This window comes from Nitratireductor pacificus pht-3B (genome assembly GCF_000300335.1).
Taxonomy (GTDB): Bacteria; Pseudomonadota; Alphaproteobacteria; order Rhizobiales; family Rhizobiaceae; genus Nitratireductor; species Nitratireductor pacificus.
Map to the genome: position 1 here is coordinate 1 of NZ_AMRM01000024.1, position 55153 is coordinate 55153.

At 66.8% G+C, this 55153-nt stretch carries 56 protein-coding genes; 30 read left to right on the plus strand and 26 right to left on the minus strand.

Annotated elements, in window-relative coordinates:
* Both NA2_RS17945 and NA2_RS17950 read left to right on the plus strand, forming a co-directional pair.
* Positions 1-835 (plus strand): DUF4159 domain-containing protein (locus NA2_RS17945; protein ID WP_008598514.1); only part of this gene is annotated, 835 nt, incomplete at its 5' end.
* Positions 836-1068: 233 nt separating this feature from the next.
* Positions 1069-3129: a membrane protein gene (locus tag NA2_RS17950; RefSeq protein ID WP_008598517.1), complete on the plus strand. Its 2061-nt coding sequence runs from the start codon at positions 1069-1071 to the stop codon at positions 3127-3129.
* Positions 3130-3147: 18 nt separating this feature from the next.
* Here the strand turns inward: NA2_RS17950 and NA2_RS17955 are convergent, their stop codons facing one another.
* Complete coding sequence (locus NA2_RS17955) at positions 3148-3699, minus strand: GNAT family N-acetyltransferase (protein ID WP_051011685.1); 552 nt, start codon at positions 3697-3699, stop codon at positions 3148-3150.
* 274 nt (positions 3700-3973) lie between these two features.
* On the opposite strand from NA2_RS17955, the gene NA2_RS17960 reads away from it, so the two are divergent.
* Complete coding sequence (locus tag NA2_RS17960) at positions 3974-4963, plus strand: glutathione S-transferase family protein (protein ID WP_008598520.1); 990 nt, start codon at positions 3974-3976, stop codon at positions 4961-4963.
* 465 nt (positions 4964-5428) lie between these two features.
* Here NA2_RS17960 and NA2_RS17965 read toward each other — a convergent pair whose 3' ends face one another.
* Entirely contained in the window at positions 5429-5881 is a 453-nt protein-coding gene (locus NA2_RS17965; RefSeq protein WP_008598521.1) for an NUDIX domain-containing protein, read from the minus strand.
* Positions 5882-5934: 53 nt separating this feature from the next.
* On the opposite strand from NA2_RS17965, the gene NA2_RS17970 reads away from it, so the two are divergent.
* Complete coding sequence (locus tag NA2_RS17970) at positions 5935-6849, plus strand: metallophosphoesterase family protein (protein ID WP_008598522.1); 915 nt, start codon at positions 5935-5937, stop codon at positions 6847-6849.
* A gap of 112 nt (positions 6850-6961) precedes the next feature.
* Here NA2_RS17970 and NA2_RS17975 read toward each other — a convergent pair whose 3' ends face one another.
* The 5 genes from NA2_RS17975 to NA2_RS17995 form a co-directional block, all read right to left on the minus strand.
* Positions 6962-7177 carry a DUF3955 domain-containing protein gene (locus NA2_RS17975; protein ID WP_008598524.1) on the minus strand — a complete coding sequence of 72 codons (216 nt, stop codon included), beginning with the start codon at positions 7175-7177 and terminating at the stop codon, positions 6962-6964.
* A 106-nt stretch (positions 7178-7283) separates the two neighbouring features.
* Positions 7284-7892: a hypothetical protein gene (locus NA2_RS17980; RefSeq protein WP_008598526.1), complete on the minus strand. Its 609-nt coding sequence runs from the start codon at positions 7890-7892 to the stop codon at positions 7284-7286.
* Between the two features lie 163 nt (positions 7893-8055).
* Complete coding sequence (locus NA2_RS17985; protein ID WP_008598527.1) at positions 8056-8820, minus strand: alpha/beta fold hydrolase; 765 nt, start codon at positions 8818-8820, stop codon at positions 8056-8058.
* Positions 8817-10559 (minus strand): 2-isopropylmalate synthase, encoded by a 1743-nt coding sequence (gene leuA, locus NA2_RS17990; protein ID WP_008598528.1) that lies wholly within the window; start codon positions 10557-10559, stop codon positions 8817-8819. The genes NA2_RS17985 and leuA overlap by 4 nt, the downstream gene beginning before the upstream one ends.
* A gap of 305 nt (positions 10560-10864) precedes the next feature.
* A complete protein-coding gene (locus tag NA2_RS17995; RefSeq protein WP_008598529.1) occupies positions 10865-11206 on the minus strand; it encodes a winged helix-turn-helix transcriptional regulator in 342 nt (113 codons plus the stop codon).
* Between the two features lie 144 nt (positions 11207-11350).
* On the opposite strand from NA2_RS17995, the gene NA2_RS18000 reads away from it, so the two are divergent.
* The 6 genes from NA2_RS18000 (at position 11351) to NA2_RS18025 (ending at position 14564) form a co-directional block, all read left to right on the plus strand.
* On the plus strand, positions 11351-12268 hold the full coding sequence (locus tag NA2_RS18000) for an NAD(P)-dependent oxidoreductase (protein ID WP_008598530.1): 918 nt from the start codon (positions 11351-11353) through the stop codon (positions 12266-12268).
* The gene (locus tag NA2_RS18005) at positions 12261-12671 is read left to right on the plus strand and encodes a GFA family protein (RefSeq protein ID WP_008598531.1); all 411 of its coding nucleotides are present in this window, start codon (positions 12261-12263) and stop codon (positions 12669-12671) included. Before NA2_RS18000 ends, NA2_RS18005 begins: the two co-directional genes overlap by 8 nt.
* A gap of 107 nt (positions 12672-12778) precedes the next feature.
* A complete protein-coding gene (locus NA2_RS18010) occupies positions 12779-13123 on the plus strand; it encodes an ArsR/SmtB family transcription factor (RefSeq protein ID WP_008598534.1) in 345 nt (114 codons plus the stop codon).
* Positions 13116-13604 (plus strand): SRPBCC family protein, encoded by a 489-nt coding sequence (locus NA2_RS18015; RefSeq protein ID WP_008598537.1) that lies wholly within the window; start codon positions 13116-13118, stop codon positions 13602-13604. The genes NA2_RS18010 and NA2_RS18015 overlap by 8 nt, the downstream gene beginning before the upstream one ends.
* Entirely contained in the window at positions 13601-14050 is a 450-nt protein-coding gene (locus NA2_RS18020; RefSeq protein WP_008598538.1) for a GFA family protein, read from the plus strand. The genes NA2_RS18015 and NA2_RS18020 overlap by 4 nt, the downstream gene beginning before the upstream one ends.
* A gap of 37 nt (positions 14051-14087) precedes the next feature.
* Positions 14088-14564, plus strand: coding sequence for an SRPBCC family protein (locus NA2_RS18025; protein ID WP_008598539.1), 477 nt, complete (start codon positions 14088-14090; stop codon positions 14562-14564).
* Positions 14565-14618: 54 nt separating this feature from the next.
* Here NA2_RS18025 and NA2_RS18030 read toward each other — a convergent pair whose 3' ends face one another.
* Both NA2_RS18030 and NA2_RS18035 read right to left on the minus strand, forming a co-directional pair.
* Positions 14619-15683, minus strand: a complete 1065-nt coding sequence (locus NA2_RS18030) for a sensor histidine kinase (RefSeq protein WP_008598541.1) — start codon at positions 15681-15683, stop codon at positions 14619-14621.
* Between the two features lie 185 nt (positions 15684-15868).
* A complete protein-coding gene (locus tag NA2_RS18035; RefSeq protein WP_051011684.1) occupies positions 15869-16432 on the minus strand; it encodes a winged helix-turn-helix transcriptional regulator in 564 nt (187 codons plus the stop codon).
* Between the two features lie 194 nt (positions 16433-16626).
* On the opposite strand from NA2_RS18035, the gene NA2_RS18040 reads away from it, so the two are divergent.
* Genes NA2_RS18040 through NA2_RS18050 form a run of 3 tightly spaced genes read left to right on the plus strand, consistent with a single transcriptional unit; the run spans position 16627 to position 19451 of the window.
* On the plus strand, positions 16627-17469 hold the full coding sequence (locus NA2_RS18040; RefSeq protein WP_040678505.1) for an alpha/beta fold hydrolase: 843 nt from the start codon (positions 16627-16629) through the stop codon (positions 17467-17469).
* 32 nt (positions 17470-17501) lie between these two features.
* Complete coding sequence (locus NA2_RS18045) at positions 17502-18068, plus strand: dihydrofolate reductase family protein (protein ID WP_008598547.1); 567 nt, start codon at positions 17502-17504, stop codon at positions 18066-18068.
* Between the two features lie 57 nt (positions 18069-18125).
* Positions 18126-19451 (plus strand): serine hydrolase domain-containing protein, encoded by a 1326-nt coding sequence (locus NA2_RS18050; RefSeq protein WP_008598549.1) that lies wholly within the window; start codon positions 18126-18128, stop codon positions 19449-19451.
* Between the two features lie 30 nt (positions 19452-19481).
* On the opposite strand, the gene NA2_RS18055 is transcribed toward NA2_RS18050, so the two are convergent.
* On the minus strand, positions 19482-20570 hold the full coding sequence (locus NA2_RS18055; RefSeq protein WP_008598551.1) for an AbrB family transcriptional regulator: 1089 nt from the start codon (positions 20568-20570) through the stop codon (positions 19482-19484).
* A 141-nt stretch (positions 20571-20711) separates the two neighbouring features.
* Between NA2_RS18055 and NA2_RS21325 the strand changes: the two genes are divergently transcribed.
* Together NA2_RS21325 and NA2_RS18065 are read left to right on the plus strand one after the other, a co-directional pair.
* Entirely contained in the window at positions 20712-21416 is a 705-nt protein-coding gene (locus NA2_RS21325) for a TY-Chap domain-containing protein (RefSeq protein WP_008598553.1), read from the plus strand.
* Between the two features lie 89 nt (positions 21417-21505).
* Positions 21506-21928, plus strand: coding sequence for a YciI family protein (locus NA2_RS18065; protein WP_008598555.1), 423 nt, complete (start codon positions 21506-21508; stop codon positions 21926-21928).
* A gap of 109 nt (positions 21929-22037) precedes the next feature.
* On the opposite strand, the gene NA2_RS21330 is transcribed toward NA2_RS18065, so the two are convergent.
* The 4 genes from NA2_RS21330 to NA2_RS18085 all read right to left on the minus strand — a co-directional run bounded on the left by NA2_RS21330 (position 22038) and on the right by NA2_RS18085 (position 26848).
* Complete coding sequence (locus NA2_RS21330) at positions 22038-22643, minus strand: lysozyme inhibitor LprI family protein (RefSeq protein WP_157188299.1); 606 nt, start codon at positions 22641-22643, stop codon at positions 22038-22040.
* Positions 22644-22811: 168 nt separating this feature from the next.
* Positions 22812-23693, minus strand: a complete 882-nt coding sequence (locus NA2_RS18075) for a cation diffusion facilitator family transporter (protein WP_008598557.1) — start codon at positions 23691-23693, stop codon at positions 22812-22814.
* A 58-nt stretch (positions 23694-23751) separates the two neighbouring features.
* Positions 23752-25941 (minus strand): anthranilate synthase, encoded by a 2190-nt coding sequence (locus NA2_RS18080; protein ID WP_008598558.1) that lies wholly within the window; start codon positions 25939-25941, stop codon positions 23752-23754.
* 151 nt (positions 25942-26092) lie between these two features.
* Complete coding sequence (locus NA2_RS18085) at positions 26093-26848, minus strand: phosphatase PAP2 family protein (protein ID WP_008598559.1); 756 nt, start codon at positions 26846-26848, stop codon at positions 26093-26095.
* A gap of 448 nt (positions 26849-27296) precedes the next feature.
* Here NA2_RS18085 and rnk point away from each other — a divergent pair, with 448 nt between their 5' ends.
* From rnk to NA2_RS18110, 5 genes are all read left to right on the plus strand, one after another.
* Positions 27297-27704 carry a nucleoside diphosphate kinase regulator gene (gene rnk / locus NA2_RS18090; protein ID WP_008598560.1) on the plus strand — a complete coding sequence of 136 codons (408 nt, stop codon included), beginning with the start codon at positions 27297-27299 and terminating at the stop codon, positions 27702-27704.
* Between the two features lie 175 nt (positions 27705-27879).
* Complete coding sequence (locus NA2_RS18095; RefSeq protein WP_008598562.1) at positions 27880-28401, plus strand: GreA/GreB family elongation factor; 522 nt, start codon at positions 27880-27882, stop codon at positions 28399-28401.
* Between the two features lie 49 nt (positions 28402-28450).
* Positions 28451-29227 (plus strand): MerR family transcriptional regulator, encoded by a 777-nt coding sequence (locus tag NA2_RS18100; RefSeq protein ID WP_008598563.1) that lies wholly within the window; start codon positions 28451-28453, stop codon positions 29225-29227.
* A gap of 207 nt (positions 29228-29434) precedes the next feature.
* Complete coding sequence (locus NA2_RS18105; protein WP_157188301.1) at positions 29435-29746, plus strand: hypothetical protein; 312 nt, start codon at positions 29435-29437, stop codon at positions 29744-29746.
* A 94-nt stretch (positions 29747-29840) separates the two neighbouring features.
* On the plus strand, positions 29841-31274 hold the full coding sequence (locus tag NA2_RS18110; RefSeq protein WP_008598565.1) for a multicopper oxidase family protein: 1434 nt from the start codon (positions 29841-29843) through the stop codon (positions 31272-31274).
* 56 nt (positions 31275-31330) lie between these two features.
* On the opposite strand, the gene NA2_RS18115 is transcribed toward NA2_RS18110, so the two are convergent.
* The 4 genes from NA2_RS18115 to NA2_RS18130 form a co-directional block, all read right to left on the minus strand.
* The gene (locus NA2_RS18115) at positions 31331-33010 is read right to left on the minus strand and encodes a formate--tetrahydrofolate ligase (RefSeq protein ID WP_040678480.1); all 1680 of its coding nucleotides are present in this window, start codon (positions 33008-33010) and stop codon (positions 31331-31333) included.
* Positions 33011-33212: 202 nt separating this feature from the next.
* Positions 33213-34376, minus strand: a complete 1164-nt coding sequence (locus NA2_RS18120; RefSeq protein ID WP_008598569.1) for an AAA family ATPase — start codon at positions 34374-34376, stop codon at positions 33213-33215.
* A gap of 116 nt (positions 34377-34492) precedes the next feature.
* The gene (locus NA2_RS18125) at positions 34493-35617 is read right to left on the minus strand and encodes a DUF2333 family protein (protein ID WP_008598570.1); all 1125 of its coding nucleotides are present in this window, start codon (positions 35615-35617) and stop codon (positions 34493-34495) included.
* Between the two features lie 67 nt (positions 35618-35684).
* The gene (locus tag NA2_RS18130) at positions 35685-36965 is read right to left on the minus strand and encodes a DUF6638 family protein (RefSeq protein ID WP_008598571.1); all 1281 of its coding nucleotides are present in this window, start codon (positions 36963-36965) and stop codon (positions 35685-35687) included.
* A 64-nt stretch (positions 36966-37029) separates the two neighbouring features.
* On the opposite strand from NA2_RS18130, the gene NA2_RS18135 reads away from it, so the two are divergent.
* Both NA2_RS18135 and NA2_RS18140 read left to right on the plus strand, forming a co-directional pair.
* Entirely contained in the window at positions 37030-37212 is a 183-nt protein-coding gene (locus tag NA2_RS18135; protein ID WP_040678517.1) for a type II toxin-antitoxin system HicA family toxin, read from the plus strand.
* 13 nt (positions 37213-37225) lie between these two features.
* Entirely contained in the window at positions 37226-37621 is a 396-nt protein-coding gene (locus NA2_RS18140) for a type II toxin-antitoxin system HicB family antitoxin (RefSeq protein WP_008598573.1), read from the plus strand.
* 28 nt (positions 37622-37649) lie between these two features.
* Here NA2_RS18140 and NA2_RS18145 read toward each other — a convergent pair whose 3' ends face one another.
* From NA2_RS18145 to NA2_RS18160, 4 genes are all read right to left on the minus strand, one after another.
* Positions 37650-39560, minus strand: coding sequence for an AAA family ATPase (locus NA2_RS18145; RefSeq protein ID WP_008598575.1), 1911 nt, complete (start codon positions 39558-39560; stop codon positions 37650-37652).
* 288 nt (positions 39561-39848) lie between these two features.
* Positions 39849-40994 carry a hypothetical protein gene (locus NA2_RS18150; protein ID WP_008598576.1) on the minus strand — a complete coding sequence of 382 codons (1146 nt, stop codon included), beginning with the start codon at positions 40992-40994 and terminating at the stop codon, positions 39849-39851.
* 226 nt (positions 40995-41220) lie between these two features.
* Positions 41221-42309: a hypothetical protein gene (locus NA2_RS18155; protein WP_008598577.1), complete on the minus strand. Its 1089-nt coding sequence runs from the start codon at positions 42307-42309 to the stop codon at positions 41221-41223.
* Between the two features lie 19 nt (positions 42310-42328).
* Positions 42329-43261 (minus strand): LysR substrate-binding domain-containing protein, encoded by a 933-nt coding sequence (locus tag NA2_RS18160; protein ID WP_008598578.1) that lies wholly within the window; start codon positions 43259-43261, stop codon positions 42329-42331.
* A 114-nt stretch (positions 43262-43375) separates the two neighbouring features.
* Between NA2_RS18160 and NA2_RS18165 the strand changes: the two genes are divergently transcribed.
* A complete protein-coding gene (locus NA2_RS18165; protein WP_040678520.1) occupies positions 43376-44386 on the plus strand; it encodes a YeiH family protein in 1011 nt (336 codons plus the stop codon).
* A gap of 101 nt (positions 44387-44487) precedes the next feature.
* On the opposite strand, the gene NA2_RS18170 is transcribed toward NA2_RS18165, so the two are convergent.
* Together NA2_RS18170 and NA2_RS18175 are read right to left on the minus strand one after the other, a co-directional pair.
* Positions 44488-44901, minus strand: coding sequence for a hypothetical protein (locus NA2_RS18170; RefSeq protein WP_040678486.1), 414 nt, complete (start codon positions 44899-44901; stop codon positions 44488-44490).
* 69 nt (positions 44902-44970) lie between these two features.
* A complete protein-coding gene (locus tag NA2_RS18175; protein ID WP_008598584.1) occupies positions 44971-45585 on the minus strand; it encodes a thymidine kinase in 615 nt (204 codons plus the stop codon).
* Positions 45586-45822: 237 nt separating this feature from the next.
* On the opposite strand from NA2_RS18175, the gene NA2_RS18180 reads away from it, so the two are divergent.
* From NA2_RS18180 to NA2_RS18210, 7 genes are all read left to right on the plus strand, one after another.
* Complete coding sequence (locus NA2_RS18180) at positions 45823-46770, plus strand: choline ABC transporter substrate-binding protein (protein WP_008598585.1); 948 nt, start codon at positions 45823-45825, stop codon at positions 46768-46770.
* 317 nt (positions 46771-47087) lie between these two features.
* The gene (choW, locus tag NA2_RS18185) at positions 47088-47942 is read left to right on the plus strand and encodes a choline ABC transporter permease subunit (protein WP_008598587.1); all 855 of its coding nucleotides are present in this window, start codon (positions 47088-47090) and stop codon (positions 47940-47942) included.
* On the plus strand, positions 47939-49126 hold the full coding sequence (gene choV / locus NA2_RS18190) for a choline ABC transporter ATP-binding protein (RefSeq protein WP_008598588.1): 1188 nt from the start codon (positions 47939-47941) through the stop codon (positions 49124-49126). The genes choW and choV overlap by 4 nt, the downstream gene beginning before the upstream one ends.
* Before the next feature lie 224 nt (positions 49127-49350).
* Positions 49351-50112 carry a 3-hydroxyacyl-CoA dehydrogenase gene (locus NA2_RS18195; RefSeq protein WP_008598589.1) on the plus strand — a complete coding sequence of 254 codons (762 nt, stop codon included), beginning with the start codon at positions 49351-49353 and terminating at the stop codon, positions 50110-50112.
* Positions 50113-50118: 6 nt separating this feature from the next.
* A complete protein-coding gene (locus NA2_RS18200; RefSeq protein ID WP_008598591.1) occupies positions 50119-51282 on the plus strand; it encodes a CaiB/BaiF CoA transferase family protein in 1164 nt (387 codons plus the stop codon).
* 7 nt (positions 51283-51289) lie between these two features.
* Entirely contained in the window at positions 51290-52057 is a 768-nt protein-coding gene (locus NA2_RS18205; protein ID WP_008598592.1) for a HugZ family pyridoxamine 5'-phosphate oxidase, read from the plus strand.
* The gene (locus NA2_RS18210; protein WP_008598594.1) at positions 52054-52860 is read left to right on the plus strand and encodes a TrmH family RNA methyltransferase; all 807 of its coding nucleotides are present in this window, start codon (positions 52054-52056) and stop codon (positions 52858-52860) included. Before NA2_RS18205 ends, NA2_RS18210 begins: the two co-directional genes overlap by 4 nt.
* Positions 52861-52934: 74 nt before the next feature.
* Here the strand turns inward: NA2_RS18210 and NA2_RS18215 are convergent, their stop codons facing one another.
* Positions 52935-54167 carry a coiled-coil domain-containing protein gene (locus NA2_RS18215; RefSeq protein WP_008598596.1) on the minus strand — a complete coding sequence of 411 codons (1233 nt, stop codon included), beginning with the start codon at positions 54165-54167 and terminating at the stop codon, positions 52935-52937.
* A gap of 166 nt (positions 54168-54333) precedes the next feature.
* Positions 54334-54867, minus strand: a complete 534-nt coding sequence (locus NA2_RS18220; RefSeq protein WP_157188305.1) for a DUF1134 domain-containing protein — start codon at positions 54865-54867, stop codon at positions 54334-54336.
* Positions 54868-55153: the final 286 nt, after the last annotated feature.

Genomic DNA, 55153 nt, shown 5'->3' on the forward strand with positions numbered 1-55153 from the left:
GCTCGCAGCCGCGCTGGCGCTCGGCACGCTGCCGCCCGACGCGGCGCACGCCCAGAACGAGCAGCCCCAGGACGAGCGCTCAAGCGAAGCCGCCGCCATCGAGGCCATCTCGAAGACGCGGATGGCCTATGTCATCACCGGCCTCGCCGCGCTCGACGCGACGAGCCGCGCCGGCATGGCCGGCCTGTCGCGGTTTCTCGCCGAGAAGACGGCGCTGGAACCGGGGGAACCGGCCGGCGTCAACATCGCCACCGACGAGCTGGCCTTCTATCCCCTGATCTACTGGCCTGTCGATCCCGCCGCCGCCATGCCCTCGGAGGAGGCCATCGCGCGCATCGACGCCTACATGCAATCGGGCGGGACGGTGCTGTTCGACACGCGCGACCAGTATTCGGCCGGCTTCGGCGCAGAGGCGGCCAGCCCGTCGACGCTGCGCCTGCGCGAAATCCTCTCCGGCCTCAACGTGCCGCCGCTGGAGCCGGTGCCGGAGGACCATGTCCTCACCAAATCCTTCTTCATCCTGCCGGAATTTCCCGGCCGCTACCGCGGCAGCCCGCTCTGGGTGGAAGCCTCGCTCAATGCGCCTGTGCGCACGGACCGGCCGGTCCGGGTGGGCGACGGCGTGACGCCGATCATGATCACCGGCAACGACCTCGCCGGCGCCTGGGCGATCGACGAGGGCGGCCAGCCGCTGCTGCCGACCGTGCCCAACGACCCGCTGCAGCGCCTCTATGCGATGCGCGCCGGGGTCAACATCGTCATGTACATGCTGACCGGCAACTACAAATCCGACCAGGTTCACGTGCCGATCCTGCTCGAACGGCTGGGGCAGTAGGGGATGGTTCGGCTGGATACGCTCTTCGATACCCCCCTCTGGCCTGCCGGCCATCTCCCCCTCAGGGGGGGAGATCAGACGGCCGGACGGGTTTCGCCAATCGCCAGCGCTGCAGAAGAAGCGCTGCATCGAGGACAGCCGATCTCCCCCCCTGAGGGGGAGATGGCCGGCAGGCCAGAGGGGGGTAGGCGAAGGGGCACCGTCCCCGACGAAGCTCTCCCGGGAGCCATCCCATGAACTGGTCGCTGAGCTTCGAGCCCTTCTTCTCCTGGCCTATCCTGGCGGCGCTGCTGATCCCCGTGGCACTGCTGGCACTCGCGGGCCTGTGGACCGGCCAGCGCGGCGCGTGGCTGAGGCTGGCGGCGCTGGCGGCGCTCGGCGCGGCGCTGGCCAACCCCGTGCTGCTCGACGAGGAGCGCGAGCCGCTGAAAAGCGTCGTCGCCGTCGTGGTGGACGAAAGCCAGAGCCAGACCATCATCGGCGAGCGGGCCGAGACGACGGCGGAAGCCGCCGCCGAGATCGAGGCGCGGCTCGCCCGCTTCAACGATTTCGAGACCCGCGTGGTGAAGACCGGGCGCGCCTCGTCGGCGGCCGAGAACGCCGAGACGCGCCTGTTCGACGCGCTCGACGGCGCGCTGCGTGACGTCCCGCCCTCGCGGGTCGCCGGCGCGGTGCTCATCACCGACGGTCAGGTGCATGACGTGCCCGACAATGCGGCGGCGCTCGGCGCGCCGATCCACGGGCTGATCACCGGCCGCGCCGACGAGCACGACCGCCGCATCCGTTTCGAGCGGGCGCCGCGCTTCGGCATTGTCGGCAAGCCGCTGGAGCTGACCTACCGCGTGCTGGCCACCGGCGACCAGAACGGCATGGTGGACGTCCGCGTGATCATCAACGGCGAGGAACTGTTCATCGACCAGGCGCTGATCGGCCGCGAGACGCCGCTGGAGATCGACGTTCCGAACGCCGGGCGCAACATCATCGAACTGGCCATCGACCCCGTCGAGGACGAACTGACCGACATCAACAACAGGGCCGTCGCGCTGGTCGACGGCATCCGCGAGAACCTGCGGGTGCTTCTGGTCTCCGGCGAACCGCATTCGGGCGAGCGCACCTGGCGCAACCTGCTCAAATCCGACGCATCGGTCGACCTGGTGCATTTCACCATCCTGCGGCCGCCGGAGAAGCAGGACGGCACGCCAATCAACGAATTGTCGCTGATCGCCTTCCCGACGCGCGAGCTGTTCGTCGAGAAGATCGACGATTTCGATCTGATCATCTTCGACCGCTACCAGCATCGCGACGTGCTGCCGATCCTCTATTACGACTACATCGCCGAATATGTGGAGAATGGCGGCGCGCTACTGATTGCCGCCGGCCCCGAATTCGCTGGCAACCAGTCGATCGCCCGCACGCCGCTGATCGCCGCCCTGCCGGCCCTGCCGAACGGCGAGGTGGTGGAACAGGGATTTTACCCGCGCCTGACCGAGACCGGCGAGCGCCATCCGGTGACGCGCGGGCTGGAGGGCGCAGAGTCCGACCCGCCGCAATGGAGCCGCTGGTTCCGCCTGATCGGCATCGACCGGCCGGACGGCCAGGTGGTGATGCAGGGCGCCGGGGAACAGCCGCTGCTGATCCTCAACCGCAAGGGCGAGGGCCGCGTCGGCATGTTCCTGTCCGACCAGGGCTGGCTGTGGGCGCGCGGCTTCGAGGGCGGCGGCCCGCATGTGGCGCTCTACCGGCGCATCGCCCACTGGCTGATGAAGGAACCGGAGCTGGAGGAGGAACGGCTCTCGGCGGCCGGACGCGGCATGCGGCTGGAGATCACCCGCCAGACCATGGCCGAGGAGGCCCCGCCGGCCGAGATCACCACGCCCTCGGGCGGGACGCTGTCGGCGACGCTCGGGCCCGCCGGGCCGGGCCGCTTCTCCGCCAGCCTCGACACCGGCGAGATCGGCATCTACCGCATCGCCAATGGCGACCTCACGACGCTGGCGCATGTCGGCCCGGTCAACGCGCCCGAGTTCGGCGACATGGTCTCGACCGGGGAAAAGCTGGCGCCGGCGGCCGACGCCACGGGCGGCTCGGTGCGGCGGCTCGCCGAGGGAGATCTGCCCAACATCGTGCCGGTGCGGCGCGCCGGCAGCGCCTCGGGCAATGACTGGATCGGCCTCAGGACCACCAATGACAGCGTGCTGAAAGCGGTGCGCCGGGTGCCGGTCTTCACCGGCCTTCTGGCGCTCGCCCTGCTGCTCTTCGCCTTCGGGGCGATGTGGTACCGCGAGGGGCGGTAAAGCACGACCCGGTTTTCGTCAGGAGGAAAGGGCCGCCGCTGCGGGAGTGGACGTTGAACCGGTTTCCGTCAGTGCGGCATGCGTGACCGTGCCGCGCAGCGCGGCGACGGTACCCTCGCGCAGTTCCGCCGCCAGCAGCCGGTTCGGATCGACCGGGCGCGGCATGGACATCTGGCCCTGGGGAATTTTCTGGAAGCCGAGCGGCCCGTAATAGGGCGCGTCGCCGACCAGAACGACCGCGCCGGCGCCCGCCTCCCGCGCGGCATCGACGGCGATCGCGACCAGCCTGCGGCCGATGCCCCTGTTCTTGTAGGCGGGGCGCACCGCGAGCGGCCCGAGCAGCAGCGCCCTGCCCTCTCCGGCGGCGATCCATGTCATCCGCACGGAGCCGATCACCGCATCGCCGCAGACGGCGACGAAGGACAGCGCGCGCTCATGCGGCCCGCCCTCGCGAATCTTGTAGGCGGCGCGCGCGAAACGGCCGGGTCCGAAGGCTTCTTCGTTGATGTGGTCGATTTCAGCGTCGTGCGCCGGGGTTTCCGGCAGGTATTGGACGTCGGCAGAGGACATGATGTGCATTCCGGTGGTGTCGAAAGGTGAGCAGCGGCATGAAACCGCCCGCGCCCCAAGCCAGGGGCCTTCAGTCCTTTCGTCGTCGCTCCACCCGGAACCGGATCATGATGCACGTCTCCACTTTGCGGCATTGTCGCTAGCAGCAAAAAACGGTTCCGTCCACCTCAAGATCAAGCGGCAGGCGAAATTGTCGACGGTGCGTTCACAGAAGCCGCGGTTGGGTTTTGCTCCCGATTGCCCTACATGCGACGCAAACAAAGGAGATTGCACCATGGGTTTGCTCGTCGACGGGGTCTGGCACGATCAGGGATACGACACCGCCAAGAGCGGCGGCCGCTTCGAGCGGTCGCAATCGCAGTTCCGCGACTTCGTGACGGCGGACGGCAGGCCCGCCGAGGGCCGCGAGCGCGGCTTCAAGGCGGAGCCGGGCCGCTATCATCTCTACGTCTCGCTCGCCTGCCCCTGGGCGCACCGCACGCTGATCGTGCGCGCGCTGAAGAAGCTCGAGGATGCGATCTCCGTCTCGGTGGTGCACCACTTCATGGGCGCCGACGGCTGGACCTTCAGGCGGGGAGAAGGCGGGACCGGCGACAGCCTCCACGGCTTCGACTTCATGCGCCAGATCTACACCAAGGCCGACCCGCATTACTCGGGCCGGGTGACGGTGCCGGTCCTGTGGGACAAGAAGACGGAGTCCATCGTTTCCAACGAATCCTCCGAGATCATCCGCATGCTCAACAGCGCGTTCGACGCCTGGGGCGACGCCTCGCTCGATCTCTATCCCGCGGCGTTGCGCGCCGAGATCGACGCGATCAACGACCGCGTCTACAACGACATCAACAACGGCGTCTACAAGGCGGGCTTCGCCACGACGCAGATCGCCTACGAAGAAGCCTTCACCGCGCTTTTCGCGGCGCTCGACATGGTCGAGGACCGGCTCTCCAGGCAGCGCTACCTGGCGGGGGAGCGGCTGACGGAGGCCGACTGGCGCCTGTTCACCACGCTGGTGCGCTTCGATGCGGTCTATGTCGGGCATTTCAAGTGCAATCTGCGCCGCATCGCCGACTATCCGAACCTGTCGAACTATCTGCGCGAACTGTATCAGGTCCCGGGCGTGGCGGAGACCGTCGACCTGCCGCACGCCAAGGCCCATTATTACGGCAGCCACAGGAGCATCAATCCGACCGGCGTGGTGCCGCTGGGGCCGGAGCAGGATCTCAGCGCGCCGCACAACCGGGAGCGGCTGGCGAAGGCTGCGTGAGGCGGCAGAACGCGGCGCGGCGGTGCTTGCCTGATCGCTGCTTGGACGTTGAAGGATGAAACATCAGCGTCAACGTCCCCTCTCCCCGCAAGCGGGGAGAGGGTAAGGGTGAGGGGCGAGCGCCGGCGCCATCCATCAGCGTGCTGCAGGCCAATGCCGCGCACGCCCCTCATCCGCCTGCCGGCACCTTCTCCCCGCAGGCGGGGAGAAGGAGGAAGCGGGGCCGTGGTGCTTCACCGATCTTCCGCTTGCAGGCTGAAGGATGGAGCATCAACGTCAGCGTCCCCCTCTCCCCGCAAGCGGGGGTCCGAAGGACGGGTCGAGACCCGTGGCTCGACCCCGGTCGGGTAAGGGTGAGGGGCGAGCGCCGGCACCATCCATCGGCGTGCCACAGGCCAATGCCGCGCACGCCCCTCATCCGCCTGCCGGCACCTTCTCCCGCAGGCGGGGAGACGAAGGAAGCGGCTACCACTCGTCGGAGACGGGCGCGCCCTCGAAGATTTCGGCGATGCGCCGGCGGGTGCCGTCGCTGACATCGACCGGCAGGGCATCAAGCGGAAAGAACCGCGCCTCGGCGATCTCGCGGTCCGGCACATGGGGGCGGGTCTGGCGGAAGTCCGTGATCAGGTAGACCGCGACGTGATCGCGCCTGCTCGCCAGCCGGTTGAAATGAAAAGATTTCAGCTCCGGCCTGCCGAGAATCTCGATATTGCCCTCCTCGACGAGTTCGCGCGCCAGCGCGGCTTCCGTGCTTTCGCCGGGTTCGACCCCGCCGCCCGGAAAATGCCAGCCCTTCACATAGGTGTGGCGCACCAGGAAGACGGAACCGGCGGCGCGGTCGTACACGACGCCGCGCATGCCGAGCGTCATCGGACGGCTGAGGCGGAACCAGAAATGGAACAGCCGGGCGCGGATCATGCCTCTGTTCCTTCGGGCTGGTCAGCCCGGTTTGCCTGTTCTAAACACGGCATATGTTTCGGCTCGCGCATTTTTCCGACATCCATCTGGGACCCCTCCCCGCCATAAGCTATCGCGAACTCGCCTCCAAGCGCATTACCGGATACATCAACTGGAAGCGCAACCGCAGGCTCAATCTCGATCACGGCGTGATCGACAGGATCACCGACGACATGCTGGCGGCCGATCCCGACCACATCGCGCTGACGGGGGATCTCGTCAACCTGGCGCTCGACAAGGAAATCGAGAGGGCGGCGCTCTGGCTCGAGGATCTCGGCCCGGCGGACGCCGTGTCGGTGGTGCCGGGCAATCACGACGCCTATGTGCCGGGCGCGCTGGCCCGCGCCTGCCGCGCCTGGAAACCCTACATGACCGGCGATGGCGGCGAAGCATCGAGGGTCGGGTTTCCTTATCTGCGGGTGCGTGGCCAGGTGGCGATCATCGGCGTGTCCTCGGCGCGGGCGACCGCCCCCTTCATGGCGAGCGGCCATTTCTCCGCGTCGCAGGCCAAGAGGCTTGCGGCGATCCTCGACGCCACCGGGCGGGACGGACTTTTCCGGGTCGTGATGATCCATCACCCGCCGGTGCGCGGCGCCACCCACACCGCCAAGCGCCTCTACGGCATCGGGCGGTTCCAGAAGCTGATTCGCAGGCACGGCGCGGAACTTGTGCTGCACGGGCACACGCACAAGCCGACCGTCCACCGCATCGCCGGATCGGAGGGAACGTCCGTCCCCGTGGTCGGCGTCTCGGCGGCCGGACAGGCGCATGGCGGCGCCAAGCCCGCGGCCCACTACAATCTGTTCGATATCGACGGCGGATCGGGCCAGTGGAGGATCCGCTTCTCCCGGCGCGGCATCACCGACGGGAACGGGACGGTCGGCGAGGTCTCGGGCGCGCTGCTGACCGACGAGGCGCAGGCGGGCTGAGCTAGAGCGCCGTGCGTCCATTTGGACGCACAAGGACGCTCTATCTATTTGTTTTTTCTGCATTTATGCGGACATCAGGTGATTCCACCTGATTGCAAAATGCTATAGGCCCTCAGGAGGCGCGGATGCGTCTCCAGGCAACGATGCCAAGGCCGAGTGCGCCGCAGGTGGCACCCAGAACGGTGGAAATCGCGCCAATCGCAATCAGCGCAAAAGGCTCGTGCAGCATTCCGTCGGGATCGACGGAACTGCCGATCCAGCCCGCCGCGATCAGGCAGAAGACGCCGACCGCCAGCAGGCAAAGCCCGCAAAAGAAGAAGAACTTCATCTGGTACACTCGCAAATCAGCCCCTTCACCGACAGGAAAGCCGATAAAGCCGCCGAGATTTTGTCAGGCTCGGGATTCCGGTCTCCCGCCGCCCCGCGACGGTGCCTCAGAAGCGCGAGAGCAGCGTCTCAAGCTCGGGGAAACGGTCCCACATGGCGATGGCGACCACCGCCACGCCGAAGACACCGCCGAGCAGCACCAGGCCCAATCCGCTGAAGAAGGCGCCCCAGGCGCTTCCGCGCGGCGCCGGCGTTGCGTCCACCTCGGCAGCGGCGGCGCGCGGCAGGATTTCGACATCGCCTTCGACGGCGCGCTGGCGCTCGACCATGCGCTCGGCGATGTAGCGCGTCACCTGGTCGGCAACGGGCTTGATGTCGGCGCTTTCGGCGATCACCACCCGGCCGAGGCGCGTATCGCGCAGGAAGCGGTAGGTGCGGCGGTCGCGCCCCATGACCACATGCGCCACGGCGTCGATCCACAGGCGCGGCTGCTCGCCCGACGAGATGACGAGATCGAAGGCCGGATCCTCCTTCGGCACCTCGGCAAAGACCGGCTCCAGCTCCTGCGCCAGCAGTTCGAGCCGCGTGCGGCTCGCCTCGCGCAGTTCCACCACCACGTCCGCGCGGTCCGCGGCGGCGTTCTTCATCTCGCGCACGGCATCAGAGAGGTTCCGGACATTCGTCACGGATGCGAGGGTCTGACCGGCCTCATTCATCTGCGGTCTCCTGGGCAGTGGATCCCCGTGCGTCCATTCGGACGCACGCGGGACGGCGATCTCTATCGTTAATCCATCGTTAACATGGGCCGGGATGAAAATCATCACGTTTTGTTCCGCATCGGAAACCGTAGTAAACAAGATAAGTTTACGGCAACAGGGATCAGTTCCCGGCGACAACGCTGCGGAGAATGCGGGCGACGGCCAGTGGCGCCTCTTCCGGCAGCATGTGGCCGCAGTCTTCGAGCCGGTGCAGGACGAAGCCGTCCGGCAGATGGTCGGCCTGGGCGATCGGCAGCACCGTGTCGCGGGTTCCCCAGATCACGTGAACCGGCCTCGGCAGCGCCAGAAGGCTGTCGCGCGGAAACGCGCCCTGGCGGTTGCCGGACGCGATCATGGAACTGATTTCGATGAGCTTTTCGCGCTGCCCCGGCAGCCTCGACAGGCGCATGGCCTGCTCCACCAGCGTGCGCGGAAGCGCCACATGCGGGCCGAACATCGCGGCCAGCCCGGCGCGCATCTCGTCCGCATCGCGCGCGGCGGCGCGGGCCGCCATCGCCGCCCCGTCGATCTCCGGCCCGAAACCACCCGGCGCGATGAGCGTCAGGGACGCGATCCTCTCGGGCACGGCAAGCGCGGTGAGGACCGCCGCGGCACCGCCGAAGGAATGGCCGGCCAGATGAAACCGGTTTACGCCGCGCGCCGCAAGATCGTTTACCACCGCTGCCGCGGCTGCCTTCGCCTTGCCGGCGCCCGAATGTGACAGGGATCGCGCATGGCCGGGGAGGTCGTAGGCGATCACCCTGAGGCCGGCCGGCAGGGCGGCGCGGACCTCGTCCCATACGGCGTAGGAGCCGGCGAAACCGTGCAGCAGGACGAGGACGTCGCCGCCCCCGCCCGTATCGTCGGCGTGGAGCCGCTCGCTCACCCGGCCGTGCCGCCGGCCATGATCCGGTTGGCCGCCGAGACGACCGCCTCGAGCGAGGCCGTGACGATGTTGGTGTTGACGCCGACGCCGAACAGCTTTCCGCCCGGATGCTCCACCTCCATGTAGCAGACGGCCGCGGCGTTCGACCCCTGCTGCAGGGAGTGCTCCGAATAGTCGATGACCGACATGGCGATGCCGACATGCTTCGAGAGTGCGTCGATGAAGCCATCGACGGGGCCGGTGCCGGCGCCCTTGATCAGCGTCTCGACGCCGCCGTCCAGGATCGTCGCCTCGACGATGCGCTGCCCCTTCACGCCGGTGTCGGGGAAGGTCTGGTGATCGACGAACTTGATCCGCGCCTCCGGCTGGTCGACATAGAGCTCCATGAAGCGTTCATGGATCTGCTTCGAGGGAAGCTCCCTGCCCTCGCGGTCGGTGATGTCCTGGATGTCGCTGCGGAACTCTGTCTGCAGGTTGCGCGGCAGGTTGAGGCCGTAATCGGCCTGCATCACATAGGCGATGCCGCCCTTGCCGGACTGCGAGTTGATGCGGATGATCGCCTCGTAGGACCGGCCGACATCCTGCGGGTCGATCGGCAGGTAAGGCACTTCCCACAGCGGCTTGTTGGCCGTCTTGATGGCCTTCATGCCCTTGTTGATCGCATCCTGGTGCGAGCCGGAGAAGGCCGTGTAGACCAGTTCGCCGACATAGGGATGCCGCTCGGGAATGACGAGCTGGTTGCAGTGCTCGTAGACGTCCTTCATGCGGTTGATGTCGGTGCAGTCGAGCCGCGGGTCGAGGCCCTGCGTGTACATGTTCAGCGCCAGCGTGACGACATCGACATTGCCGGTGCGCTCGCCATTGCCGAACAGGGTTCCCTCGACGCGGTCGGCGCCGGCCATCAGGCCGAGCTCGGTGGCGGCGATGCCGGTACCGCGGTCGTTGTGCGGGTGGAGCGAGACGATCAGGCTGTCGCGCCGGTCGAGATTGCGGCACATCCATTCGATCTGATCGGCATAGATGTTGGGTGTCGCCATCTCGACGGTCGACGGCAGGTTGATGATCAGCCTGTCCTGCGGCGTTGGGTCGATGATCTCGATGACGGCGTTGCAGATCTCCAGCGCGACTTCCAGCTCGGTGCCGGTGAAGCTCTCCGGCGAATACTGGAAGCGGTAGCCGCCGCCTGCCTTCGCCGCCATGTCCATGACCATCTTCGCGGCGTCGGTGGCGATCTGCTTGATGCCGGCGACATCCTTGCCGAACACGACGCGGCGCTGCAACTCGCTGGTGGAGTTGTAGAAATGGACGATCGGCCGGTGCGCGCCCTGGAGCGCCTCGAAAGTGCGCGTGATCAGCTCGGGCCGGCACTGGACCAGGACCTGGAGCGACACGTCCTGCGGCACGCCAGCTTCCTCAATGCACCAGCGGGCGAAATCGAAGTCCGTCTGCGAGGCGGAGGGAAAGCCCACCTCGATCTCCTTGAAGCCCATGTCGAGCAGCAGCCGGAACATGCGCGCCTTGCGCTCGTGGCCCATCGGGTCGACCAGCGCCTGGTTGCCGTCGCGCAGATCGACGGAACACCAGATCGGCGCCTTGTCGATGCGCTTCGAAGGCCAGGTGCGGTCGGCAAGGTCGATCAGCGGATAGGGCTGGTACTTGGTCGAAGCGTCCGGCATGCCCCTGTCACGGCCCGCCCCGTTGTTTGCAATCGTCTCGCTCGTCATGTTCTGCACGTCCATTTCATTCTCTCCCGGCCCGGGATGGGTGCGCGCGGCACGCCCGGCCTGTCAACTCTGAATGCGAATAGTGGGGAAAGAGCATGTGCCCAGGCGGCGCGATCGATCGCCGGGCGCTCCTTCAACGGACCCGGCGATCGCCGATAAGGCCGAGAAGCAGCAGGCTGGCAGAAAGCGCGCGCGCGGTCGCGCCGAAAAAGGCGGTCCGGTCGGAGACGGAGAATGTCATGCGCGTCGTCATGCCCGGTTCAATAGCCGAGGCTCGGGCGACTGGCAAGAGGATGGTTCACTTCGGCCCCGGGAAGCGGTCACGCCGCCCGCCCTTGCCGGGCCTTCCAGGACTCGTGCTCCTTTCCCCATTCCGACAGGGCCGTCACCGCCCGGTTCAGCGTCAGGCCGTGAGGCGTGATCGCGTATTCGACGCGTGGCGGCATCTCGTCGAAGGCATGACGGCTGATCAGCCCGTCCGCCTCCATCTGGCGGAGTTGCTGGGCCAGCATCTTCTCGCTGATGCCCGGCAGCAGCCGGCGCAGCTCGGCGAAGCGATGCGGCTTCAAATGCAATGCCCAGAGCAGATCGGTCTTCCATTTCCCGCCGATGGTCTCGAGTGCGGTGGCAAAGCCGCAATCATCCGGTTCTTCACGTTCCATGGAAAGGCTCCTGACAGGTTCTGACGCTTACCGCGAGGTGCGTACTTCCCCCGCCGGCACCAGTTTATATCTTCGAACCCGGCGCGCCAGACAGAAACAGCGGCCTCCCGAGAGCCGCCCCCAAAACCGGAGACACCACACAAGATGACAACAACCATTTGCGTGATCGGCGCGGGCCGAATGGGCTCGTCCCTGGCACGAACGCTCCTGAACGCCGGCCGCCCGACCTGGGTATGGAACCGGACGGCGGCCAGATGCGCGCCGCTAGTCGCGCTCGGCGCGAAAACCGCCAATGCCCTGGCAGACGCCGTCCAGGCATCGGAACTGATCCTGATCAACGTCATCGACCATGACGCGAGCGCCGCGCTGTTGAGGCAGGAGGCCGTCTCCTCGGCACTTTCGGGCAGGACCGTGATCCAGCTCACATCCGGCTCTGCCCGGCTGGCGCGGGAAGAAGCGCTTTGGGTCGAGGCCCAGGGTGCGAGATATCTGGACGGAGCCATCATGGCCACGCCGGACTTCATCGGCCGGCCCGAGGCGGCGCTGCTCTATTCCGGCTCGCTCGCGAGCTTCGAGGCCCACAGGGATATCCTTCTCACGCTCGGCGGCCGGAGCGCCCATGTCGGAGATGTTCCCGGCCAGGCATCGGCCCTCGATACCGCGCTGCTGACCCAAATGTGGGGCGGCCTGTTCGGCGCGCTGCAGGGCATGGCGGTCGCCGACGCCGAGGGTCTTTCCCTCGACGTGTTCCGTGACCAGCTTTCCGCCTTCAAGCCGGTGGTGGATGCCGCGCTCTACGACACGATCGACCGAACGGCGGCCCGCCGCTTCGCCGGCGACGCGGAAACGCTTGCCTCCCTCGGCGCCCATCACAGCGCCTTCACGCATCTTCTGGAAGCGTGCGAGGATCAGGGGCTCGACCAGGGACTGCCGCGGGAGATGGCGCGTCTCTTCCGTGAGGGATTGTCCCGCAACGGCCCGGAAGCCGACTTCGCGTCGCTGGCGCCCCTGCTTCGCGGCGGCCCGTCATCCGAAGCCGGGGAGGTGCGGCCGGATGCCTGAGGAAAAACTGCGCAAGGCCGCCTGCTCGTGCCGGCGGATCGAACTGGTCTTTTCCGGCGAGCCGCGGCTGGTCTATGCGTGCTCCTGTCTGGAGTGCCAGCGCAACACCGGCAGCGCTTTCGCCTACCGGGCGATCTATCCCGAAAGTGCCATCGTGAGCCGGAAGGGTGAACCGAATTCCTGGCGCCGGAGCGGATCCTCCGGGCAGTGGATGGAGCAGCATTTCTGCGCCACATGCGGCTCGCTCGTCTTCATGCGGGCCGAAACTCTCGTGGATGCGCTGTCGGTTTCCGTGGGGTGCTTCGAGGACCCGGACTTCCCGGCCCCAGCCAGGCTGAGCTGGGCGCATCGCAAACACCGATGGCTGGCGCTGGAAGGTGTGCCGGACGCCCCTTCCGCTTGACGTTTCGACATCGCTCGTCCCCCTCGCCCTCCCGGCGAGGGGGATGCTTGACATCTCCATTCTCCAATGTATTTTACCAATTAGATAATTAACTTTTTGGTGAAATAATGCAGACCGACCCTCTCAGCGTCGCCTTCTCCGCCCTTGCCGACCCGACCCGGCGGGCGATGCTGGCGCGCCTTTCAGCGGGCGAGGCGACGGTGAACGAGCTGGCCGAACCCTTCGCGATGACGCTGCCCGCGGTTTCGAAGCACCTGAAGGTACTGGAGCGCGCCGGCCTCGTCTCGCGCGGCAGGAACGCCCAGTTCCGGCCCTGCCGGCTCGAGGCGGGGCCGCTGAAGGACGTCGCCGCCTGGATGGAGCACTACCGGCGTTTCTGGGACGACAGCTTCAACCGCCTCGACGACTATCTGCGCGAAATCCAGCACAAGGAAACCTCCGGCGATGCCTGACCCAAGCGCAAAAACCTTGGCCGGGGCGGAGGCCCCTCCCGCCCTCAGCCTCAGCCGTGTCTTCGACGCGCCGCGCAGCCTGGTCTTCAGGCTCTGGTCATCACCCGAGCATCTGGCGCGCTGGTGGGGACCGAAGGATTTCTCGGTTCCTTCGGTGACGATGGATTTTCGGGAAAACGGCGCCTGGCGCAGCTGCATCCGCTCGCCCGACGGCGATGAATACTGGTCGAGCGGCGTCTATCGGGAGATCGACGCCCCCGGCCGGCTGATCTTCACCTTCCGCTGGGAGGAGGACGGCGCGCTCGACACGCTGGTGACCGTGACCTTCGAAGAGGCCAGGGAAGGGAGCGCGACGCGCGTGACCTTCCACCAGACTCCTTTCCGCAACGTCGAGGAACGCGACAGCCACGCCGACGGCTGGGGCGAATGCCTCATGCGCCTTGAACAATATCTCGACAAGCAGGATGGGAGAACCCAGTGAAGAAAGCCTACCACGGAAGCTGCCATTGCGGCGCAGTGCGCTTTTCAGCGAACATCGACCTCGCGCCGGAGGGACAGCGCTCGAAACCCGAGCGCGAGGGCGTCTGGTGGACCGCCACCTTCCGCTGCAACTGCTCGTCCTGCCTGAAATCACGGTTCTGGAAAGCCTTCGTGCGGCCCGCCGATTTCACGCTGATCGCCGGCGAGGAAGCGCTCGCCGAATACCGGTTCGGCGAGCGCGGGATCGCCCACCGCTTCTGCCGGAACTGCGGCGTGCGCCCCTTCGCCAGCGCCGATTTCGAACCGCTGGGCGGCGCCTTCCATTGCGTCAACGTGGCCTGTCTCGACGATGCGACGCCGGAGGAACTGGAAGCTGCGCCGGTCATCTTCGAGGACGGGCACAACAACGACTGGGACAAGCCGCCCGCCCTGAGCGGATATCTGTGAACCGGCATACCGCCCCACGACCCTATGGAGGACCGCCATGAACGCCGAAACCGGAACCGTTGCCGAAACGGAACTCATCATCGAGCGTGTTTTCGACGCCCCGCGCACGCTGGTGTTCGAAGCGTGGACGCAGAACGAGCATCTCGACCGCTGGTCCTGCCCGGCGGGCTTCACCCTGCCCTTCTCCGAAGGCGAGATCCGCACCGGCGGCTGGTTCCGCACCTGCATGCGCTCCCCCGATGGCGAGGATCACTGGCTGAGCGGCGAGTACCGCGAGGTGACAGCGCCGGAGCGCATCGTCTTCACCCATGCCTGGCATGACGAGAACGACGAGCCCGACCACGAAACCCTGGTCACGGTGACTTTTCGGGAAACGACTGACGGCAAGACCAGGATGGTCTTCCACCAGGCATTCTTCACATCGAAAGCCTCACGCGACGGCCATGAAGGCGGCTGGAACGAGTGCTTCGGCAGGCTCGACGCATTGCTGGCCGGATCGCCGAGCGTGCGTTGAAGCGGACGAAGGACGAGCTGAATCACTGATCAGGCACCGGAAGAGAGGTCGCCCTTACTCGTCGAGCGCGGCGGCGCTCGACGCGATCTCGTACTCGATGCCGTGGGGCAGATACTGAACGCGCGCCCGCCCCCGGAAGTCCGTCGCGACGAACCTTTCGATCAGCGTCGAGCCGAAACCCCTGCGGGTCGGCGGCTCGACCGGGGGACCGCCCTTCTCCAGCCAGCGGAAGAAGAAGTGTCCGTTGCTCCGGTCCCACTCGATCGTCACGCGCCCGTCCTCGTTCGACAGCGCACCGTATTTGATGGCGTTGGTCAGGAGCTCGTTCAGCGCCAGCGAGAGCGACAGCGCCTGACGGCCGCGCAGCGACACCGGCGGCCCGCTCAACGCCACGCGCTGCGGCTCGAGGATGCGGTGCGCCAGAACGGCCTCGACCAATTGGCCGATCGTCGCATCCGGATGGTTCTCGGCGGTCAGCAGGGCCTGCGCCTCGCCGAGCGCGCGCAGGCGGTTCTGGAACACGCCGAGCATCTCGGCCGCCGCCGGCTCGCCCTTGAAACTCTGGACCGCCAGCGCCGAAACCATGGCGACCAGATTGCGCATGCGATGCTGCAGCTCGCCATTGACGGCGGCGATCTGGCGCTGGGCGCGCACCGTCTCCGTGGTCTCCACCACCGTATCCATCATGCCGCGCACGACGCCGTGCTCGTCCCGGATCGGACTGTAGCAGAAGGTGAAATGCGCCTCCTCGTCATAGCCGAACCGGTTCACCACCAGCGGGAAGTTCTCGATGAAGGTGGATTCGCCGCCGAACGCCTTCTCGGCGATCGGCCCGATGATCTCCCAGGCCTCCGACCACACGTCGCGGAAGGAACGACCGATCGCCGGCGGCTTGCCGCCGAGGATCGGCGTGAAGGCATCATTGTGCATGGTGATCAGACCCGGCCCCCAGACAATGGCCTTGGGAAAGCTGGAACTGATCATCAGGCCGACGGCCGTCTTCAGCGCCGAGGGCCAGCGCTCGATGGGGCCGAGCTCGGTGGCCGACCAATCGAAGGCGCGGATGGCCGCCGCCGCCGCTCCGCCGCCGGCGAGGAAAGCAAGATGATTCCCACTCATTTGAACGCGCACACCCCTCGCACCAGTCGCAGGCACAATAGCAGCACCGCGTGGATAGAACAGCGATTTGCGCTGCGATCCCGCGATTTGCGGCCGGCCTGGCGGAGCCCGGCCCACTCCCTTGAATCAGGAAACGAGAATTTTCCCGCAAGCCGCTGGAATCACGAACCTTCCAGAGCAGGCGTTCAGCACGCCGCCGGACCGTTGCGGGCCAGGACCTCCTCATAGGCCGCCTGCAGGCGCTCGCGCACGCCGGGGCCGGCGGCGCCGGGCCGCGGGCGCTTTCCCAGATGCGCGACGCGCAGATCGTCCATGAACTCCTCCCACAGAGGTGGCCCGCCCTCCTCCAGGAGCCGCGCCCGGATCGACAGCTCCTCCGAGACCGGCAGCCATTTGCTGCCCCAGGCGCCGATCATGGCGAAGACCGGCACCAGCTCGATGCCCTTCTCCGTCAGGCTGTAGATCGCCTTCTGCTTGTGGCTGGGGTCGTCGGTCTTCGAGATGATCCCCTCCGTAACGAGCCGGCGCAGCCGGTCGGCGAGGATGTTCGAGGCGATCTTCTCCTGCGAATGGGTCAGGAGATCACGGAAATGGCGCCGGTTCCCGAACATCATGTCGCGCACGATGATGAGGCTCCATTTGTCGCCCACCACCTCGACGGTGAGGTTGATGGGACAGCCGGAGCGATGCGCGGCGTCGGTCTTGCTGTTCAAATCCGTTCTCCAAAAAAACCAGTTGCAACATGCCATCGGAATCCGTATGGTGCAACCAGTTGCTTTTATTAACCAGTTGCAAATAGCAATGTGAATGGGATGCAGCGCCGATGTTTCCGACACGCCCGAGATGGACACGCCGCCGCCTGCTGCAGACCGCAGCGCTTCTCGCCGCAACGGCCGGAAGCCTGCCAATCCATGCCAAGACAGTGCGAGCGGAGGACATCCAGATGAAGACGCATCTTGTGAAAGCCGATGGAATCGAACTCGCGACGGAGGCCTTCGGCGACCCCTCGCACACCCCGGTCCTGCTGATCATGGGCGCCATGGCCTCCATGCTGTGGTGGTCGGAAGAGTTCTGCCGCAGGCTTGCCGCCGAAGGCCGCTACGTGATCCGCTACGACAATCGCGACACCGGTCTTTCGAGCACCTATCCGCCGGGCGCGCCGTCCTACACGATGGACGACATGGCCGAGGACGCGTTTCGCATCCTCGACGCCCACGGCATCGACAAGGCCCATCTGGTCGGGATGTCGCTCGGCGGCATGATCGGCCAGCTCGCCGCCCTGGCGCATCCCGGGCGCGTCCTGAGCTTCACGGCCATCAGCACGTCGCCCATGGGCATCGACACCTCCGGACTGCCCGGCATGAGCGCCGCCTATCAGGAGCACGCCGCCAGCGGCGAGGCGGTCGACTGGACCGACCAGGACCAGATGATCGACTTCATTGTTCGCGACACCCGCGCCCTCGCCGGCACCCGGCATCCCTATGACGAGGCCGCCGCCCGTGCTCTGATAGAGCGCGACGCCGCCCGGTCCAGGGACTTCATCAGCGCCACGAACCACTTCATGCTGAAGGGCGGCGAAACATGGCAGGGGAAGCTTGCCGGGATGAAGCCGCCCCTGCTGGTCATCCACGGCACGTCGGATCCGGTCTTCCCGATCGAGCACGGCCGGTTGCTGGCCGAGACGGTGCCGGGCGCCCGTCTGATGGAGATCGACGGCGGCGGTCATGAAATCCATCCCGAGGACTGGGATGCGGTCATCAGCGCCCTTTCGGCGCAAACGCGTTAGTAGACGCAGTCAATCGGAAAAGGAAGAGGCACATGAACAAGGTCATCATCTGGAACCTGGTTACCCTCGACGGCTATTTCGAAGGCGAGAAGAAGTGGGACCTCGGCTTCCACGGACATGCATGGGGCGACGAACTGGAAGCGCTCAGCAAGGCGTTCGGCGAGAGCGCCGCCGTGCTGGTCTTCGGCCGCGTCACCTATGAGGGGATGAAGGCTCATTGGACCTCCGCCGCGGCTTCCGAAGAAACCTCGGAAGTCACCGGCTTCATGAACGCCCTTCCTAAGCTCGTCGCCTCGCGCACCATCACGCGCTCGGACTGGAACAACACGCAGGTCACCGACGACATCGTCGGCGCCATCCGCGCGGTGAAGGAGAAGGCCGCGCCGGGCAAGAACGTCTACGTCTTCGGCAGCGCCGATCTGTGCGCTTCCCTGCTCGAGGCCGGGATCGTCGACGAGGTGATGCTTGCGCATGTGCCGGTGCTGCTCGGAAAGGGCACGCCCTTCTTCAAGCCCGGCGGCGCCGAGCGCACCCTGACGCTGATCGAGGCCCGGCCGCTCAGGAACGGCACGGTCATCACGCGCCATGCGCCGGCCTGAAAAGACTGAGCCGCCTGCCGGCGGCCCGCCGCTTTCCCCCATTCGAGGACGAGAGACATGAACCCCAAAGCGATCACCCGCCGGACCTTCATCCAGGCCAGCGCCATGACGCTTGCCGTACCCGTTTTGGCCGCACCCGCTTTGGCCTCACCCGCCCTGACACAGGCGCGCGACGCATCGAACAGCACTTCACAGGAGGACCCGACGGGCATGAAGACGATCATGGAACGCCACGTGGCCGACGGTTTTGCCGCGGGCATGGTCTGGGCCATCGAGCATGATGGCGAGACACGGACGGGTGCCGCCGGCACGTTCGAGATGGGCGGCGGCGGAGCGCCGATGACCCGCGACGCGATCTTCCGCATCGCCTCGATCACCAAGCCGGTGACGGCGGCGCTTGCCATGATGCTGGTTGAGGAGGGAAAGCTGTCGCTGGACGGCGCGGTCGACGCCCTCCTGCCCGAACTCGCCGACCGCCGGGTGCTGAAGCGCATCGACGGACAGCTCGACGACACCGTTCCGGCGCAGGGCCCAATCACGCTGCGCCAGCTCCTGACGATGACCTTCGGCCTCGGCGCGATCATGGTATTCCCGGAGCAGTATCCGATCCAGAAGGCGATGCGCGAGGCAGGCATAGCGCCCGGGCCGCAATTGCCGGACCTTTCCGCCGACGACTACATGAAGCGGCTTGGCAGCCTTCCGCTTGCCTACCAGCCCGGCGCCGAGTTCCTGTACAACAACGGCCTGGACGTCGCCGGCATCCTGATCTCCAGGGCCGTCGGAAAACCGCTCTCCGAGGTCATGCAGGAACGGGTCTTCGCGCCGCTCGGCATGAAGGACACCGGCTTTCACGTGCCCGCCGACAAGCTGCACCGCCTGCCGCCCAGCTATGGCCGCAACTTCCAGACCGGGGCGATGGAGGTGTTTCACGAAGCCGCCGGCGGACGCTTCGCCAGCCCGCCTCCGCTCGAATCGGGCGCCGGGGGACTGGTCTCCACGGTCGACGACTATCTGGCCTTCGCCCGCATGCTGCTGAGTGGCGGCGAACGCAACAGGACGCGTCTCCTGAAAGCCGAAACCGTCGCCGAGATGACCCGCAACCAGCTGACCGACGCCCAGATCGCCGGGCCGCAGGCGGGCTTCTTCATGGAGGACGGCGCCGCCGGCTGGGGGCTGGGCATGTCGGTCGACCTGAAGCAGGGCAAGCCATGGATGACGCCCGGCCGCTTCGGCTGGAACGGCGGCTACGGCACCTCGGCCTATATCGACACGAAGCACCGGCTGATCGGCGTCTTCATGAGCCAGAGAATGATGGATTCTCCCGAACCGCCGGTGACTTACGTGGATTTCTGGACTCAAGCCTACAAGGAGCTGGATGGCTGATCTTCAGCCGTGGGATCGAGCGGCTGAGCGTCAGCCGCCGGCCCACCGCGCCACCAGGCGGCTGATCGGCGGGCCGGCCAGCAGGACGAACAGGAAGCGCGCCATCTGAACCGCCATGATGAAGGACAGGTTCACGTTCTGCGAGGCGGCGGCGATGATGGCGACCGAATCCATGCCGCCGGGGCTGGTCGCCAGATAGGCGGTCAGCGGGTCGATGCCCCATTCCACATGCAGGAACCAGGCGAGCCCGCCGCAGAACGCCATCAGCGCCAGGATGGAAAGCACCACCTGCGGCAGCGCCCTGAAGGCGGTGGCGAGCAGTGCCCGGTCGAACTTCAGGCCGATGGTCCAGCCGACCAGCAGATAGGCCAGCCCCAGCAGCCATGGCGGCAGCTCCAGCGTCAGGCCGCCGCCCAGATGCGCCAGCCCGCCGGCGATCAGCCCGCCGAAGAAGAACGGCGCCGGCAGGCGGGAGAATTTTCCGATCACGCCGCCGGCGAGGCCGATCGCCGCCGTCAGCGCCAGCATCTCCGGGCGCACGGCCGGAAACCAGTCCGTCTCGGGTAGTTCGACGCCCGACGTGTCGACCCAGAACCTTGCGATGAGCGCGGCGGCGATCGTGACCATGATGACCCGCAGATACTGCATGAAGGCGACAAGGCGCTGGTCGGCACCGAACGCGCCGGCCATCAGCACCATCGCCGTCGCCGCGCCGGGCGCCGAACCCCAGACCGCCGTGGTGCCGGGAAGGATCTTCCAGCGGCTGACGAGGAAACCGAGAAAGCTGCTCGCCGCGACCGTCGCCAACACAGCGAGAAGCAGGATCGGCCAGATGTCGGCGAAGGAGGCGAGGATCGCCGGCTCCAGCGAACCGCCAATCAGCATGCCGACCGTGACCTGCGCCCCGGCGAAGACCATCGCCGGCACCCGCACGCCGGCGCCCATCGCCCCCGCCGCGACCGCCGCGAGCATCGGCCCAATGAGCAGCGCCGCCGGCAGCGTCGCATAGAGCATCAGGCCCGCCAGAAGCGCCGTCAGGACCGCCAGGAACAGCCATTGCAGGATCGGGGGGAGCCTCGTCAGCGGTCCTTGAAAGGAAGTCTGCGGTGAGATGTCCATCGATGCGTGCCCCGGCTGTTGCCATGACGGGATACAGGAACGCGCCGGACAAAGGAATGCGCCCGAGGGGAGAAACGCCGCCGAACCGGCGTAGCTTGCATTTGTTCTTCTTTTGTTCTACACCTCGCGCGGGAGGACATCATGGACAGGCAAACGCGAACCGCATCGGCGCAGACCTGGAGACGCCGCGCCGGTCTTTCCGGAACGCGGCTCTTTCGCTGCAGCCGCCGCGCCGCGGATGCGGGTTCCGCCACACGGGTCGCGAGGGCTGCGCCGGGCTTCCGCCGCCTCGCCGCCTGCGTGGCTTTAGCACTGGCGCTGCTTGCCGCCCTCTCCGCCCCGTCCGCCGCCCTGGCGGACGGCATCGACGATTTCCTGGCCCGCAACACCTGCCCGGTCGCCGCCGGACTGTCGGCGATCGCGCAGGCCGGCAGGCTGGCCGACGGAGTCGGAAAGCAGGCCGTGGGCAACCGCTTCATCGTCGTCGCACCCCCGGACGGCGGACAGCGCTATGTGCAGTGTCTTTTCCTGGAAGACGACGCCGGGCTTCTCTGCGAAGCGTCTTCGGGTTTCCATGGCCCCCGCCACGGCGGCGTCCCGCTGTTCCGGGTCTCGGCAGGCGGGCTGACGGAACTCGCCAGGCTGGGCTTCGACGTCGGCGCGACGGAAGGCAATTTCCCCCGTATGCTCGCCCTGCCCGGCGACGGCAATTTCGTTCCGGCCGCCGAACTCATCCTGCGCGCGCTTCATCTCGGCTATGGCGCGACCGTGCAGTCGGCGCTGGAGATCACCGCCCCGCTGGCCGGCGACGCCAGCCTCTACACCGAGTGCACGCCGGTCGGCTGAAGCGGAATGCTGTGATAAGGCCGGCGGCCGGTGTCGGATCGGGCGGGCCTCGAACGTCCTTAGGGCTGGATATGACCAAGGAGTGAACCATGCGCTACATGATGCTGATGATTCCCAAGGGCTACGAGACCGCGGGACCGGAGCTCGACCTTCCCGCCGACGCCGTCGCGGCGATGATGAAATACAATGAGGAACTCAGCGCCGCCGGCATCCTCGTCGCCCTGGAAGGGTTGCATCCGCCGTCAACGGGCGCGCGCGTTTCCTTCGCCAGCGGCGAACCGGTCGTCATCGACGGGCCCTTCATCGAGGCAAAGGAAGTGGTCGGCGGCTTCTGGATCATCGACGTGCCGACGCTCGCCGACGCGATCGAGTGGGCCAAGCGCTGCCCCGGCTCGCCGAGCGAAACCATCGAGGTGCGCAAGATCCAGGAGATGGACGACTATTCCGACCCGGTGCGGGAGGTGGTCGAGGCGCATCCGGCCGTGCTCGAAAAAGGGATCGGCAACCGCTGAACTGCCGCCCGGGCACCTGGACGGGCACGAAGTGCCCGCGCCGGTCGCTTCGACGTCGCCACTGCACCGGCGTCTGGCGTGCCGCAGAGGTGCCGCCGGACGGGCGGGCCTACATCCGCTGGCACTGCATCGGCGTGCCGGCCCAGTTGAGGTCGGCCTTGCCGTCGCGATCGATGAAGTCGAGGCCGCCGATATTGTAGTGAACCGCGCCGTCGTCATCCCATCCCGTTGCAATATATTGCGGCCAGTCGCCCGGCGGCGTGCGCGTGAACACGCCGACTGGCGGGTCGGTGTCGTAGAAGACCGCCGTCAGCCCGTCGAACGCGCCGCCCGAACAGGTGTATTCGACGGGGTCCGGCACTGTCACCTCGCCCGCCTGCACGCTGAGCACGGCGATCCGCTCCCGGTAGCTGTCCTCGACCCACTGCCGTGGATCGGCCTGTTTCCAGCCCTCATTCCGGCCGGAGAGCCAGCCCTGCTGCATGGCATGAATGGTCTTGAAATCCTCGGCGCTCGTCTGCGCCTCGATCTTGCGATAGAGCCGGTCCATCTCGCTGTCGAGCGCCGCCAGTCCTTCATCCCCGCAGATCATTTCCTCGGGACTGCCGGCCCGGACGGCGGCGCAGTCGAACGATGGCTGCGCCAGAACCGGCAAGGCCTGCCCCGCCAGAACGCCCGCTGCGAGGGAAACCATGGTGAGACGCTTCATTTTCATGCCATCCTCCTCCATCATCCTGCCGAAACCTGCTCCCGGAGCATAAACGTATAGCACGGATGGGCGGCACAATCAGGCTGCCGGCGTCGGACCTGCGCGAAGCGCCGCGAGACAGGCTTCTCCTGCATGAGGGGTGCGCCCGGTGGTTTCACGCGAATGCGGAACACTTCAGGCGAATTTCGCCTTGTGCTCCGGCTCGACATGGATGGTCACCTGCGCGCCGGGCAGTGTCTTTTCCAGCGCATGCTCGATCCGGTCGCAGATCCGGTGCGCCGCCTCCACCGTCATCTCGGACGGCACGACGAGATGGAACTCGATGAAGCGCGCGCGCCCCGCCTCGCGGGTCTTGAGATCGTGGAACTCCAGCGCGCCGTCCCGGTTCTCCTCGACGACGCGCTCGATCTCGGCCAGATCGCCGGCCTCCACCGCCACGTCCATCAGCCCCTGCAGGGAATGGCCCACCATGTGCCAGCCATGCCAGAGAATGTTGAGCGCGACGATCGCCGCCATCAGCGGGTCGAGCCACAGCCAGCCGGTGATGAGCGCCAGGACAAGCCCGCCGACGACGCCGACCGAGGTGACCACATCGGTCCACAGATGCCTGCCGTCGGCGACCATGGCGGGCGAGCGGGCGCGCCGGCCGGTCGACATCAACATCCGCGCCCAAAGCCCGTTGCCGAGCGCCGCCACGCCGGTGATGACGAGGCCCAGCAGAGGCATTTCGAGCTGTCGGGGGTCGAAGAACGCCATCCACGCCTCGCGCAGGATGAGCAGCGCCGCCAGCACGATCAGCACGCCCTCGAGCACGGCGGAGAAATACTCCGCCTTGTGGTGGCCGAAGGGGTGGTCGTCGTCGGCCGGCTTGTGCGCCAGGCGCAGCGCATACCAGGCAACGGACGAGGCGACGACGTTGACCACCGATTCCATCGCGTCCGAAAACAGCGCGACGGACCCGGTGAACCACCAGGCCGCCAGCTTCAAAAGGAAGATGGCGAGCGAGACGGCGATGGACCAGGCGGCGATGCGCTGGAGCTTGCCGTTCGACGGCATGGCGGTTCCTTTCAGCGATCCGCCCCCGGAAACGGAGGCGGCATGGCGGCGTTCTGCGTCAGGCGGCCTTCACCCGCGCCTTGCGCGGCAGATGCGCCACCACGTTCTCGATCATGCGCATGCCGGCGTTCTGGCCCAGCGTCATGATCGATTCGGGATGGAATTGCACGGCGGCAACCGGCTCGCTCCGGTGCTCTATCCCCATGATAACGCCGTCCTCGGTCTCCGCCGTGACCGTGAACTCCGGCGGCAGGCGCGACGGGTCGGCAAAGATCGAATGATAGCGCCCGACGGTGATCTCCGCCGGCAGGCCGGAAAACACCAGGCTGTCGCCGCTGGCGCGGATGCGGGACGGCTTGCCGTGCATCGGCTCTGCGAGCTGGCGCAGCTCGCCGCCATGAGCCTCCGCCAGGGCCTGCAGACCGAGGCAGACGCCGAAGATCGGCAGCCCCCGGGCGCGCGCCCGGGCGATGGTCGCCGCGCAGTCGAAATCCGCCGGCCGGCCGGGACCGGGCGACAGCACGACCAGATCGGGCGCCACCTGCTCGAACACTTCGTCGGACACCGGCGAGCGCACCGTGACCACCTCCGCTCCGGTCTGGCGGAAATAGTTGGCGAGCGTATGGACGAAGGAATCCTCGTGATCGACGAGCAGGATCTTCACCCCCTCGCCCACATGCGCCGAGGCGCGCGTTTCGCTTTCCATGTTGGTCTTTCCTGCATCGCGTATGGCCGACAGCATGGCCGAGGCCTTCAGCTCGGTCTCGGCCTCTTCCTCCTCGGGGTTCGAATCGAACAGCAGCGTCGCGCCGGCCCGCACTTCGGCGATCCCGTCCTTGATGCGGATGGTGCGCAGGGTCAGGCCGGTGTTCATGTCGCCGTTGAAATGGACCATGCCGATGGCCCCGCCATACCAGGCGCGCGGGCTTTTCTCGTTCTCCTCGATGAAGCGCATCGCCCACAGTTTCGGCGCGCCGGTGACGGTGACCGCCCAGGCGTGGCTGAGAAAGGCGTCGAAGGCGTCCATGCCCTCGCGCAGCCGCCCCTCGATGTGGTCGACCGTGTGGATCAGCCGCGAATACATCTCGATCTGCCGCCGGCCGATGACGCGCACCGAACCCGGCTCGCAGACCCGGCTCTTGTCGTTGCGGTCGACGTCGGAGCACATGGTCAGCTCCGACTCGTCCTTCTTCGAGTTCAGGAGCTTGATGATCTGCTCGGCGTCGGCGATGGCGTCGTCGCCGCGCTTGATCGTGCCGGAGATCGGGCAGGTCTCGACCCGGCGGCCGTTGACACGGACGAACATCTCCGGCGAGGCGCCGACGAGGTATTCCTGCTCGCCGAGATTGATGAAGAAGGAATAGGGCGACGGGTTGATCTGCTTCAGCCGGCGCGAGATCTGTGAGGGGCGGCGCTCCGCGCGCTCCATGAACATCTGCCCCGGCACCACCTCGAACAGGTCGCCGCGGTGGAAGCTCTTCTTAGCCTTCTCGACGAGGCGCGCATATTCGCCGGGCTCATGGTCGGCGCGCGGCGGCTTCTGGTCGGCGGTCCTGAACGGCGCGCGCGCGCCTTCGCGCACCAGCCCCTCGGTCGAGAACCCCTCGCCCGCATAGTCGTAGCGGTCGTGCCAGGCTTTGGCCGCGTGATGGTCGACGACGAGGATCTCGTCGGGCAGATAGAGCACCAGGTCGCGCTGGCTTTCGGGGCGCGACAGATGCTGTTTTATCGGATCGAACTGGAAGGCGAGATCGTAGCCGAACGCACCGTAGAGACCGAGATTGGCATCATGGTCCGTGCGCAAAAGCCCGGTGACGGCGCGCAGGACGGTGAACACCGTCGGCGCGCGCGAGCGCTCCTCCTCGGAAAGAATGCGCTCCGGCTCGGCCACCGTCAGTGCCAGGAGGCGGTCCGTGCGGCCGGTGACCGTGACCGGTTCGAGCGGCTCGACGACCGCCGCGATGGCCGGCAGCAGGGCTTCGCCGCGCGCGTTGAGCGCCTCGATGCGCATGGCACGGCCGCGCGCCGAGATGACCAGCGGCGGGTCGATGATGGCCGTGTCCCAGCGCGTGTAGCGGCCGGGATATTCGTAGTTGGAGGAGAAGACCGCGCCGCGCCGCTCGTCGAGCGCGTCGATATAGGCGTCGATGGCGCCGTCATAGCCGGTCTCGCTGCGCGTCCGCGTGATGGCGATGCCGCCAGCCGTCACGAACCGCTCGCCGCCGTTTTCCAGAACTTCCAGGCTCATTGTCTGCTCCCTTTATCAGGCATCGCCGGGAGGCTTCGACAAAAATGGCCGCCCGGTTTTCACCTGCGGCCATGGTCTGAATGTCGCGCACGCTGCGCGGTCGGCCGCTGTTAGCGAGCCCACCACCAGAGATTTGCGCGAGAAATCGTTGTCATGGGTTTTCCATAGCCTCCGGCGCGCCCTCGCGCAACTGGTTTCCCGCGCCAGCCCCGCCGCCGCTGTTGCGGTAGAGCGCCAGGAGCGTGACGACGAGCCAGGTCAGGCTTGCCCATGCGGCCCCCAGCGCCCAGCCGGCGGCCACGTCGCTCGGCCAGTGCACGCCGAGATAGACCCGGCTGATGCCGACCAGAAGCGCGACGAGCACGGCGACGCACAGCACATAGGCCCGCACCCGCCAGTCTTCGAAGAACCGCATCACCAGCGCGGCGAGCGTCAGATAGGCGACCGTGGTGACCATGGCATGCCCGCTCGGGAAGCTCGCTGTGTGGATGACGTCCAGATGCGCGACGATATCGGGCCGCGGCCGGTCGTAGAAATGCTTGAGGAAATGCGAGACCAGCGCCCCCGAGCCGACAGACAGGACCGCGTAGAGGGCCGCCCCGAAACGCCGCGTGACGACCAGGAGACCGGCCACCACCGCCAGCGAAAGGACGATCAGCGGGTAACCGCCGACCGCCGTCACCTCGAGAGCCATTTCCTCGAGCCAGGGAGGCCCGATCGGATCTGCGGGATCGGCCGGATTGCGCATCGACAGGAGAAGCCGTTCGTCGAAGGCCCTGATCTCGCCCTCCGCCACCTCGTCGGCAATGGCGAGGAAGGCGAAGGAACCGAGCGCCAGCACCAGCAGGAGCAGCGCCGGAGCGAGCACCTGCCGGCGCCGGCCGACGCGCCGGGCGAAGGTTTTCATCGTCCGTGTCATGCGAGGACCAGAACTCCCTTCCGCGATCAACGTTCCAACAATGCCACCGTTTATTCAGGAGACGGAGCCGCCTGTCCACAGGCTCCGCCCGTCGCCGCCGATCACGCGGCAACCCGGTTTCGAGCCTTCCGGGAACGCCGGGCGTTTTTGCCGGGCCGCCTTGACATCGCCACAAGGCTGCACCACCTTCAAACCATGACAACGCGCCAGAAACACGAGACCTTTCTTTTCCGGGTATGTCCCATAGCGGGATATTGACCCCCGGTTCGGTGCTGTGCGCCTCCGAACCGCGGGGCGCGACTCCATAGAATGACCGTCGAGACGGTTTTTCTGTAGGAAACAACACTCCAGGGCGCACAAAACAATCAGACAAACGAGCCGAAGGCCGGCCGGGAACGCAGCAATGCGCTCCGCGGCGCCTCGCATGGATAAACCAATGCCGCAAAAGACCGGGCGCAAGCCAAGCATCACGATTTCCGAAACCGATTACGAGCGCCTGAGCGGCCTTGCCGAGGCGCTGGAAGACCGCAACCCCGAGATCTCGGAAACCATGATGGCCGAACTCGACAGGGCCCGTGTGGTCCGCGACAGCGCGCTCGCCGGCACCGTCGTCCGCATGGGGTCGACCCTGACCTACACCGCCGACGCCGGCGAGCCGAAGACGGTGACGCTGGTCTATCCGGGCGACGCCGACATCGAGCAGGGCCGCATCTCGATCACCACGCCGGTGGGCACCGCGCTGCTCGGCCTGAAGGAGGGACAGTCCATCGACTGGGCGGCGCGCAACGGCCAGATCCACCGTCTCACCGTGCTGACGGTGAATCAGACGGTGGAAAGCGCCTGACCGCGGATAATGCCATCCGGACCGACACCATGCGCCAACCGCATCTCCTGTTCTTCACGGGCCATCTCCTGACGGGAGGGTAGCCCCTGCGCCGAGCCGTCTCCGCGCAGGGGTCTGCCCTTTCCGACAGACGTGACGCGCCGTCAGCAAGGCGGCGCTGCGATGGAGATCAGCCATGTGGACCAATCAGGGGTGCATTCTCACCACCAAGGACTTCACCATCCTTGAAATCCTCCAGGAACGCCGGGGCGGCCTCGGCGAGCCGATGATGGCGCTGCTGCGCCACAAGCTCGACAGCGCGACGGTCGTCTTCCGCGACGACGTGCCGGCGGATGTTGCCACGCTGAACAGCCGCGTGCGCTTCCGCATCGGCGAGACGGCGCCCGAGACACGCATCATCAGCCACGACCAGATGCAGGGCATGGTCGGCCTCACCCTGCCGCTGACCACGCTGCGCGGCCTCGCCCTGCTCGGCCTGGCCGGCGGAGAGAGCATCGTTCTGCCGCGCGACGGCGAGAACGCCCCGCACCGGATCATCCTCGAAACGGTGCTCTACCAGCCCGAGGCGGCGCGGCAGAGGAACGCCGAGCACGCCCGCAGGCGGCCGCCGCTGCGGCTGGTGCATGATGCAGGTGCGCTGGTCACGACCATCGGAGCCGAAACCGGCGACGACGACCCCGGACCGAGCGCCGCTTGACCCTCACGCGGCGTGAGAGACTATGTCTCGTCCCGCGGAGACACGAGCGATGAAGGAATGGACGGTCAACTCCCTGGCGGCGCTCGCCGGCATCACGGTGCGGGCGCTGCATCATTATGACGAGATCGGCCTTCTGAAACCCGCCCGTGTCGGCGAGAACCGCTATCGCTACTACGGCGAGGAGGAACTGCTGCGCCTGCAGCAGATCCTCCTGCACCGCCGGCTCGGCATTCCCCTGTCGGAGATCGGCGCCCTTCTGGACGCTCCCGGCTTCGACAGGCTCCCGGCGCTGAAGGAACAGCGCCGCAGGCTCGACGCCGAGGCGAAGCGCTATCGCCAGCTTGTCAGGACGATCGACCGCACGATCGCCGCGCTCGAAGGAGATCGCGCGATGAAACATGAAGACCTCTACCGCGGCATCGTGCCGTCGGAAAAACAGGCCGAGTACGAGGACTGGCTGATCGACCGGTTCGGTGCGCCGATGCGCGAGGAGATCGACGCCAGCCGCGCGAAGGCGGCCGGGGCCGGCCCCGAGGGCATGCAGGAAAGCATGCGCGCGCTGGCTGAGATCGAGGGTGCGCTGGTCGGCGCCATGCGGGAGGGCGTCGTGCCCGAGGCCCGCGCGCTGGACGCATTGATCGAGCGCCATCGGGCATGGGTAGCGGATGCCTGGACGAAGCCCTGCACGCCGCAAGCCTATGCGGGGCTCGCCGACCTCTACGAAGGCCACGCGGACTTCGTCGCCCGCTTCGAGACCCTGGGAAAGGGTTTCGCCCGGTGGCTGCCCGCGGCGATGCGGGCATGGGCGCGCCGGCAGACGGCCTGAAGGACGGCTTTGCCAGCGCGGGGCGGTTCGGAATCATTTTATGAGCGCGATGGCCGAAACACTCGGATTGATTGAGAAAAACGACACCCCATCCGCTCTGCGCGCATCTGCCTCACCCGGCGCATCGCATTTGCCGTGGCGCGGCGGGTCCTGCCAGCGCATAATGACTGTGCTGGGCATTTGGCCCGCAGCAACCAACGGATGCGGATGAAGGCGCTCGCACGGCACATTGCTCTCCTTGCCCTGCTGGCAATCGCCTTTGCCGGCACGCCGGGCCATATCGCCGCCATGGCGGCGGAGACGGTCGCGACCGGGTGCCATCACGGCGCAGGCTGCGCCGACATGGACCATGCCAGCGCCCGTTGCGCCGCCGACTGCGCAGCGACGGTGGGCTTCTGCGCGGACATGGCAGCCACGCCGTGGTGTCCCAGCCCGCAAAAAATCCTCGCCATCGCCGGCACACCGCATGCGGGCTGGCGGGGTCCGCCGCTGACGCCCCCGCCCCGCCCGCTCTCCTGAACGACCTTTAATCGCGCCTGCCCGGCGATGCGCCGGGACGAAGCCGTGCCGCAGGCAGGCCGCGACAGGATTCCATTTGTTTCAGGAGCATGAAATGCACTCCAGACTGACCCGCCGCGGCTTCCTTGCCGGAAGCGCCGCCCTTGTCGCATCCGCAGCTTTCCGACCTGCCCTCGCCGCCCCCGCGTCGAGGCTTGCCGCCACCACCCGCACGCTCGACATCGGCGGCAAGGCGGCCACCGTCTTCGGCATCGAAGCCGGCAATGGCCGCCAGGGGCTGGTGCTCGAACCGGGCGAACCGTTTCGCCTGACGCTCGAGAACCGCCTCGCCGAGGAAACGCTGATCCACTGGCACGGGCAGATTCCGCCCAACGAGCAGGACGGCGTGCCCGACATGCCGCTGCCGAAGCTGAAGCCGGGCGAAAGCCGCGACTATGACTTCACGCCCCTCGCCGGGACGCACTGGATGCATGCCCATGTGCCGGCGCAGGAGATGCAGTTGCTTGCCGCGCCGCTGATCGTGCGCAGCGCCGACGACCAGACGGCGGACCGCCAGGAAGTGGTGCTCTTCCTGCACGATTTCACCTTCAGGCCGCTCGACGAGATCCTCGACTCGCTCGGCGCGGACGGCGCCGGCTACGGCACGCACGGCATGGGAACCATGTCCGGTATGTCGGGAATGTCGGGGATGAGCGGCATGGACCATGGTGCGATGGAGATGGACCTCAACGACATCGACTTCGACGCCTATCTGGCCAATGACCGCACGCTCGACGATCCCGAAGTGGTTCCGGTCGAGCGCGGCGGGCGGGTGCTCCTGCGCATCGTCAACGCTTCGGCGGCCACCGTCTTCTGGCTCGACACGGGCGCGCTCGACGCGGAACTGGTCGCGGTCGACGGGCATCAGGTCAAGCCGGTGCGCGGCCGGCGCTTCGGCGCGGCGATGGCCCAGCGGCTCGACCTCCTGGTGGACCTCCCCGCCGCGGGCGGCGCCTTCCCGATCCTCGCACTGCGCGAGGGCGCGCGCGAGCGGACGGGCATCGTGCTGGCCACCCCCGGAGCAACGGTCGAGAAGATCGCGTCCCTCGGTGAGGAGACGGCAGCGCCGTTCGGCTTCGAGCAGGAAGCGCGGCTCGAAGCCCTGTCGCCGCTCGCCGAGCGGCCGGCGGACGACGGCCGCATGGTGATGCTCGGCGGCAGCATGGAGCCCTATCTGTGGACCATCGACGGGCGCGTCTGGGGCGACCACGCGCCGATCACCGCCAAGCGCGGCCAGCGGTTCGAGATCGGTCTTCACAACATGTCGATGATGGGCCATCCGATGCATCTGCACGGGCACGCCTTCCAGGTGGTCGGCATCAACGGAAAGCGCTTCTCCGGCGCGGTGCGCGACACGGTCTATGTGCCGCCGATGGCAATGATGACCATCGCCGTCGATGCGGGCGAGGCGGCGCGCTGGATGTTCCACTGCCACCACATGCCGCACATGGCGACCGGCATGATGACCGAATTCGCGGTCACCGCCTGACGTGAAATGGGGGCCGGCGATCGCTGCGCCGGCCCCCGTTTCAAATGACTCATGTTTTAAGACAATCCCTCGATCAGCCCGTCATCATTGAGGAAAATGTGCTCCGAGGACGGCACTTTCGGCAGGCCGGGCATGGTCATGATCTCGCCGCAGATGGCGACGACGAAGCCGGCCCCCGCCGATAATCTCACCTCGCGCACGGGCACCGCGTGCCCCGTCGGCGCGCCGCGCAGGTTGGGATCGGTGGAGAAGGAATACTGGGTCTTGGCCATGCACACGGGTAGATGGCCGTAGCCCTGCTCCTCCCATTGCCGGAGCTGGGCGCGCACCGCCTTGTCGGCGATCGCCTCCGAGCCGCGATAGATGCGCTTCACCACCGTGTCGATCTTGTCGAACAGGGTCATCTCGTCGGCATAGAGCGGCGCGAATTGCGAGACGCCGCTCTCGGCGAGCGCCACCACCTTGTGCGCCAGCTCCTCGATGCCTGCCGATCCTTCGGCCCAGTGGCGGCACAGCACCGCCTCCTCGCCCTGCGCAGCGACATAGGCCTTGACCGCCTCGATCTCGGCCTCGGTATCGGAATGGAAATGGTTGATGGCGACGATGGCCGGCACGCCGAACTGCTTCACGTTCTCGATGTGGCGGCCGAGATTGGCGCAGCCCGTCTTGACCGCCTCGACATTCTCCGCGCCCAGCTCCTCCTTCTTCACCCCGCCATTCATCTTGAGCGCCCGCACGGTGGCGACGATGACGGCGGCGGCGGGCTTAAGGCCGGCCTTGCGGCACTTGATGTCGAAAAATTTCTCGGCCCCGAGATCCGCGCCGAAGCCGGCCTCGGTGACGACGTAATCGGCGAGCTTCAGCGCCGTGGTGGTGGCCATCACCGAATTGCAGCCATGGGCGATGTTGGCGAAGGGGCCGCCATGGACGAAGGCCGGGTTGTTCTCCAGCGTCTGGACGAGGTTCGGCTGCAGCGCGTCCTTCAAGAGCACGGTCATCGCGCCGTCCGCCTTCAGGTCGCGCGCATAGACGGGGCTCTTGTCGCGGCGATAGGCGACGATGATGTCGCCGAGCCGCTTCTGCAGGTCCTTCAGGTCGGTCGCCAGGCACAGGATGGCCATCACCTCGGAGGCGACGGTGATGTCGAAACCGGCTTCGCGCGGAAAGCCGTTGGCAACGCCGCCGAGCGACGAGACGATCTCGCGCAGCGCCCGGTCGTTCATGTCCATGACCCGTCGCCAGGTGACGCGGCGCGTGTCGATCTCCAGCGCATTGCCCCAGTAGATGTGATTGTCGACCAGCGCGGAGAGCAGGTTGTGCGCCGAGGTGATGGCGTGGAAATCGCCGGTGAAATGGAGGTTCATGTCCTCCATCGGGATCACCTGGGCATAGCCACCGCCGGCCGCGCCGCCCTTGACGCCGAAACAGGGGCCGAGCGAGGCTTCGCGGATGCAGATCGCCGCCTTCTTGCCGATGCGGTTCAGCCCGTCGCCGAGGCCCACCGTGGTGGTGGTCTTGCCCTCGCCGGCCGGCGTCGGATTGATCGCCGTGACGAGGATCAGCTTGCCGTCCTTGCGCTTGCGCGCCTCGGCGATGAAGGCCGCGGAGACCTTCGCCTTGTCATGGCCGTAGGGAAGAAGATGTTCGGAGGGGATGTCGAGCCTCGCCCCCACCTCCTGGATCGGCTTCTTCTTCGCCGCACGCGCGATCTCGATGTCGGACTTCACTTCGGCCATGGTGACGATTCCTCCCCCAGCTTCGTTGCGCAAGACATAAAGCCGCGAAACGCAATCGTCTACCATCGCAATAGAGGCACCGAATGCGTGGATTGCGACGCCAGGTCGCCCTGCGCCCTTTCGGACGCACAAAGGACGATCTCAATCATTGATGGAGCAGTGGAACAACCGAAAGCCGGTTCCCGCTTTTCGATCCGATGCTCTATGCCCTGCGGGAAGGCCAGTTCCAGGCGGGGCGCGGGTGCTGCTCGATGACGACCGTTTCGCCGAGTTCCTTGGCGAGCGTGAAGGACATCGTCCCGTCGATGGTCCTGAGCGCCGTGGCCAGCGGCAGCGAATGGGTGACGACGATCATCTGCGCGATATGGGAAGTTCGCGCCAGAAGGCGCGCCAGCGGGTCGATGAGTTCCGGATGGAGGCTCGTCTCCGGCTCGTTCAGGACCAGCAGGGACGGAGGGCGCGGCGACAGGAGCGCGGCGGCGAGGCAAAGGTAGCGCAGCGTTCCATCCGAGAATTCCGCGGCGCGCAGGGGCCGCAGGAGGCCGGGCTGGCGCATCAGCACCCGGAAGCCCGCCTCGTTCGCCTCGATCTCGACCGAGCTGCCGGGAAACGCATCCTCGACAGCCTGCGCAAAGCCTTCGCCGTCGCCGATCTCGAGGATGGTCTGGATGGCCGCCGCGAGGTCCGAACCATCCGAGGCGAGGACCTGGGTTCGCGTCCCGACATGCGGCCAGCGTGCCGCCGCTTCGGGGTCGGTGCGGAAATGATCGTAGAAGCGCCAGCCCCGCATGCGTTCGCGCAGGAGCAGAAGCTCGCTCGCATTCTTCGGATCGGCCGCATGGGTCATCATGCTGTCATAGGGAGGCAGGCCGGTCAGGACCGAGGCGCGCCGACCGGCTTCGTCGAGAATGCTGACATGCGGCCCATGGCGCTCGGCGAAGACGTTGCGCTGCGAGAGGGCCTCGCCGACCCAGACCGCCTCCGCCTTGATCTCCGGGTCCTCGACGAACATGCTGGCGGACGGGAGAGGCAGGCCGAGATCGATGGCGTAGCCATAGTCCTCGTCGGCGAAACCCAGTCTCAGGCTGACGGGGTTGTTGCGCACCGTGCCCTGCACGGGCTGGCGGCCGGCCTTCATCGCCGCCGAGAATTTTTCCGGTCCCGCCCACAGGGTCGAGCCCAGACCGCCCTCGCGCGCCAGCGCAGCGACGACCCTGCCCTGCCCGGTTTCGGCCAGGAGGCGGATCGCCTTGTAGACGCTGGACTTGCCGCTCCCATTGGCGCCCGAGACGACGTTCAGCCTGCCGAGGGGCAGAACGAGATCGCGGATGGAACGGTAACCTGAGACTGCAACGGTGATGAGCACGAAAAACGATCCTTGAAAAAGCCTGGGCTAAAAAAGCGGTCCTCTCCGCGTTACCCGCGCGGGAAGGACTCCAGCTTCAAGGATGAGCAGACGTTGAAGACAAGACTGTGGCGGCGCTACCGGTCCAGCACCTGCCGCAGTTCCACCAGGTTCGAGCGCACACGCAGCACGTAGAAGCCCATCGTGGCGAGGTGCGTCGGCATGATCCAGCCGGCCTCGTTGCCGTTCGAGATGATGAAGGGCCTGATCTGAAGCGCGGCGGTGAACTGCTGTTCGGTCGTCTCCCACAGCGAGCCGAGCGAGCGCTGCTTGACCACGTCCTCGAAATCCGCGTTGGCCGCATGGAGCAGCCCGTAATAGGCATAGAGCTGACCATAGGCGAACCAGAAGCGGTCGTCGGCGCGCGTGTCGAACCAGCCGCCGTTGAAGTTCTCGGAACGCTCGCGCAGGATCGCCGAGGTGGAGCCGATGTCGCTGGCGATGCGGTCCAGATACTGGATCAGATTGTCGGCGCGCGCGTCGAAGACGGCCTCGCACTTGGCGAGCCGGTCGTTGAAGGCGCGCAGGCTCTCCACCGCCGTGCGGTAGAAGGTCGGCGTCGGCGTCTTCGGGCCGAACGGGTTCAGGCCGAAATACCAGCCGTTCTCGGAGAACTGGATGTTCTCGCGCGCCCGCTGCAGGTCGTTGTCGATCTGCGACGTGCCGCGCACGCGGCCGAGCGCATCGACGAGCTCCACGGCCGTGCGCCGCACCGCCTGGTTGACGCCGCGCTGGAACGACGCCTTGTTGTCGAAGAAGGGCGTGTGGTCCCAGTCGATGCCGAAGAAGCCCGCTTTGTAGAGCAGCATGGAGGAGATCCACGCGTTCTGGTTGACGTTGAAGTCGGTGAGATCGGCGGCCACGTCGACGATGGCCGAGCGCCCGCAGGTGCGCGACGTGTCGCTGCCCGAGGCGGCCGAGACCTGCTCGCCGGCCGAGACGTTGCGCTGGGCGAGATTGTAGCTTTGCACATAGGCGGGATCGAAGCCGGTCCAGGCCTGGGTCTGCCAGATGAAATAGGCATAGAGGCCGACGAGCAGCAGGAGCCCGGCGCCGACGCTGCCGCGGACGATCCAGCCGCGCCGCGTGTACCAGCGGCCGGCGGCGAGGAAGGGCCAGAGGATCCAGGCGATCAGGAGACCGATGCCCCGCCCGATCCAGTGAAAGACGCGGGTGAAGAAGTTGACGATCGGATCGAGCACGGGTTCCCCCATCTTCCTGTTTCCGCATTCGTGCAGACGTCAGGTGATCTCACCTGACCGCACAATGCTATAGCCCATAAAGGCGCTTTCGCAGCGCCGGTTTGTCTCTGAGATAGGTGGTTTTCAGCCGTGCCACAACATATTCGCGCCAGGCCTGCGAATAGTCCTCGTAGTCACGGTAGAAGCCCTGCTTGTTGAAGACGTAGCGGGCGATGAAATCGGACGGCACGAAATCGGAGATCAGGCGGTTGGTGAGCCAGGCATCCGGATGCTCCGGCTCGGCGCGCGTGACGAGGAAGCGCAGATGCGGCGGGATCTCCTCGACCTTGAGCCGGCCCGTCTGGCCGATCTCGCGCACGGCGGCGTTGAGGAAGGGAAACACGCCGTCGCGTGTCACCAGATCGGCATTGCGATGCGTCCAGGTCTGCAGCCAGACGGGATCGACGCGCGAAAAATCCTGATCGGGGTTCGCCCGGCGGACGAGGTCGGTCAGCGCCATCTCGGCCCGGTGCACGAGATAGCCCGATCCCTCGATCCACGAGGCGCGCGGCAGCTGGATGCGGCCGGTCTCGGCCAGGAAGCGGAAGATGCGCGCCGGGTCGTCCTTCGGCAGGTAGCTGACCTGCCAGGGCCGCGAGCGGCGGAAGCCGGGCGTCGCCGGATCAGCGATGACGGTCGTCGTGTCGCGGTCGGCGAAGATGTAGACGCCGCCGAAATGGCTGGTCCAGTAGGCGTCATGGCGGAACACCACCTGTTCCGGCACCAGCTTGTTCTCGCGGATGTCGCCGGTGTCCTGCGCCAGCGCCACCATGCGGTTGAGCAGCGCGTCGTCGCGCCAGGCGTCCGGCTCGTGCTTCACCTTGTCGGCGAGCCGGCCGAGCTCGGCGGCCTTGCCGAGCAGGTCCTCCGCCGACAGAACCTTGAACTCCACCTGGACGATGGAGAGCAGGTCCTCGATGTCGCGGACCTGGTTCACCTGTTCCTCGATCTCGCCATAGACCACATCCTTGATGGTGATGGCGTTGATGGCGCGCGCATTGGCCGCCATGAACTCGTAGACGAGCTGCGAGGTGTTGGAGAAGGCGGTGTGGACCACGGGCAGGTCGATCTGCGCCGGCGTCAGGACGATGAAGCGGCGGTTGACCCCGTTCGGGTCGAGATACTGCTCGTCTTTCAGCTCCTCGGCGACCTGCGGCGAGAAGCCGGTGCGGTCGATGTCGAAGGATTTGAGCTTCGTCTCGCGCACGCCGAACGCCTTCAGCGCCCGGTTGTAGCGCTCGATGAGATGCGGCTCGTCGACCTTCAGGAGGCGGCCGAAAATGAGGTCGTTGTCACGCAGGAGCTTCATGAGAGTACTTGAAATTTAACACCGCGATGCGTATTATTATCCACACTATATGAGGCCATCGATGATCGAGACAAACTCCCGAAAAATCATCGAGCGCCTGAAGAAGGACGGATACGAACTGGTAAACGTTCGCGGATCGCACCACAAGTACCGGCGAGGCGAACGAACGGTCATCGTTCCGCATCCCAAGAAGGATTTACCGCTCGGCACAGCGCGCAACATCGCCAGAAGCGCCGGGTGGATTTGAGGAGCTGATCCACATGCCTCACTACATCGCCATCGTCCACAAGGACGACAGCAGCGCTTACGGCATCAGCTTTCCCGACCTGCCCGGCTGTTTTTCGGCAGCGGACGGTGAAGGCGAAATCCTTCCAAACGCCATGGAAGCGCTCGAGCTCTATTTCGAAGACGTTTCGGACCATCCGGCACCGAAGGGCATCGAGGAGGTTCGCGCGATGCCGCAGATCGCGGCCGATCTGACATCCGGAGCCTACCTGATCGCCGTTCCGTATCGCTTCAATGGCGGCAAGTCCCAGCGGGTCAACATCACGCTTCCCAAGGGATTGCTGCGTCTGATCGATGAAGAGGCAGCGCGCCGTAAAATGACCCGCTCGGCTTTCATCGGACAGGCGGCGGAACGCGAGGTACTGGAGTAGTATCCAAACCTTTTACGGCTGATGGAGATCATCCGCCCCAGACACCCCTCGCCTTCATGTCCTCGATCTCGCGTATCGCGCGTTCGCGCAGGCGCTGGTCGCGCACGATGCCGGAGACCGCCACATCGTCGGAACGGTCGGAATAGCGGAACTCCGAATCCGCGTAGCGGTTGATCTCCTGCATCACCATGTCCATGGTGAAGGGCCGGCGCAACTCGGCGATCATGGCCTTCTTCTCGTCGTAGCCCTTGCGCATGAAAGCGTCCGGCGTCTCGAACCATTCATCCGGAAGCTCGATGTCCATCGCCCGCATCTTGATGGCGTCGGTGATGTTCTTGATGGCGCGGCCTGTGAAGCGCGGTTCGGCGCGCTTGATCTCGTGCAGATAGGCGCCGATGTCCGACATCGTCTTCGGTTCGCCGCGCCCGTCCAGGAAGCGCTCGTAGACCTTCTGCAGGCCCTCTTCCTGCGGCTTCGCATGGGCGCCATAGGCGGTCTCCACCGCGCGCTTGATCTCCTGCGTGGCAAAAAGCTGGTGGTCGCCGAGCGGGATCTTGTGGTTCTTGCCGGCAAGCAGCACGAAGATGTCGATATAGTCGTCGAGCGTCTGCGGTCCATCGACCAGCCAGCGCGCGCCGGCGCGCTGGCGCAGCGCGTCGTCCACATTCTCGGGATAGTTGGAGAACATGCCGAAGGTGCAGTTGCCGCGCACCACCGTGCCGGCGCCGGCGAAACTCTCCATCAGGACGCCCGTCACCTCCTGCTGACCGGCGGACGCCCGGTCGTCGGAGCGCTTCGCCGCCACCTGGTCGATGTCGTCGATGGTGCCGAAGCCGATGGCGCGCGGGCTGAGCACGTTCTCGACGAACTGCTTGCAGTTCTGGCCGGACTTGCCCTGATAGGAGGAGATCTGATCGACGCCGAAATTCTCGTAGTGGAAGGGTACGCCCGCCACCTGGCAGTAATCGTTGAGCAGGCCAGCGGTCATCTGGATGAGGATGGTCTTGCCCGTGCCCGGCGCGCCGTCGCCAATGAAGGTGAACAGGAAGCCGCCCAGCTCGACGAACGGGTTCATCTGACGGTCGAAATCATAGGCCATCAGCATCTTGGCGAGCTTCATGGCCTGGTATTTGGCGATGTGGTTGCCGATGATTTCGTTCGGCTTCTTGAAGGTCATCACCAGCGGCTTGCGCTTGCGGCCCGGCGCGACGTCGAAGCCGTCGAGCGTGAAATCGTCGGCGTCGAGGCGCATATGCGCGTTCTCGAAGGCGCCGAGGCCCGAGAAACGGCCGCGCCGCTGCAGCAGGCCCTCGATCGCCACCCGCGCCACGGCGCGGGCGCGCGCCGTCATCACCGTTTCGTCGGCAGCGCCGGCAGTTGCCCGGTCGAGCGCCGCGATGACGCTCTTCAGCGCATCCTGCGCGGTCTCGAACTGGAACTCCGGCTCGGGCGTGTCGTTCGCCGGCTCCGCATCAGCGTCGAGCATCTGCAGGAGGTAGGACGACAGGGTGAAGGCGGCGACATAGGCCGACGCCTGGAGCAGCGCGTGATAAGTCTGTGCCGCCTCTCCCTCCAGCGCGCCGCGGGCATTGCGCGCCTTCAGGCTCTCCAGCTCGGTCGCGCGGGCGAAGCTGTCGCCGACGGCGAGCGCGACGGCGACGCCGCGGCGCGTACGGTAGAGCAGCGCGTGCTGGGCGATGGACAGCATCGGATCGCCCTGGCGCACGGCCGCGACGGTCTTGGCGAACTCCACCTCGCGCGTCTTGCGCAACGACCCGGCCGAAACGGTCGAGACGAAGCGCCGGCCGGTGCCGGCAAGCTCGGTCTTCGAGCGTCCGCCGTCCTCCTCCATCACGACAAAGCGCGTGACGAGGCTCTGCGCCGTGGCGCGATGCGCCTCGATGTCCTTTTCGTCGATGGTCGTCAGGCCGGTGTCCATGAAAGCTCCTGGTTTGTCAGGCGATGCGAAGGCCCATGATGCACAAGGCTTGCAGCAACCTCCCTTCTCCCCGCAAGCGGGGAGAAGGTGCCGGCAGGCGGATGAGGGGCGTGCGGCGACATGAGCGGGATTGCTTCCACGGCTGGTTCGCTTGTTACCCTTGGCGCCCGCCCCTCATCCTCACCTTCTCCCCGCAAGCGGGGAGAAGGTGGCCTTGATGCTGGTGTGTTTCCTTCAACGGCGACACCGGCTCTGTGCCCGCAGTCGATGACCGCATGCGCGAAAACCTTACACATCCGTGATCACCTTGCCGCCCGAGATCACATGCACGTCGTAGCCTTCAAAGATCTTCTGCGCCTCGCCAGCGGCGTAGAGCGCCTGATAGGCCTCGTGCGGCACCAGAGCGTGCTGCTCAAAGGCGCTGACGCCCATGCGGGCGGCGTCGAGATCGTCCGTGTCGATGTGGAATTCCTCGCGCGCCGGCTGGCTGGACCACAGGCCCTTGCGCGCCGGACGCTCGGTCTTGGAATAGACCTCCTGCACCGTCCAGGTGATGAGCCAAGCATTGTCCTGCCGCCGCACCTTCGACAGCACCTCGGAGACCGCCGAATTGTTCTCGGTGATGCCGGCGGTGTAGAACGGGCCGAGCACGACGCGGCGCAGCTGCTTGGGATGCAGATGCTCAAAGTCCTTGTCGAGATTGCCCGCGATGGTGGCCGGAGAGAGGGAATAGGCCGAGTTCTTCTCAGCGAACTCGTCGAAGCGGTGCGCCAGTTCCGGGTTGAGCAGGCCGCCGACCGGCAGGCCGATCTCCACCCGCTCGTTGAGCCTGCCGTCCGCCACCAGCGTGTCGATCATCTTCGGCGAGGAATCCTCGACCGCCGCCATATAGACCATCGGCAGGCTGGACGACCCGTCGAACGCGCCCCAGTGGACGAGATAATAGGGCCGACCGGTCTTCGGGTTGACCGAGACGCGCACCGTTTCCGGCAGGATGAAGGGCGAGAAGACCGTGCCGTCCTTCACCTCCTCCAGATAGAGGCGCTCGGCCATGGAGCGCTGCAGCTCGGCCGGGAAGGCGCGGTGGCGGAGGATGAAATCGACCATCTCCGCGCGCAGCTCGTCCGGCGCGGAAATGCCGGCCAGCCGCTGTTCGGCCTGGCGCTTGTCGTTTTCCAGTTCAAGCACGCTCTGGAACACAGGATAACCGCTTTCGGCCCGCTGGATGCGGAACTTCTCCATGAAGCCGAGCCGGTTCTGCCAGCAGGCGAAAGAACGCTCGAGGCGGCCGATATAGGGCGCGACCACCTCTGCCACCACGCCGTGGTTCTGGAAGGGCGACGCGGTCCGGTCGCCGAAATAGACGCCGAGCCCTTCCAGCGCGGCGGCGATGGCGTCGAAATAGCGCGCGGCGGCGTCAGGAGCGGCGTTCATGACGCGCATGTCCTGGCAAGGCAAGGCATTGTACCCCCCTCTGCCCTGCCGGGCATCTCCCCCACAAGGGGGGAGATTGGCTTGCGACAACGCAGCGCTACCAGGCCGTCACCGGTGATTGGCTTCAGCTGCCTCCACCGCCCAATCTCCCCCCTTGTGGGGGAGATGTCCGGCAGGACAGAGGGGGGCGTGACGTCCGCCGACCTTTCAAACGCTGTCCACACCATCACGCCCGGACGTAATTCGCCGCGTCGTGCTTCTTCATCACGTCCTCGAAGCGCCGGGCGAAGGCGTCGTCGGCGAGCTTCTTGCGGCGCTGGATGTCGGCGGTCGTCACCATGTTCTTCTCGTGCAGTTCGAGCAGGTCGCCGATGTGGCGCTGGGCGGCCGCGCCGATGCCGGCCATGGTCTCTTCGGCGGTGTTGTCCACCTTGGAACCCAGCGTGTTGATGCGGTGGGCGACGTCCTGCTGGGCCGCCGTCTTCAAGGAATCCTCGAGCGCCTTGTAGAGAACGATGCGCTGCTCGGTGTCGATGGTCAGCTTGTTGATCAGCGTCGATTGCGCCGCGATCTGGTTGTTCAAGGAATCGACGAAGGTCTGGAACATCGAGGTGTAGCGCTCCAGCGTCTGGCTCTCGGCGAGCAGCTCCTGCTCCTTGGCCTGCGCCTCGTTGTAGTCCGTGGCGAGCTTCGAGCGCTCGCCCTCGAGCTTCGCCCGCTCCTTCTGGTTGGTCGAGGCGGCGATGCGGTTCTCGATGTCGAGCAGCATCGGGTTCAGTTCCTCGATGCGCTTCTGGGTCGCCTCCAGTGTCTCCATCGTCGTCTTGCGCCGCTCGATGACCTTGGCGAGGCTCGTCTCGGAGGTCTTGTAGCGCTCCTCCAGCACCTGCTTCTGGTCCTTCAGGATGCCGGTGATGGTGTCGGACTTCGACAGAAGCTCCTGCAGATTGCCGGCGAGCGACATGTTGCGCACGCGCTCGGTGCGCATCCGCTGCATGCGCTGCTTGGAAAAGATGCCGATGAACTTTTCCCAGCCCGTATAGGACTTCATGCTCTCGAACTCGGAGCCGAAGACGTTGGTCGCGTCCTCGAGGCCGATGATCAGGTCGGCGATGTTGGTCTCCATCACCTTCTGCTGCGAAAGCACGTCGGAGATGCGGGCGTTCTCGATGTCGAACTCGGCCTGGCCGATCTTCTCGTCGGTGCGCGCAAGCTTGTCGAGAACGGTTCCCGACTGCTCGATCTTCGAGCGCATGTCATCGACCACCTCGCGCGTCCTGGCGATCTCTCTGTCGAAATTCTGCAACGTGGCCATCTGAGTACGCTCCGGAGTGTCAGGGTCGCGGAAATATATGTGGCGCGGCTGACGATTGAAAGACGTTACCGGCCTCAAGGCACAAATCCTCGAGCGCCGTGCCGGCCGCGCTCTGCCGCCGCTCCCGGTGGCGCAGCAGGCTGAAGGCGCGCGCGCCGAGATCGACGCCCGCCACATGGAGCACGCCGCGTTCGACGAGCGGGCCGGCCGCCGCCATCGAGACCGCAGCCGCACAGGGGCCGGAGCGCACCGCCGAAAGGACCGCCTCGTTGGACGGGAAGGACAGGACGACATTGAGCGTCTGCGGATCGACGCCCATGTTGAGAAGCGCGCTCTCGAAGGCGGTGCGCGTGCCCGACCCCTCCTCGCGCATGATCCACGCGCTCTCCGCCGCCAGCGCCTCCGGATCGAGCCGCCTTCCGTCCGCCCAGGGATGGCCGGGGGCGACGACCACCGCCAGCACGTCGCGATCGACGGTTCTGACCGACAGCGCCGGCTCCGACACCGCCCCCTCGACGAGACCGACCTCGGCGGTGCCCTCGACCATCGCCTCGGCCACCTGGCGCGTGTTGCCGACGGTCAGGTTGAGCGTGATGCCGGGGTAGCGCTCGTGGAAGCGCATCAGCACCGGCGGCAGCCAGTAGCTGGCGATGGTCTGGCTGGCATGGATGGCGAGCGCGCCGCGCCGGAGACCACCGAGTTCCGACAGCATGGTCTCGGCCGAGCGCACCCGCGCCAGCGTCGCCCGCGCCTCGGCGAGGAACACGTTGCCGACGCGGGTCAATTCGATGCGCCGGCCGACACGGTGGAACAATTCCACCCCGTAATAGGTCTCGAGCGCCTTGATGGCGGAGCTGACGGCGGACGGCGTGCGCCCGACCACCGCCGCCGCCTGGGTCAGGTGCTCGCGCTCGGCGACGGCGACGAAAATCTGCAACTGCTCGAAGGTCATGGTTCACCCGCCGGCGGCAATCATTCGATCAAACAGAACAATTCATGCCATATTATTCGATAGAAGTCGATGAACCTGCATGCGACGAGGGATCGTTACCCAATGGACCTCGACATGCAGACGCTTCGCTCCCCCCTTGCCCTCCTTCCCGGCATCCTTCTGTCCGCCGGCGTCGCGGCGCTGGCGCTTGCCGGCGCCTGGGCGGAGCGCGCCTGGCTGGGCGAGGTCTGGGTCGAGGGGCTGGTGCTGGCGATCCTCCTCGGCGCGGCGTTCAGCGCGCTGGCCCGCCGGCACCCGGCGTTCGGCGCCGGCATCGACTTCTGCGCCCGGACGGTGCTCGAGGTGGCGATCGTGCTGCTCGGCGCATCGATCAGCGTCGCCGCGCTCGGCGAAGCGGGGCTGGGCCTCGTCGGCGGCATCGTCGGCGTCGTCTGCGTGTCGCTCGCCGCCGGCTACGCCATCGGCCGGGCGCTCGGCCTGTCGCCGCGCCTGGCGACGCTGGTCGCCTGCGGCAACTCCATCTGCGGCAATTCGGCGATCGCCGCAGCCGCCCCGGTCATCCACGCCGAATCCCGCGACGTGGCCGCGTCCCTGTCGTTCACGGCATTCCTCAGCATCCTGGCCGTCCTGCTGCTGCCGGTGCTCTATGCGCTGTTCGGCATGAGCGCGGTGCAGTCCGGCGTCTTCGCCGGCCTGACCGTCTATGCGGTGCCGCAGGTGCTGGCCGCCGCCGCCCCGGCCGGCGCGGTGGGCATCCAGGTCGGCACGCTGGTCAAGCTGGTCCGCGTCCTGATGCTCGGCCCGGTCATCTTCCTGCTCGGCCTCGTCTACGGACGGCGCTCGGGTAGCCACCCCTCCTTCGCGCAGATGGTGCCCTGGTTCATCCTCGGCTTCCTGGCGATGATGGGGCTGCGCTCGCTGGACGCGATCCCCGCCGCGGTCCTGCCGGCGATGGACCACGCGGCGGGTCTCCTGACCATCGTCGCCATGGCGGCGCTCGGCCTGACGGTCGACATCAGGGCCGTGATGAAGAGCGGCAGCCGGGTCGTCGCGGCCGCGCTCCTTTCACTCGGCTTTCTCGGCGCAGTCAGCTATGCGTTGATCCGGCTTCTCGGCCTGGTCTGATCCCGGCATTCAGTGTTTCACTGTTGGGTGGAATGAGCCTATCCCCTGATTTTTCCGCGTTTGTGCGGACATCAGATGCTCCCACCTGACGGCGAAACGCTCTACGGCGCATCCGATGAACGGGTGTAGATGGTCACGGTGAGATCCAGCCCCGCGGCCGCGATGCGCGCGACAAGGGCCTGCGGCAGCCGCCAGCTCCGGTCAGGCGTGGCGCCGCCCGCTTCAAACCCGAGATCGAGTTCGCGCGCCACAAGCCCGTCCCACAGACGTCGTCGATCTCCCGAGAGAGCTTCAAGCACTGCAAGCATGTTTTCGATGACCGGAACGAAATGCGCGTCGTCGGCGGGGTGATCGAGTTCCAGCACGCTGCGATAGGCCCCGGGACCACCTTCCCAGGGTCCATTGAAGAGCAGGAGGAAACCCTGCTCGACCAAGCCGCCCGAAAACCCGGCGATATCCTCGTCGGAACATAGAACAAGGTCGGCGTTCAAGAATGTGCTTTCACCGTCGAGCATGGCAACCCAAGAATGCATTAAACGAGCAATGCAACTCTTGAAGCGTCCGATTGAGGCTTTTTCACGCCTTCATCGCGGACCCGCGAAGCCGACAAGATCCTCGGCGCGCCAGCGGCCCATCTCTTCCTCCCAGTGGCGGCGGCAGAGCGACACGTAGACGTCCTTGCCGATGGCCACCTGCTCGCCCTTCTTCGCCACCTTGCCGTCCGGTCCGAGACGCACGACCATGGTCGCCTTGCGGCCGCAGCGGCAGATCGTGCGCACCTCGCGCAATTCGTCGGCGAGCGCCAGCAGCGCCTGAGAGCCGGAGAAGAGATTGCCCTGGAAATCGGTGCGCAGCCCGTAGCACATGACCGGGATGCCGAGCCTGTCGGCGACGCGGGCGAGCTGCCAGACCTGATCTTCCGTCAGGAACTGCGCCTCGTCGACGAACACGCAATGGACGGTGGTGTGGGCGTGGTGCTCGGCGATGCGGGCATAGAGATCGTCGCCGTCGCGGAACATCTCGGCGTCGGCCTCCAGCCCGATGCGCGAGGAAATGTAGCCCACCTCTTCCTTGCGATAGTGGCCGGCGACGAACAGCATCGTGGTCATGCCGCGCTCGCGGTAATTGTACGACGCCTGCAGGAGCATGGTCGTCTTGCCCGCATTCATCGTCGCATAGTGGAAGTAGAGTTTCGCCATCGTCCGCGCCCATGTCCTCGCCTCCCATAAACAACACATGGCAGGTCGAGGAAACGCCCGGCGGCGCGTCATCCACGGGATTGCGCGTCGCAAACCGCCCGGCATGCGCCGCAGACGGACCACCCTTTTGGCTTGCGGCTTGCCCGAAATGGTGGTTGCCTTTGAGAAACAAGGAAAAACCGGTTAAGGCCCGTCCTTCGCCGCAAAAGAATCAGGGAATCACAGAGGAGAGCAGCCATGTTATCGCGCCTTCAGGCAAGCATCGTCCTTGGACTTGCCGCCAGTCTCGGCACCGGAACGGCCCTTGCCGCGGACCCCGAAGCCTGCAAGTCCGTCACCTTCTCCGACGTCGGCTGGACCGACATCACCGCGACCACCGCCACCGCCACCGTCCTGCTCGAAGGGCTGGGCTACGCGCCCGAGACGCAGGTGCTTTCCGTGCCCGTCACCTATGCCTCGATGAAGAACAAGGACATCGACGTCTTCCTCGGCAACTGGATGCCGACCATGGAGGCCGACATCGCGCCCTATCGCGAGGACGGCACCGTCGAGACGCTGGTGACCAATCTGGAAGGCGCGAAATACACGCTCGCCGTGCCGAAATACACTTATGATGCCGGCCTGAAGAGCTTTGCCGACATCGCCAAGTTCGCAGACAAGCTTGACGGCAAGATCTACGGCATCGAGCCAGGCAATGACGGCAACCGCCTGATCCTCGACATGATCGAGGGCGACACGTTCGGCCTGAAGGATTTCGAGCTGGTCGAAAGCTCCGAGGCCGGCATGCTCTCGCAGGTGCGCCGCGCCGCCGGATCGAAGCAGGACGTCGTCTTCCTCGGCTGGGAGCCGCACCCGATGAACGCCAATATCGAGATGGCCTATCTCGAGGGCGGCGATGACGTGTTCGGCCCCAATTTCGGTGGCGCCACCGTCCACACCAACACCCGCGCCGGCCTTTCCACAGATTGCCCGAACCTCGGCAAGCTCTTGAAGAACATGGTCTTCTCGCTGCAGATGGAAAACGAGATCATGGGCAAGATCCTGGATGACGGGGCCGAGCCGGAGAAGGCCGCGACGGAGTGGCTGAAGGCCAATCCCGACGCCATCACGCCCTGGCTCGACGGCGTGACGACGCTTGCCGGGGAACCCGGCCTCGATGCCGTGAAGGCGCATCTGGAGATGTGATCATCGTCATGCGGGCGCCCGCCGCCATGCCGGCGACGGGACGACCGCTCCTGGACGCGCAGCCTCCCCCACTCCGTCTCGGGGCTTCGCCCCGATCCACCTCTCCCCCGCCCGACGGGGGAGAGGAAACGCCAGACGGAAGGTTTTCGCCTCTTCCTCTCCCTCACGCATGTGGGGGAGAGGTGGCTCGGCCAAAGGCCGAGACGGAGTGGGGGCAGCCCGAAAGCCACGGAGCATCGCCCCGTCATCTGCGGGACGGTTTGAGCAGCAACCTGCACCCGTACGAAGGAACACCCTGAAAGGAACCGCTCCCGCCCATGGACCCGCTCTCCGAATGGATCGCTGACCGGAAAATCCCCATCGGCCGATGGGGACGCGACTTCTTCGACTTCCTGACCACCAATTTCGCCTGGCTGTTCGACACGCTCGCGCGGTTTCTGGCCGGCATTCTCGACAGTCTCGTCGACCTGCTGCTGGCGATCCCGCCCTTCCTGCTGGTGCTGATCGTGGCGGTGCTCGCCTATGCGCTTCAGCGCTCCTGGAAGCTGGCGCTCGGCGTGGCGCTCGGCCTCGCCTTCATCATCAACCAGGGGCTCTGGAAGGAAACCGTCGAGACGCTCGTGCTGGTGGTCGCCGCCGCCGCCGCCTCCATGGCCATCGGCGTCCCGGTCGGCATCTGGGCGGCGCACAACAGGCGCGTCTACCAGTTCCTGCGGCCGATCCTCGACCTGATGCAGACGCTGCCGACCTTCGTCTATCTGATCCCGGTGCTGATCCTGTTCGGCCTCGGCGCGGCGCCGGGCCTGATCGTCACGGTCATTTTCGCCGCCCCCGCCCCCATCCGCCTCACCTATCTCGGCATCACCTCCGTGCCGCAGCCGATGCTGGAGGCCGGGCAGGCCTTCGGCGCGACGAAGCGGCAATTGCTGTGGAAGGTGGAGCTGCCGGCGGCCCTGCCCTCGATCATGGCGGGCCTCACCCAGTGCATCATGCTATCGCTGTCGATGGTGGTGATCGCCGCGCTGATCGGCGCCGACGGGCTGGGCAAGCCGGTGGTGCGGGCGCTCAACTCGGTCAACATACCGCTTGGGCTGGAGGCGGGCCTCGCCATCGTCGTGCTGGCCATCATCCTCGATCGCATCGCCCGCATCGAACGGGGGAGCGACCGATGACAACGGCAGTTGAATTCCAGAAGGTCGACATCCTGTTCGGAGACGACCGGCAGAAAGCGGCCGCCCTGCCGCTGGTCGATGCCGGCGCGAGCCGTGCCGACATCCTCGCCGAGACCGGCGCGGTGCTCGGCTGCGCCGGCTGCGATCTGACGGTCGAGCGCGGCGAGATTTCCGTGCTGATGGGCCTGTCCGGCTCCGGCAAGTCGACCCTGCTGCGCGCCGTCAACCGCCTCAACACGGTGGCGCGGGGCGACGTCACCGTCCATGACGGCGACTGGCAGGCGAATGTCGTGACCTGCTCGGAGGCGGAGCTGAGGAAGATCCGCCGCGAATGCGTGGCAATGGTGTTCCAGCAGTTCGCGCTCCTGCCGTGGCGCACCGTGGCCGAGAATGTCGGCTTCGGCCTGGAGCTTGCCGGCATGCCGGCGAAGGAACGGCGCGCGCGCGTCATGGCGCAGCTCGAACTGGTGCATCTCTCCGACTGGGCCGACAAATACGCGCACGAGCTCTCCGGCGGCATGCAGCAGCGCGTCGGCCTCGCCCGCGCCTTCGCGACGCAGGCGCCGATCCTCCTGATGGACGAGCCGTTCTCGGCGCTCGACCCGCTGATCCGCACCAAGCTGCAGGACGAGCTCCTGGAACTGCAGGAGCGGCTGAAGAAGACGATCCTGTTCGTCAGCCACGACCTGGAGGAAGCGCTGAAGATCGGCAACCGCATCTCGATCATGGAGGGCGGGCGCATCGTCCAGACGGGGGCGCCGGAGGACATCGTGCTGCGGCCCGAGAACGATTACGTCCGCGACTTCATCGCCAATGTGAATCCGCTCTCGGTGCTGACCGCCTGGAACGTCATGCGCGACGTGCGCGACCTGGAAAATGCCGGCGAGGGCTGGATGTGGCTCGACCGCCGCAGGACGACCCGCTTCAAGCTCGACGCGAACATGCTGGTGGTCGATGCCGAGCGCAACGGCGCGCCGGCGATCTGGGTATCCTGCGACAACATGGAAAAGCTGCCGGAGGACCGACCCAAGGTGTACTGGGCGACCGCCGGCACGCCGCTGAAGACGGTGATGCAGGCCATGCACCAGTCGCAGACGGCGCCGGTGGCCCTGTTCGACGAGGCCTCGCGCTTCGTCGGCGCGATCGGCATCCGCGACGTGCTGCGGGCGGTGATCCGGCGGTAGACGGGAGGCAGCGCCCGCCCCTCATCCGCCTGCCGGCACCTTCTCCCCGCCCGCAGGGAGAAGGGAGATGACCGCAACGTCGACATGCACCAGCCAACGTCAAGGTCTCCCTCTCCCCGCAAGCGGGGAGAGGGTAAGGGTGAGGGGCCAGTTCCCCACCCCGCCTTCCCTCGCGCCGCGTCCCCCGCTACTGTGCCGTCATCGATGTCCAGGGAGGCGAATTCATGAATCCATCCGGCAATGTCGCGATCGTCACGGGCGGCGGCTCGGGGCTGGGCGAGGCCACCGCGCGGGCGCTGGCCGCCAAAGGCGCGAAGATCGCCATTGCCGATGTCGGCATGGAACGGGCGGAGAAGGTGGCGGCCGATCTCGGCGGCATCGCCGTCAAATGCGACGTGACCAGCGCCGGGGACGGCGAGAACGCCATCGAGACGTTGAAGAGCAGGCTCGGGGACCCGCGCATCCTCGTCAACTGCGCCGGCATCGCGATCGCCGTGAAAACGGTCGGCAAGGACGGCCCGCACCCGCTCGACCTCTACCGCAAGGTGATCGAGATCAACCTGATCGGCTCCTTCAACATGATCCGCCTGTTCGCAACGCAGGCGCAGGAGCTTGACCCGCTCGACGGCGGCGAGCGCGGCGTCATCGTCAACACGGCCTCCGTCGCCGCCTTCGACGGGCAGATCGGCCAGGCGGCCTATTCCTCCTCCAAGGGCGGTATCGTCGGCATGACGCTGCCGATCGCCCGCGACCTGTCACGCGCCGGCATCCGCGTCTGCACCATCGCGCCGGGCATCTTCAAGACGCCGATGATGGCCGGCCTGCCGGAAGACGCGCAGGCCTCGCTCGGCCAGCAGGTGCCCTTCCCGCCAAGGCTCGGCGAACCGTCCGAATATGCGTCGCTCGCCTGCCACATCGTCGAGAACCAGATGCTGAACGGCGAGACGATCCGCCTCGACGGCGCGATCCGCATGGCGCCGCGCTAGGATCCCGTGGGCGGGCCACGCAAGGGGCCGCTCTCCGGCCTCGCCGTCATCGAGATGGCCGGGCTCGGCCCGGTGCCGCTCGCCGGGCTGATGCTGGCGGAAATGGGCGCCGACGTGCTGCGCATCGAGCGCCGAGACGCCGCCCGCGCCTTCCTTAAGGTGCCGCCGCAATACGATCTCGACCGGCACGGAAGGGAGATCCTCAAGCTCGACCTGAAGCGGGACGAGGGCCGCGCCCTGCTGATGACGCTGATCGGCGGCGCCGATGTGCTGATCGAGGGCTTTCGCCCCGGCGTGATGGAGCGGCTGGGCGCCGGTCCCGAGGCGGCGCTGGCGTGCAATCCCCGCCTCGTCTACGGCCGGATGACCGGCTTCGGACAGGAAGGACCCCTGGCGGACCGGGCCGGCCACGATCTCACCTATCTCGCCTATTCCGGCGTCCTGTCGATGATCGGCCGCAGGAACGCGCGGCCCGTGCCGCCGCTCAACCTAGTGGGCGATTATGGCGGCGGTACCATGTTCCTGATCGCCGGCGTGCTGGCCGCCCTCATCGAACGGGCGCAATCGGGCAAGGGACAGGTGGTGGATACGGCGATGGTCGACGGCGCGTCAATGCTGGCCGCGCCCTTCTTCGGCTTCGCCGCCACCGGCTTCTGGCGTGCGGCGCGCGGCGAGAACCTGCTCGACGGCGACGCGCCCTTCTACGACACCTACGAGGCGGCCGATGGCGGCCATCTGGCTGTCGCCTGCCTGGAACCGCAGTTCTTCGCCGAATTCGCCCGCCTGCTGCCGCTCGACAAAGCGCTGGCCGCGGCGCAGTATGACGAGGCGTGCTGGCCGCGGATGCGCGCCGCCATCGCCGCAAGGATCGCGGAAAAGCCGCGCGATGCCTGGGCGGCGCTATTTTCCGGAACCGACGCCTGCGTCGCGCCGGTGCTGACGCTGAAGGAAGCGGCGGAGCATCCGCACAATCGTGCGCGAAACGCCCATGCGACGCAGGGCGGATTCACCCGACCGGCTCCCGCCCCGCGCTTCTCGCGGACGCAGGGCGAGATCGCGCAGCCCGCCCGGCCCGCATCGGCGCTCAACCGGTTCGGGATCGCTCCGGAAGAGGTGGAGAGGCTTGCAGCCGAGGGCGTCATCGGCGATGGAGACGCTTCAACGGATTGAGGCGGTCATGAGCGAAGACAAGAAAGACGTTCTCCTGGAAACCGATGCGGAGGCGGTCCGGCTTGGCCGGACCCTTTTGCGCGCCGGCCGCTTCGGCGCTCTGGCGACGCTCGACCCGGAGGATGGCGCGCCCTTCGCCACGCGCGTCGCCACGGCGACGGACATGGACGGCGCACCGCTGATCCTCGTCTCGGGCCTGTCCGCCCACACCAAGGGCCTGCAGGCCGAGCCGCGCTGCTCACTGCTCGTCGGCGAGCCCGGAAAGGGCGATCCGCTCGCCCATCCGCGCCTGTCGCTGAAGGCCGTCGCCCGCAGGCTGGAACGCGGCAGCAGGGAACAGGAGCGCGCCGAGCGCCGCTATCTGGCGCGCCACCCGAAGGCGAAGCTCTATATCGGCTTCCCTGATTTCGCGCTTTATCGCCTCGAACCCGACATCGCCCTGCTCAATGGCGGCTTCGCCCGCGCCTACCGCCTCTCGCGCGGCGATCTCCTGAGCGACAGCCCGGCGCTTGACGCGCTGGCCGAGGCGGAGGCAGGCGCCGTCGCCCATATGAACAGCGACCATGCAGATGCCGTCGAGAACTATGCGCGCCATTTCGCCCGTGCCGCCGCCGGCAAATGGCAGCTGACCGGCATCGACCCCGACGGCATCGACCTGGCGCTCGGCGACGAGACGCGCCGCATCTTCTTTGCCGAGCCGCTGCAGGACGCGGCCGCGATGCGTCACACGCTCGTGGCGATGGCCAAGGAAGCCCGCACGGGTCTTGCCGGATGAGCCGCACGCTGATCGCGATCGACGATCCCGACGACCCGCGCATAGCCGCCTATCGCGACATCCGCGAGCGCGACCTGGTGGGACGGCAGGGCCGCTTCGTCGCCGAAGGGCGCGTGGTGCTGAACGTGTTGTTCTCGACGAGCCGTTTTGCGGCGGAAAGCGTTTTCCTGCGGCAGAACCGGGTGGCCGGGCTGGGCGAATTAATCGACCGCATCCCGGCGGAAGTGCCGGTCTATGTCGCCGGCGCCGAGGTGATGGACCGCATCGCCGGCTTCGAGATGCATCGCGGCGTGCTGGCCATCGGCAGGAAGCCGGAGACGGACGGCGCGGCCCTGCTCGACGCCCTGCCCCCTTCCGCGTTGGTCGTCGCCCTCTCGGGCATCGCCAATCACGACAATATGGGATCGATCTTCCGCAACGCCGCCTCCTTCGGGGCGGACGCGGTGCTGATGACCGGCGATTGCTGCGACCCGCTCTACCGCAAGGCGATCCGCGTCTCGGTCGGAGCCGCGCTCAAAGTGCCCTTCGCCCGCTTTGACGACGCGGACGCGCTGGCCGAAGCGCTGGAGGCACGCGGCTTCTCGCTGCTGGCGCTCAGCCCGCGCGGCGCGCGCGACGTCGCCGACATCGCCCCCGCCGAACGGCAGGCGCTGCTTCTGGGAAGCGAGGGACACGGCCTTTCGGCAGCGGTAATGGAGCGCCTGCCGACCGCCCGCATCGCCATGACCGAGGATTTCGACAGCCTCAACGTGGCCGCCGCCTCGGCGATCGCGCTGCACCGGCTGTGGCGCGCCGGGCGCTGAGCGCCCGTTCTAGCACGGCGGCCCGACGCCGGTGGTCAGGCTCGTTCAACGTTTCACAAAAGCGCTGAACGGGTCTAGTTTCCGCCTGCTGACCCGCGCAGGGCGCGGATGCGGTCGGCGAGGCTTGGCGTTTCGGCGCCCGCCTGTTCGGGCGCCCTGGAAAGCGCCTGCTCGATGGCCGAATCCGGCCCCTCCAGCACAGCCGCGAGACCGACCACCTCGGCCGCGAGGCTGGCGATCTGCACCCGCAGCGCCGCGTCGTCGGCGGCCGTCGCGCCATCGTCGCGCCTAGCCTTGCCGCCCGCGACCTGAAGGTCGGCGCGCAGCTTCTTGTTCTCCTTCAGCAGCGTCGAGAGCCGCGATTGCAGCTTTTCGCGTTCGGCGGCGAAGGCGTCCGCCGGCGCTTCGCTCCCACGGCCGCCGGCCAGAAGGCTGCGCATCTGCAGGGACTTGTCGGCCAGTTCCGCCGCAAGCCGGTCGCGCTCCTCCTCCGCAAGGCGCAGGCGCTTGGCCGCCTCGGCGGACAGGCTCGCCGCGCTCATCTCCTTCATCTCCCCGCGCAGGCGGGCGACCTCGCCTTCGCGGCGTTCCAGCTTCTCCTGCTGGTTGGACAGGGCCGTCATCTGGCTCTCCAGCTTCTTCTGCAGGTCGGCATTGCGCTTCTCCTCGACCTTCAGGCCGGCCTCGGCTTCCTTGCGCGCGGCGACCGCCTCACGCGTGCCGCGCACGGCCTCCTTGCGCTGATTGCGCGCCGCGCCCAGCTCGTCCTCCAGCTTGCGTATGTCGGTTTCGCGGGCGGCGAGCTCGATCTGCCTGCTGCTTGCCGCCAGACGCTCCTCCTCGTGCATTTCCTCGAGACGCTCGATGGCGATGCGCCGTTCTTCGAGCTCGTCCAGCGCGGCCTCCAGCCGTTCCGCCAGATCGGCGTTGATCGCCGCCGCCTCGTCCAGTGTCGCGCGCTGCTCGGCCGTCTCGCCACGCAGGGCCGCGATGGTCTCTCCCTGCTCGGCGCGCACCTCGGCCAGCGTCCGCGCCTCCTCGCCGATCCGCGACAGCTCGACCAGTTGCGTCGATGCCTTGCGGTTCAGCGCCTCGATGTTCATCTCGAGCCGTCGCGCGGCCATGGCGTGCCCGGCTCTCAGGCGATCCTTCTCGGCCTCGAGTTCGTTGGCTGACAGAGGCATGGTCGCTTCGAGGCGCCTGGTCGTCAGGCGGACGGCGCGCCGCCAGAACAGCGGCGCCAGAAGCAGGGCCAGGAAGCCGGCGGAAAAGAACCCCAGGAGGAAAAGCAGAATGGTCTGGATCACCGCGCAAACCTGTCACACCACGAAAGCAAGCGAAGGCCCGCATGCGAGCCCTCCCCCTGCGTCACGCAAAAACCCCCGCGCGTCAAGCCGCTCCGGCAGGCCGCCCGCAACCCGACACGCATGACGCGAAACGGTCGGGCGGCACCCGCCGGCACGCTCCCAAGCGTCAGAACGGATTCCAGGTGGGTCCCGGGGTCAGCTTCAGATAGCCGACATTGACGCCGAGACGCGCACCGACGCCGGTGCGGATCGGCACCAGCACCATGTCGTTGTGCTTCAGCGCGTTGAAGCCGAGACCGGCCACCAGATAGGCGGACCCCGCCACGCCGGCGAAGCGCCGGTAGAGCGCATCGACCGAGTTGAGATTGTAGACCAGGATCATGACGCGCGAGCCGTTGCCGCCGAAATCCCAGCCGATCGACGGTCCCTGCCAGTAAACGGGATGGTCGCCGGCATTCTTCGTATAGAGCTTGCCCTCGCCATAGATCAGGCCGCCGACGAAAGCGCCGGACGCCTCCTCGCCGAGGACATAGCCGTTCGGCAGGCCGTAGGAGGAAAAGACCTTCTCGACGACAGTCGCCAATCCGCCGGTGGTCGCGCCGAAGAAGCCGTGCCCGGCGTCGACGATCTCCTGCGCGGTGTAGCCATTGTCGGCGCGCGCCGCCGTGGGCGCGGGCAGCATGCCGAGGCCGATGGCCATCAGGAACAGCGCGATACCCGCGCACCGGCTCCACGCGAGCCGCCGCAAACGCCGCGCGACAGGCCCGGCTTCCGTGCTTGCGCCGGCGCCCCGCGCCACCGCATCACCCAAGAACGCTTTGAAACGCATATACAAATCTCCGTCCGTGAGGAGCCCGCGACGACAGGCGCCGCCTCTCCCGCCGCCCCGCAACGAGCCACGATTTCCTAAAAATAGACCGCGAATCTTTTCCAACCATTAACCTCGTCCGCAAACGTGGCGCGGCGAAGGCGGCTTCCCCTCCTGG

Excerpts from the sequence above, each read along its gene's own strand:
- NA2_RS17950 (WP_008598517.1), top strand. The coding sequence starts at position 1,069 with ATGAACTGGTCGCTGAGCTTCGAGCCCTTCTTCTCCTGGCCTATCCTG.
- NA2_RS17955 (WP_051011685.1), bottom strand. The coding sequence starts at position 3,699 with ATGTCCTCTGCCGACGTCCAATACCTGCCGGAAACCCCGGCGCACGAC.
- NA2_RS17960 (WP_008598520.1), top strand. The coding sequence starts at position 3,974 with ATGGGTTTGCTCGTCGACGGGGTCTGGCACGATCAGGGATACGACACC.
- NA2_RS17965 (WP_008598521.1), bottom strand. The coding sequence starts at position 5,881 with ATGATCCGCGCCCGGCTGTTCCATTTCTGGTTCCGCCTCAGCCGTCCG.
- NA2_RS17970 (WP_008598522.1), top strand. The coding sequence starts at position 5,935 with ATGTTTCGGCTCGCGCATTTTTCCGACATCCATCTGGGACCCCTCCCC.
- NA2_RS17975 (WP_008598524.1), bottom strand. The coding sequence starts at position 7,177 with ATGAAGTTCTTCTTCTTTTGCGGGCTTTGCCTGCTGGCGGTCGGCGTC.
- NA2_RS17980 (WP_008598526.1), bottom strand. The coding sequence starts at position 7,892 with ATGAATGAGGCCGGTCAGACCCTCGCATCCGTGACGAATGTCCGGAAC.
- leuA (WP_008598528.1), bottom strand. The coding sequence starts at position 10,559 with ATGGACGTGCAGAACATGACGAGCGAGACGATTGCAAACAACGGGGCG.
- NA2_RS17995 (WP_008598529.1), bottom strand. The coding sequence starts at position 11,206 with ATGGAACGTGAAGAACCGGATGATTGCGGCTTTGCCACCGCACTCGAG.
- NA2_RS18000 (WP_008598530.1), top strand. The coding sequence starts at position 11,351 with ATGACAACAACCATTTGCGTGATCGGCGCGGGCCGAATGGGCTCGTCC.
- NA2_RS18005 (WP_008598531.1), top strand. The coding sequence starts at position 12,261 with ATGCCTGAGGAAAAACTGCGCAAGGCCGCCTGCTCGTGCCGGCGGATC.
- NA2_RS18010 (WP_008598534.1), top strand. The coding sequence starts at position 12,779 with ATGCAGACCGACCCTCTCAGCGTCGCCTTCTCCGCCCTTGCCGACCCG.
- NA2_RS18015 (WP_008598537.1), top strand. The coding sequence starts at position 13,116 with ATGCCTGACCCAAGCGCAAAAACCTTGGCCGGGGCGGAGGCCCCTCCC.
- NA2_RS18025 (WP_008598539.1), top strand. The coding sequence starts at position 14,088 with ATGAACGCCGAAACCGGAACCGTTGCCGAAACGGAACTCATCATCGAG.
- NA2_RS18030 (WP_008598541.1), bottom strand. The coding sequence starts at position 15,683 with ATGAGTGGGAATCATCTTGCTTTCCTCGCCGGCGGCGGAGCGGCGGCG.
- NA2_RS18035 (WP_051011684.1), bottom strand. The coding sequence starts at position 16,432 with ATGGCATGTTGCAACTGGTTTTTTTGGAGAACGGATTTGAACAGCAAG.
- NA2_RS18040 (WP_040678505.1), top strand. The coding sequence starts at position 16,627 with ATGAAGACGCATCTTGTGAAAGCCGATGGAATCGAACTCGCGACGGAG.
- NA2_RS18045 (WP_008598547.1), top strand. The coding sequence starts at position 17,502 with ATGAACAAGGTCATCATCTGGAACCTGGTTACCCTCGACGGCTATTTC.
- NA2_RS18050 (WP_008598549.1), top strand. The coding sequence starts at position 18,126 with ATGAACCCCAAAGCGATCACCCGCCGGACCTTCATCCAGGCCAGCGCC.
- NA2_RS18055 (WP_008598551.1), bottom strand. The coding sequence starts at position 20,570 with ATGGACATCTCACCGCAGACTTCCTTTCAAGGACCGCTGACGAGGCTC.
- NA2_RS21325 (WP_008598553.1), top strand. The coding sequence starts at position 20,712 with ATGGACAGGCAAACGCGAACCGCATCGGCGCAGACCTGGAGACGCCGC.
- NA2_RS18065 (WP_008598555.1), top strand. The coding sequence starts at position 21,506 with ATGCGCTACATGATGCTGATGATTCCCAAGGGCTACGAGACCGCGGGA.
- NA2_RS21330 (WP_157188299.1), bottom strand. The coding sequence starts at position 22,643 with ATGAAAATGAAGCGTCTCACCATGGTTTCCCTCGCAGCGGGCGTTCTG.
- NA2_RS18075 (WP_008598557.1), bottom strand. The coding sequence starts at position 23,693 with ATGCCGTCGAACGGCAAGCTCCAGCGCATCGCCGCCTGGTCCATCGCC.
- NA2_RS18080 (WP_008598558.1), bottom strand. The coding sequence starts at position 25,941 with ATGAGCCTGGAAGTTCTGGAAAACGGCGGCGAGCGGTTCGTGACGGCT.
- NA2_RS18085 (WP_008598559.1), bottom strand. The coding sequence starts at position 26,848 with ATGAAAACCTTCGCCCGGCGCGTCGGCCGGCGCCGGCAGGTGCTCGCT.
- rnk (WP_008598560.1), top strand. The coding sequence starts at position 27,297 with ATGCCGCAAAAGACCGGGCGCAAGCCAAGCATCACGATTTCCGAAACC.
- NA2_RS18095 (WP_008598562.1), top strand. The coding sequence starts at position 27,880 with ATGTGGACCAATCAGGGGTGCATTCTCACCACCAAGGACTTCACCATC.
- NA2_RS18100 (WP_008598563.1), top strand. The coding sequence starts at position 28,451 with ATGAAGGAATGGACGGTCAACTCCCTGGCGGCGCTCGCCGGCATCACG.
- NA2_RS18105 (WP_157188301.1), top strand. The coding sequence starts at position 29,435 with ATGAAGGCGCTCGCACGGCACATTGCTCTCCTTGCCCTGCTGGCAATC.
- NA2_RS18110 (WP_008598565.1), top strand. The coding sequence starts at position 29,841 with ATGCACTCCAGACTGACCCGCCGCGGCTTCCTTGCCGGAAGCGCCGCC.
- NA2_RS18115 (WP_040678480.1), bottom strand. The coding sequence starts at position 33,010 with ATGGCCGAAGTGAAGTCCGACATCGAGATCGCGCGTGCGGCGAAGAAG.
- NA2_RS18130 (WP_008598571.1), bottom strand. The coding sequence starts at position 36,965 with ATGAAGCTCCTGCGTGACAACGACCTCATTTTCGGCCGCCTCCTGAAG.
- NA2_RS18140 (WP_008598573.1), top strand. The coding sequence starts at position 37,226 with ATGCCTCACTACATCGCCATCGTCCACAAGGACGACAGCAGCGCTTAC.
- NA2_RS18145 (WP_008598575.1), bottom strand. The coding sequence starts at position 39,560 with ATGGACACCGGCCTGACGACCATCGACGAAAAGGACATCGAGGCGCAT.
- NA2_RS18150 (WP_008598576.1), bottom strand. The coding sequence starts at position 40,994 with ATGAACGCCGCTCCTGACGCCGCCGCGCGCTATTTCGACGCCATCGCC.
- NA2_RS18155 (WP_008598577.1), bottom strand. The coding sequence starts at position 42,309 with ATGGCCACGTTGCAGAATTTCGACAGAGAGATCGCCAGGACGCGCGAG.
- NA2_RS18160 (WP_008598578.1), bottom strand. The coding sequence starts at position 43,261 with ATGACCTTCGAGCAGTTGCAGATTTTCGTCGCCGTCGCCGAGCGCGAG.
- NA2_RS18165 (WP_040678520.1), top strand. The coding sequence starts at position 43,376 with ATGCAGACGCTTCGCTCCCCCCTTGCCCTCCTTCCCGGCATCCTTCTG.
- NA2_RS18170 (WP_040678486.1), bottom strand. The coding sequence starts at position 44,901 with ATGCTCGACGGTGAAAGCACATTCTTGAACGCCGACCTTGTTCTATGT.
- NA2_RS18175 (WP_008598584.1), bottom strand. The coding sequence starts at position 45,585 with ATGGCGAAACTCTACTTCCACTATGCGACGATGAATGCGGGCAAGACG.
- NA2_RS18180 (WP_008598585.1), top strand. The coding sequence starts at position 45,823 with ATGTTATCGCGCCTTCAGGCAAGCATCGTCCTTGGACTTGCCGCCAGT.
- choW (WP_008598587.1), top strand. The coding sequence starts at position 47,088 with ATGGACCCGCTCTCCGAATGGATCGCTGACCGGAAAATCCCCATCGGC.
- choV (WP_008598588.1), top strand. The coding sequence starts at position 47,939 with ATGACAACGGCAGTTGAATTCCAGAAGGTCGACATCCTGTTCGGAGAC.
- NA2_RS18195 (WP_008598589.1), top strand. The coding sequence starts at position 49,351 with ATGAATCCATCCGGCAATGTCGCGATCGTCACGGGCGGCGGCTCGGGG.
- NA2_RS18205 (WP_008598592.1), top strand. The coding sequence starts at position 51,290 with ATGAGCGAAGACAAGAAAGACGTTCTCCTGGAAACCGATGCGGAGGCG.
- NA2_RS18210 (WP_008598594.1), top strand. The coding sequence starts at position 52,054 with ATGAGCCGCACGCTGATCGCGATCGACGATCCCGACGACCCGCGCATA.
- NA2_RS18220 (WP_157188305.1), bottom strand. The coding sequence starts at position 54,867 with ATGGCCATCGGCCTCGGCATGCTGCCCGCGCCCACGGCGGCGCGCGCC.